Consider the following 57,671-nt stretch of genomic DNA (forward strand, 5'->3'; position numbering starts at 1 on the left):
ACAATACAAAACGGGGTCATAGTTATAATAACTACATGACACCAACAGCAGCCGAGATGGCTGCATAAGTACGCATCCCCTGTTGGTGTACAGTTTTAGTTGACCACATCAACGGCGCCAGCTTCCTCTTTAGCAAGGCCTCGAGCCATCGCAGGGCGCTGGGTAATTCTATCGCGGTACGCGGTTAACTTTGGCGGAATATCTTGCTCAAAACGAGTTGCCCACAACAAAGTATGTCCCAATAAAATATCAGCGATAGTGAACTGCTCGCCCAGTAAAAATTCACTATCAGGTAGCCATTTCTCCGCTATTGCAGCAGCTTTATCAAACTCCCATTTAGCGACAGGCAATATTGCTGGCAAGCGCTGCGCCTCAGGCAAAGCAAACTTATGTTTCCCCATAGTCCAAAGCGGTTGCTCCAACTCACTAATAATAAAACTTATCCATTTATGGTGCAGTGCAGACTCAGCCGTGCCCGCCTTAGGCAGTAATTGACCTTCGCCATATTTTTCTGCCAAATATAAAACGATTGCCGCCGACTCAGATATGGCGACACCGTTATCTATTAACGCAGGCACTTTAGCGCAAGGGTTGGCAGCTAAAAACTCAGGGTCTTTGCCATCGCCATTAGCAAAGTTAATGTGCCGATATTGCCAATCTAGCCCCAACTCTTCTAACGTCCACGACACACGTAAAGAGCGACTGCGGGGAATGCCATATAACCTGATCATCTGTGGTTCCTTATCGTTAATTTCTCTAGTCAGCTTGCTGTTACTCATTCAACCAAACTACGCCGAGTCGCCCGTAATAGGAAGCCTGAGTTTGTTTCAAAATAATATGCCTTTAAATTAGCCGTAATTTTGCTTAAGTTAGTATTAGCTTAGTAATAACAAATCGTAACATCACAGTAATATGCAGTGAGAGTGCGCTGTTATCCTCGCGCCTCACAAGTGCTGAACTGAGCAAGCGATACAAGGAATGACGAAGTAAAACACTTAAGGAATTAACGTGGAAAACAATCAAGAGCCCATCATCAAACAAGTCCAATTTGCCGACAACCTAGGCAGGTATTGGATGACTCCTCTGACTATCATACTGGCATTATCCATCGTTGGGATCCCGCTGCTATTGTTGTGGCTACCTCTTGGCAGCTATTTTACTCGCCGCTATATCAACAATATGAGCACAGAGCTAACAGCCAAAAAACTCGTTGTGCGTAAAGGTATTTTCACCCGCACCGAAAACACGGTGCCACTAGATAAAATTACCGATATGGCGTTGATTCAAGGGCCTTTGATGCGCTTTTTTAAATTGCATCAACTCACAATTGAAACCGCAGGTCAGTCAGGAATGGGCGCGTTACTTAGCCTAACTGGCATCATAGGCGCTGCCGAATTTAGGAGTTTAGTACTTGCACAAAAAGAAAAGCTCGGCCAAATAGAGCCAAGCTCCGCTCAAGATGAAAATAATGAGACTAGCGTAGTCAGTCTTTTACAAGAAATATCTGATACTCTCAAACGTATTGAAAATAATAGTAAAACTTAACAGCTGCATATCAGCTTTCCCAGAGAACAATAAGAAACCCAATCAAGATGAGCGATAACAGCGCAGCAATATCACACCCAAAAATGAATTTATCGGCATTACTTAGCGCCATGGGCCCCGGTCTATTAATGGCAGCTGCGGCAATTGGAGCCTCACATTTAGTGGCATCAACTCGCGCGGGCGCTGAGTTTGGTTGGCAACTTGCTTGGGTTATTTTGGCGGTTAACTTACTTAAATATCCTTTTTTTGCAGCCGGTGCCCGCTACACTGCAGCAACTGGTGAAAACCTACTACAAGGCTATTTAAAACAGGGCCGTAATTACCTATTGGTATTCACCGCACTCAATTGTATTGCCGCCATTGCCAGTACCGCGGGAGTTGCCATGCTCACCGCAGCCATGTTGACGCAATTTGTGTCGCTGCCGATAGATGTATTAGCGCTATTAGTATTGCTTTCCAGCCTAGTGATTTTAATCTTAGGCCATTATGCGCTGCTCGATAAAATGACCAAGGTGATAATGCTCGCGCTCACCTTAACCACCTTGACTGCTGTCGCTCTCGCCTTTAACGTCCCCAGTGTTGTTCAGCCAGACTTTATCGGTCAATCTCCTTGGCAATGGGCTCATATTGGTTTTTTAGTGGCAATGATGGGTTGGATGCCCGCCCCTATTGAAGTGAGTGCTTGGAACTCGTTATGGCTTATTGAAAAACAAAAGCTGCAACCCGTAAGCAAACAACAAGCGCTATTCGATTTTAACTTCGGTTATCTAATGACAGCGATCCTAGCAGTCGTATTTCTCGCCCTTGGTAGCTTAGTCATGTATGGCAGTGGCGAGCAGTTTTCGCCATCAGGTGCCAAGTTTGCCGGCCAGCTCATCAGCCTATATAGCCAAGTAATGGGCAACGACAGTCGCTACCTAATCGGCGCGGTGGCATTTTTATGTATTTTCAGCACCACAGTCACGGTTATTGACGGTTATAGCCGAACCCTCAATATGGGCTGGCAATTGCTCACCAATCAGCAAGATAGTGAACGTAGGCTCAATGCGGTTATGGTTGCGCTGAGTGCTTTTGGCCTATTTATCATATTGTTTTTCAAAGGCGCTCTACTTCCTTTATTGGAATTTGTTATGATTCTGGCGTTTATGACAACCGTGGTGTTTGCTTGGCTTAACTATAAGTTGATGATCAGCACAGCACTGTTGCCAGCAGACAGGTATGGTAGCGCCATGCGAGTACTTTCATGGCTAGGGTTAACTTACTTAGTCAGTTTTGCCGCGCTATTTATCTATTGGATGCTTACAAAATAACAAAATACGGACACCTACAGCGCAATGCACCTAATAACAAAAACCGTCTTAGCCTCTATCGTCGTTGGACTTTGTCTTTGGGCAGCCAACAAAGCCAGTGCTAACCGCATGGTAAACAGCGATATAGCAAAACAGTTGCCTACAATTATTAACCAAAATGAGCGTCCATTTAACGGCATTATTATGGTTAAAAAGGACAATCAGCCGGTATTTACTTATATCTCAGGTGACAAAGTAGACAGCAATTCAAGCTTTCTCATTGGCTCACTGTCAAAACAAGTTACTGCAGCATTAATTCTCAAGGCCGTCGATGAAGGCCTCATTGATTTAGATAAAAGCGTCAGTCATTACTTATTAAAAGAGGGCAATAAACCTCGTGCTTATGTGCCACCAAGCGTGACGGTCTCGCAACTACTTAGTCATACCTCAGGTTTACTCAAAATGGGCGAAGCGCCGCTTTATAAACCGGGAAGTCAATTTCAATATTCTAACTATGGCTATGCATTACTAGGTGACATACTCGCCGTAGTTTACCAACAGCCAATTGAACAACTGGTGCAGCAGCTTAACCAGCAATACCAGCTTGATGGTTTATATGCTCAAACCGGTCACATCGCACACATAGCCTCGAGCCACCCAGGTTTTATTATTGGCCAAACCGAAATCTTAAGCGCTGATGCAGATGGTAACCTCCTGTCACAACTCACACCTGTCGATATAACCATTGATAATTCGCTAGTCGCATTTGGCGGCATGGCCGCATCAGTTGAGGCTTATAGCCGTTTTCAAGATGCGCTATACAATGGCAAATTAATCAGCCAACAAAGTTTAGCGTTAATGACCTCTCCCCAAGCCACCCGTGAACACAGATGGGGCGTATTGGAGTACGGTTTTGGCACTCAGATTAGCCGCGACGAAGAGCTAGTTGAATATAGCCACAGTGGTTACTTACCAGGCTATGTTAGCCTTGGGGTGTACTATCCAAAGTCAAAAGTCAGCTTATTGATTTTAGAAAACACCTCTTGGGACTTAAGCAACCGAGAGCGAGTCTTTGGTTTACACGACGCTATTCGCAGCAGTATTCGCAGCAGGCTGATTGCACTTGAAGACCGCCCTGTCGCCAAACTGTACCAAGCCTCAATTAGCGCAGTGGAGAATGCTTTTGCACCTGTTAATACGGCGGCAAAAGCAGCAGAGTAATTGCTATTTAAGCACTAATTTCTGTTATAATAATCGGCGATGATCGCGCAGCCGCGCGGTCCCATAGTTAGAAGAAAATCAAACTCATGATTAACAATGATATTTTACGTAAAGTTCGCTATATCCTCGACTTAAGCAATGCAAAGATGATCCGCATTTTTGCTAAAACTAAGCACGAAGTGACACAAGAGCAAATGATCGACATGCTTAAAAAAGAGCATGAAGAAGGTTATGCGCCGCTAAATGACAAAAACATGTGTCGTTTTCTAGACGGTTTAGTGATCTACAAGCGTGGCTTAAAGCCTGGCGCAGAAGCACCAGAGCCATTATCTCAATTGACCAACAACCTTATCTTCAAAAAGTTAAGAGTGGCATTTGAACTACGTGAAGACGATATCATTGAAGCGCTAGAATTAGCTGAATTCAACATGAGCAAGTCTGAGCTAGGCGCACTATTTAGAAAGCCTGGTCACAAGCACTATAAGCCATGTGGCGACCAAGTATTACGTAACTTCTTGATGGGCTTATCACTTAAGCACCGTCCAGAAAACGCTAACTAATTCAATCTCGAACGAGTTAGCTTACGCGATTAAAAAGCACTGCCACTGGCGGTGCTTTTTTGTTATGAAACTAAGCTAGGATAAACAAATACTGACGGGCTAAAGCCCGACCTACAATAAGCCTCGTATTTTTGCTTTGTTAAAGCCTAAACTCTTCTTCGCTCTAGCTAAAAAAATTTGTTTAATTGCGCCGCAAACGCTAACAAAGATCACACTTTGTGTTAGTCTTCCGTGACTAGAATCACCAGTCATCCTCACTAACAAAAACTATCTAAAGGTTTCCAATGGACGATAACAAACGCCCGCTCTATCTTCCTTTTGCCGGTCCAGCCATTTTAGAAGCGCCTTTAATCAACAAAGGCAGCGCTTTTACCGAAGAAGAAAGGATCTTTTTTAATCTTGAAGGCCTACTGCCACATGTTATTGAGACCATTGAAGAGCAAGCCTCACGCGCTTACGACCAATATAAAAACTTCAGCAATGATCTCGATAAGCATATCTACCTGCGTAACATTCAAGATACCAACGAGACCCTGTACTATCGTCTAGTACAAAACCACATTACCGAAATGATGCCTATCATCTATACCCCAACAGTGGGTATGGCCTGTGAACGTTTCTCTAAAGATTATCGCCGCAACCGTGGTCTGTTTATCTCTTACGCCAACAAAGACCGTATTGACGATATTCTCAATAACTCAACTCGCCAAAAAGTAAAAATCATCGTAGTTACCGACGGTGAGCGGATCTTAGGTCTAGGTGACCAAGGTATTGGCGGTATGGGGATCCCAATTGGTAAGCTTTCTTTGTACACCAGCTGTGGCGGTATTAGTCCCGCTTACACGCTACCAATCACCTTAGATGTCGGCACAGATAACCCGCACTTACTTGAAGACCCTATGTACATGGGCATGCGTAGCCCGCGTATTGGCGGCGAAGAATACACTGAATTTGTTGAAGCCTTTATGCAAGCCGTCAGTCGCCGCTGGCCAGATGCGTTAATTCAGTTTGAAGATTTCGCGCAAAAGAACGCCATGCCACTGCTTGAGCGTTACAAAGATCAATACTGCTGCTTTAACGACGACATTCAAGGTACAGCCGCTGTTACCGTAGGTTCGCTACTTGCAGCATGTAAAGCCGCTAAGAGCAAACTCAGTGAGCAGCGCATTACCTTCTTAGGAGCAGGTTCTGCCGGTTGTGGTATTGCTGAAGCAATCGTGGCGCAAATGGTGTCTGAAGGCATCACAGAAGAGCAAGCACGCAAACAAGTGTTTATGGTCGATCGCTGGGGAATGCTACAGGCTAATATGCCGAACTTGTTACCTTTCCAGCAAAAGCTGGCGCAAAACTGCGATGATATTGCTAGCTGGGATAATTTCAGCGACAATATTTCGCTACTTGATGTGGTTAACAACGCTAAACCAACGGTATTGATTGGTGTATCAGGCGCACCGGGGCTATTTACCGAAGAGATCATCAAAGCGATGCACAGCCATTGTAAGCGCCCAATTGTGTTCCCTCTATCGAACCCAACCAGCCGCGTTGAAGCCACGCCAAAAGACATTTTACATTGGACGCAAGGCCAAGCACTTGTGGCAACCGGTAGCCCGTTTGAACCAGTGATTGTCGATGACACCACCTATGAAATCGCGCAGTGTAATAACAGCTATATCTTCCCAGGCATTGGTCTAGGTGTATTAGCCTCTGGCGCAAAGCGTGTGAGTGATGCAATGCTAATGGCATCAAGCCGTGCGTTAGCCGAGTGTTCACCACTGGCGATTGATGGTGAAGGTTCACTACTACCTAAGCTTGAAGACATTCATAAGGTCAGTAAGCATATTGCCTTTGCCGTAGCGCGCATGGCGATTGAGGAAGGCCACGCCTTGCCAGTGACCGCTGAGCAACTGAACTATGCGATTGATGATAACTTCTGGATGGCAGAGTATCGTAATTATAAACGCACTGCGTTCTAAGGTTTTGCTTCGGAACCTTAACTAACGAAGTTGAAATCAAAAGCAGTCATATTTGGCTGCTTTTTTGTTTTGGGCTTTGGGGTTATCTAGTAGTGGATTTGATATCAGGCTTCGCCTGACTTTTAAGTTAGACTACGTCTAACAACTAAAGTCGCGGCGCATTGGTAATGCATCAGGCTACGCCTGACTAAGGTCGTGAGCTTCCAGCTCACACACGGGCAAAAGGGGGACAACAGCTTCCCCCTCTTGCATCACCCGAGCCGCCCCGACGAAGTTACATGCATTAGATACAGGCCTCACTCATTTTCGAAAATATCTATCGCCTCATATTCGCCGTCCATGGCTCACCTAAGGCTATTTCGGCATCCATGCCTCAATCACGATATTTATCTTCAATGAACTCGGCAACTTCGATGGGGAATAGGTGTTTCCTGTAATTGTCGTAAAATGCTTTTGCCCCAAAGTTGCATAGCTTTGGAATGAAGCTTGATGACATTTTAAAGTGTTTAGCTACAGGACTGCTCATTCTAAATTGTCGCTTTAGAGTGATTAATCGCCTGCCGCGGGCGTATGTGCAGATACTGCCTTGACACGCTATAAATACATCCTTGTAAGCTCGGCCATGACGAATAGCATCCCTGCTAAAAAGCCAGTTCGGCATCCTGCCTCTCGTTCGAAAGCTTGATAACAGCGTTATCTCTCACCAGATCATGGACGGTCACGGCCGTATCTACACTTGATAATTGGAGTAACCATTAGGTTGTAGAGTTTGGTTTCTAAATTAGAAATGCCCCCGAATTACCATATAGGCCGAAGCCTAGTGATTGTTCTTCCTGTGTGAACATTGCACTTTATGCAATGTAGGAGCTTCTTTGTTTCACTCAGGCAAAGAAACAGGGAACCAGCCCTTTCCACTCCGCAACCAATTGTTAACAGTATGGTTTACTGTTAGTCTTGAGTGATTAAAGTGTTGGCGACCTGTTCTTATTAAGACCGTTCTTATTCGGGATTCAGCCTAATATACTGTTATCGTGTCATAAAAAACACGGAGCCTATATATTATAGGTGATACAAAAACTTTAGCTGTATATTTAAACAGTATTTAATTAGCTGTTTTTATCACCATAAAATCTAATAAAGGAACTTGACGGGACTATACTCACTTCTATCCCTTAAGATAATCGCTATGCTGTTGGAAGAGTGCGTGGTTCTTCGCAATCAGACATAGCGATTATCTTAAGGTAGCGAATATCCCATCCGTACCGTTTCTTCCGTATTTTTTTGATTCGCAGTCAAAGCGAGCTAAGGCTCTGACTGCCAGATAACTAGGAAAATCAAAGGATTATTTATCTTCGCTTCGCGAGGTGTTATAAATAACCTTTGTTTTAAGCGTTATATTCACAAGGAGGTTCTATGAAATATCTAAGTATGTTTGCCTTACTGGCCTTTTCTTCTTTTTCTTATTCAAATAGTAGTTTACCTAATAATCGCCATATTTCAGTTGTCGGAACTGCGCAATTAAAAGCTAAACCTGATATTGCTGTAATACACCTAGAAGTTGAAAGCTTTAAAACTAAAAGTGCTGATGCCAAAAAAGACGTAGATGATAGAGTTAACAACTTCTTAGATGGCTTAGCCAAATTTAAAATTGATGAAGACAACGTTTCGGCTTCAAGTATCTCTACACAACCTAATTACTCATACTCAAACAATGATAAAAGAGAATTAGATGGGTACACAGCTAACCGTAATTTAAAAGTTACTTTAAACGATCTTAAAAACTTAAACGCATTTATGGATTTTGCACTTAGTGTTCAAATTGATGAAATTCGTAATATAGAGTTAAAAGCATCACAAGCAGACAAACTAAAAGATGAAGTTAACGCATTAGCGGTGAAGAATGCTAAAGAAAAAGGTAGTTCGTTAGCTAATGCTTTTGATGCAAAGCTAGGTAAAATTTATAGCATAAATTCAACTTCAAATAATAAGCGTAATAGATACGGGGCAAATAGCGATATTGAACGTATTGAAGTAACAGGCTCACGAATGAATAAACCTTCAAGTCCCGGTAGATACTTGCAAGAAAATATTGTATTTTCAGCTTCAGTTAGTGTTGTCTTTGATTTAGACGTAAAGTGAATATAACAAGCTAATTAATAAGGACAAAAAACAGTTGGCTGTTTTCGTTCCTCAACATTTTAGCCAACAATTTTTTGCCCATTATTAGGGCGTTAGGTTTAAAGGAGTATTGGTGCAAGCTAGGTCTAAATACCCTATGATCACTTTTGGTGATTGGGTTCTAATTGGAATTCCCTTAATTGGCTATTGGTATACGTCAATACCTCTTATGTTATTACCTTTACCTATAGCGATTGCATACTCTATTTTTGGTGCGTTAAAAAGGCATCACTTAAACCAACCTTTAGTTGAGCCAGATAAAGTCCGACTCTACTCTAGCTTGCATATGAAGTTTAAGCTTGGTTTATTATTTAGTTACTGGTCACTAGAACTTATAGCTTTGTATCTTGCAGAAATTTAAACCATACAAGGCACTCAAAAGGACAAAAAACAGTTGGTTTTTGCTCCTGCGTCGCTTATTTTAACCAACTATTTTATTGCCGCTTAGCAAAGCGCCCACTTGCCATACATTCCCTAATGAGACTCATCACTTTAAGAGCTTTGCCTCTAACCAATTTCTGTCCAGTAACGAGCTAGGACTTTAGCCATAACTCTATATGCCAAAGATTGTGCTTTTTTAACCTAGTGTAGATGCGGCCGTGACCATCCATGTTCTGGTGAGAGATAACGAAGTTATCAAGCTCTCGAACGAGAGGCAGGATGCCGAACTGGCTTTTAAACATGGAAGTTGTTTGTCATGGCCGAGCTTCCATGGCCAATTCAGTTCCATACTGAATTTAGCATTTCCTCCATCCATGGAGGTCAGATGGACTTGCAGCGTGTCACGGCAGTATCTGCACATACGCCGGCCGCAGGCCATTGGAACCACTAATGGTTGATTTCAAACATTACTTAAATAAGTTTACGTTGCCACATTCCATGCGCAAGATAGAAAATTGCGTTATCTAAACGCAAAAGAAAAAGGCTATGGGAAAACTCCCATAGCCTCTTGAAATAGCCTTTTTGACTTAACCTTTTAAATCAAGCTTTTTAGCAAAAAGTTAACCCACACTATTTACCAGCAATAACAGCCTTAATGCTGTTAAGCATCGAACGGTCTGTTCGCGCTTTCTTCAACTTACGTACACTTTCTTTAAGTGAAGCATCGGCTAGACGAGTAAAAATATCGTTGTACTCTTTCTCGGCAATTTCATCATCGGTCTCTGCCATCTCAGCGATGTCTTGCGCAACGCGGCTTAACTGGAACCATGCGTTAGCAATGTAGAAGCCGTGGAAGTCTTCTCTTGGTAAAAGACTCTTTGCACTTGCTGGTAGTGCATCCCAACCCGCGCTGAACTTTGAATCTTTATCTTCAATAAGTTCATTGCAAAGGTTTGCGTAGGCTTCAAACAATCCTTCAGGAATGTCGTTCATTGGCATTACGGTGTTACACACGTTTAATGAAACCTGCTCAGCACGTTCTCTATATGTTTGGCTTACTTCTGTCATGACTTTCTCTCTAGAACTTAGTGCAGTATAAGCACTGTTTAATTCAAAATTATTGGCGATTTAAAACTTACCACTTACATACAAGCCGTAATTGCCGTTACCGACGATTGGCGTAACCGTAATGCCTTTATAAGGGTCGGTAAAGTATAGCCCTGATAAAATACCAATGGCGGCACCGGCTAATACATCTTCAACATGGTGTTTGTCGCTTTCAACGCGGGTATAACCCACATAAGCAGCGCCGATATAAGCCGGAATTGCCCACTGCCAACCATAACGTTGTTGCACAAATGTCGCGGCGGCAAAGCTATCGGCGGTGTGGCCAGACGGAAATGAATCATCGCCTGAACCATCAGGCCTGTCTTTATCGACTGTGTATTTAAGACCTTCAACAACTAAGCGTGACACGACACCAGTTTTAGCAAGCTGCCACGCACCTTCATAACCATCTTCATAAATAAGAGTACCACCCAACGCTGCAGCCGGAATGAGCAGGTGCAATACGTCGCCAGACTTCTCTAAATTAGATGTCGCAGACACAGAACCAGAAGTGAGTAATAGTATCGCTGCTAGCCACTTTCTCATCGACATAACCTTGGTATCCCATCTTTAAAAGGCGTTGTTATACAGGCACCTTAAAGCAAATGCAAAAGAGTTATCCGCTGACCGTTTGCTAGCCATTATTATTGAAATAAAAAATAATCTTACTTTTTATTTTATAGTGTATGCTTAATCATAAATATCAACGACTTCAATACTAAGCCAACGCTGAATGCCAAAGCCTTTTTTGCTTATTAAAATCGTACTCATTGCAAACTTACTGTTAGTGAGTAGTTTTAGTGTGGCAAATTCAGTCGACAACCAAAGAGCCGATGATATTTTTGCCTCGATTGACAGTGGTATTGCTATTAATGACCACGCGCAATACCTGCTCTATCTCGATGAACTCGATAGCCTGGTCGCTGATAGTGATACAAACCGTCAACTACGAAAAAACCGCGCGCGCTGCTGGTCATTCGATATATTTAAAGAGGGTGAAGTCACTAAAGCGCTCGATTTTGTTGAGCACGCATTAACTCACCCGCTTCTTTCCCAATATCCAAGCCACAAACTCGACTTAGCCTTGTGCCAAAGTTGGTATACCGAGCAAAACGGAAATGTCGATTTAGCTTTAAAAGGCTACGATAAGGCGGTTAGTGATGCCTATGCGCTAGAGGACTTACGCCTAGTTGCCGACGCGCGCTCTATGCGCGGTTATTTGCATTCTTATCAAGGTAATTTTACTTATGCCCTTGAAGACTTAATGACCGCACAGTCGCTGTATGAAAACCTTAATCTCCCCGCTTGGGCACAGCTTAACCTTTACGAAATAGCTAACGCCTATCGCCGTTTTGGCGATCAAAAAAGTGCGATTCGCTACTTTAAAAGGTTAGAAAAAGATAAGCGTAAAAGTAATCACCTTGATGCCGCCAACACCATATCAGTATCAATTGCGATTGCAGAAGAAGAGCTAGGCAACTTTGAGGTAGCCAAGTCACGCTTTGAAAAAAGCTATCAGTATTGGCGCGCAAAGGGCGACGATATGGGGCAAGCAACCGTAGGAGTCAATATTGCTGGCACATTAATCCAACTCGGCGAACTTGATCAAGCTAAGCGTTACCTTGATCTAGCCAAGCCGTTTATTGCATCAAATGATGAGGGCTTTTATGGTTTTATGCACCTTTTCTATGGCCAAATTTACCTCGCCCAAGGCCAGCTTGAGCAAGCCCATGAAAACCTGCATTTGGCACAAACTGCTTTTATTCGCGTAAAAAACATGAGTGGCTTGGCACAACAACTAAAACTAGAAAGCAGTGTGTTTGTTAAGCAAGCTGACTGGCAGAATGCTTATGAATCCCTTAACGAATACGTTAAACAACATAATGAGCTAGATACAAAGCTATTATCGACGTACACCACTGAAATGCGCACTCGCTTTAATGCAGATCAAATCGAGCAAGAAAACCTTCATTTAATGGAAAACCAACAGCTAAAAGAAATAGAGCTTGCCATGCTTGAGCAAAACAAGTTACAGCAATGGATTATCATTTTACTGGGCGGCTTAATCACCATTATTATTTCTGTTTTCGCCTATAAACAGAGCCAAAAAAATAAGCAATTATCGACACTAGCACTGACTGATGATTTAACTCAGTTACCTAATCGCCGCTATATTTACGCCAAGGCTGAAATCTACTTAGAGCAAGCGTTAAAACATCAAAGCCCGCTATCCGCGATTACCTTTGATGCAGACTACTTCAAACAGATTAACGATAACTTTGGCCACGAAGTGGGTGACGAATGTTTAAAGCTACTGGCCAATACCTGCAGAGCAGTGCTGGGTAGCCAATATCAAGCTGCACGAGTGGGTGGTGAAGAGTTTTTAATTTTATTGCCAAACACTGATAAAGACGCTGCTTTTGAAATTGCCCAAAATTTAGTACACCAAGTCCGCATGGCGAACTTATCAAAGTTCCCTCAAGGCTTTTCCATCACCATTAGTGCCGGTGTTGCTAGCTTAAGCAACGACCCCGAAGAGTTACATACCCTTTTAAAAAGGGCTGATGACGCTCTGTACCGTGCAAAACATGAAGGTCGAAACCAAGCCCGAATGGGCTAGCTAACCTTTACAACATAGTGGCATGTTATAGGCTTTAAAGCAGAGCATTAGCCTGTCTAAATGAGTTAAACGCGCTTATACCTATTAACGCCGAATAACTGCTATCATTAGTGGTTACTCCAAGCCGTAAATAGATCTATGTCTGACTCAATCGCACAACCAACACAACTTGCTCCGCTTAACAGCCTAACGTCAGCTCAACTTAGCGAGCTAGCCCTAAATATTAAAATCTGGGGTAAGGAATTAGGCTTTGCACAAATCGGTATTTGCGATACCGACCTCAGTGAAGAAGAGCCAAAATTGCAAGCTTGGTTAGACAAAGGTTATCACGGCGAAATGGGCTATATGGCCAACCACGGCATGATGCGTGCCCGCCCACATGAGCTACATCCAGGTACTAAACGCGTTATTTCTGCACGAATGAATTACCTTCCACCAGAAGCGGGTTTTGCCTTTAATCTTAAAGATCCTAACCTAGGCTATATTTCTCGATATGCTGGCGGCCGCGATTATCACAAGATGATCCGTAATCGCCTTAAAAAGCTTGGAGACAGAATTGAAGCTGAGCTTAAAGCTCTTGGGATTAATAAACCAAATTCGCGACCATTTGTCGATTCAGCGCCTATTTTAGAGCGCCCGCTTGCCGATAAAGCAGGCCTCGGCTGGACAGGTAAACACAGCTTATTACTAAGCGAAGAAGTGGGCAGTTGGTTCTTTCTTGGTGAGCTCCTTATCGATTTACCGCTCCCCGTTGATATCCCTGTCGCCGAAGGCTGTAAAACCTGTGTTGCCTGCATTAAATCCTGCCCAACTAATGCTATTGTTGAGCCGTATATCGTCGATGGTAGTCGCTGTATTTCTTACCTAACCATTGAGCTACAAGGCGCAATTCCTCTTGAGTTTAGGCAAGCAATAGGCAACCGAATTTATGGCTGTGATGACTGCCAGTTAGTGTGTCCAGTTAACAGCAAAGCACCAGTTACTGAGGAAAGTGATTTTCATACCAGAGCATCACTTAAGCAGCCGCAGTTACTTGAACTATTTGCATGGAGCGAAGCTGAATTTCTCAAGCTTACCGAAGGTAGCCCTATTCGCCGTATTGGCCATGCTCGCTGGTTGAGAAACATTGCCGTCGCGCTAGGTAATGCACCAGCTAGTAGCAGCATAGTCACCGCGCTTGAAGCACGTAAATTAACCGATGAAGTCGATGAAATGGTAAGTGAACATATTGATTGGGCACTCGCAGAGCAAGCGGCTAAACAAGATGATAATCAGAGTGAACCAACAGCGCTGCTTGTGAGTCGCAAAACTCAAAGAGTGATCCGCAGCGTTGAAAAAGGATTGCCGAGAGACGCATAAAAAACGGGCGCTAATTAAGTTAGCGCCCACTTTACATTCAAGCTGCGCTTTATGCTTTGGGGTCTAGAGTAAAGCCGACTTTAATGGTTACCTGCCAATGCGCCACCATGCCCTCTTCTAAGTGACCGCGGGTTTCAATCACTTCAAACCACCTCAGATGTTTCAATGATTCATTCGCTGCTGCAATCGCATTTCTAATCGCTTCATCAGAGCTAATTGGTGAAGATCCGGTTAGCTCAATAATCTTGTAGGTATGGCTCATTGTAACTCCAACTATGATTAAATGTTGATGTAAGTCAGTATAGAACAACATCTGTGTTAGTCAGTGTAAGCCACATATTTTTGCCAATAACGTTTACAGCCAAGGTTGACTCTTAACCTTTGTCGTTTTCATCCAGATTAGATTTATACACATACCATATCTTGACCAACTTAAGCTGATTGGCAAACGCCTTGGTAACCAAATAAGAGGTGTTCTTTTAGCTGCTCACCTCAAAACTACCTACACCAAAGTCGAACGTTTTAGCCAAGCGGTTCCAGGCATTAATTTGGATCACAGCAAGTGTAAGCTCACTTATCTCTTTACTAGAAAAGTAGCCACTTAGTGCCGTTGTCGCCTGTAGCAGACGCGCCTCATCATGGGTCACTCCTGCATGGGGAAGATCTGTGATCGCCTCCGCCCAATTAAATACCACACGCTCTTTGTCTGTGTAATAAGGCGCTTCTCGCCAGATAGACAGTGACGCCATTCTCTGGGCTGTCTCACCTGCGGCGAGAGCCTCTTTAAAGTGCATATCGATGCAGTAAGCGCAGCCATTGATTAACGACACTCTATAGCGAATAAGCTCGAGTAAAGCATGCTCAATGCCACAACTATTGACATAGTTTTCCGTCTTGAGCATACACGCCATCACACTGCTGCTGATCTCACTACTTTCTAGCGCTGCGGAAATTGAAAGGTGTTGATTAGTTACTTGAGTCATCTGTTATACCTTATTGATTGAATCGATTAATGGAGTAAGAGATATTATCCATAGATACAATAAAGCTGGAATACAGATGCAAACTGCTTTACCTTTGCGTAAAACGCAAAGGTAAGGTAGAGATAACTCATGTTAAGTACGATGCGGATCTTCATCAAAGTGGTTGAACTCGGAAGCTTCTCCAAAGCGGCCGAGGTGCTCAATATGGCACCCTCAAGTGTTGCCCGTAATATCGATAGCCTTGAGCAAGACTTTAATGCCGTCTTACTCAAGCGCAGCACCCGACAGCTATTACTCACCGAAGCTGGAGAGCAATTTCTAACTGGCGCACGCAAACTTGTTATTGATGAAGAAAACCTTAAAGCCTCTCTATCTAAGCAAGAGGTACAACCTGAAGGAATATTGAGGATTTCGGTATTTGAAGGATTTGGTCGAGTAAAAATTTGCCCTATTCTACCCGGTTTCTTAGCCCTATATCCTAAGGTGAAAATTGAAATTGACTTAGATAATCAGCTAGTCGATTTGCACTCAGAGAACGTGGATATAGCCATTCGTATTGGCAATGCACAAGATTCGAGTCTTAACGCCAGAATGCTTATGGCCAACCAAACTTCGCTCTGTGCGAGTGCTAAATACTTAGCTCAATTTGGTGCTCCCAAGAAGCCCGAAGAATTGCAACATCATAACTGTTTGTTGCTCGACCGTGACAGACAGCGCACCTATTGGCATTTCAAAAAGGGCAAACAATATAAGAAGGTTCCAGTGCAGGGGAACTTAACCTCACGAGGGGGCACCCCCATTCTTGAGGCGGCGATTCATCATGGTGGCATAGTGCAATTGTCCAGTTGGATGATGGATGGCTTAATTCAAGATGGCAGCTTAGTGCGCTGTCTACCCGAGTGGACACCCTCGCTGTCGGAGGGATCTAGCGGTGATATCTATGCGCTCTATCGTGGTGGTAAGCATATGCGCCCAGTGATCCGCGCCTTTATCGATTACTTAGTCACAGCTCTTAAGCTATGACAGTAAAAAGCCGCATAAATTATGCGGCTCATGGTTGAGATTAGCTGTTGCGCTAAAAAAGATTAGGACCTTTATTATGCCAATAACATACGCCACCAGATCCCAGGCAAACTAGTAAAGCCGCTGGTATAAAACGCCAGTTCTCCATCTTTGATCACCATCAGCGTTGGTGTCACTTGCATTGACCATTGCTGCGATATTTCACCTCGTGGATCATTAACCACGGCAAAGTCATAGTCTTTGTGCCGCAAATATTGCTGCATCTTAGTGTCACTGCCTGATGTCATTGCCACAGTTACCACTTTATATTGGCTGGCAGCGATGTCGACAGATGGACTCACAAAACTACATACCGGACACCAAGTCCCCCAAAAATACAATAATACCGGTTGCTCATGGCTCATCGCGAGTAAATTGACCTTGTCACCTTGCACCGTAGTAGCTTGAATATTGGCTAAGTCAGTTTTAGGCATATCTCGGCTACGCCATACATCTAGCACAGCCGAGAACACGGTAAACACCAGCAACATAAATAGCAATTGCTTAAGCCAGCCAATGACTTTGCGCCCTAAAGGACTTGGCGGAGCATTAGGGTTATCGTCAGTACAATGGCGGTTATCCTTGGTCATTGTTGGCCTCCAAAGCTTGCTCTACATGCTGTTTCAACTGCGCAAATGGCACTAAGCCAGCAACCACTTCATCACCAATAATCATACTTGGCGTGCCGCCAATCCCCAGTTTACGCATTAGCTGCAAATTAGCAGACACAGCATCAGCAACACGCGAGTCAGTGTTATCTAACCACTTAGTGGTGTCAGTCATGTTGGCCACTTTAGTAATTGTTGAGCTATCTAAACGGCGCGGAACAGCCATTAACGTCTGTTTGACCTTAGCGTATTTAGCAGGCTCATTTAACCAAACCGTTTGCGCTAAATCCACTGCATCAACAGCGCTTTGTCCCTGAAGTGGAACCATCTTTATGATAATTTTTAGCTTGGGAAATTCAGCCATTAACTTATCCAGTTCAGGCTCAAGCTTTTTACAATATGGACAGTTAAAGTCAGTAAAGTACACCATAGTCAGCTCAGGGTTCTCAGCCCCTTTCCAGGGATCGGAAGCCGTATGAAACAGTGCCTGTTGCTCGGCCATAATCACATCTTTCACGCTAGCTTGCTGCTGCGCCATCTCACGCATCTGCATAGCAATAACGGCTTCTTTAAGTAGATTAGGATCACTTAATAGCATCTCTTTTACTATGGCCTTTACCTCTTGTTGTTCGGTAGGATTAAGGCCATCTTCTGCTTGTGCAGTAGCACTCATTAGCATTGAACCACTAAAAAAAGCCAATGTGGTTAATGCTAAAAGTGATAAACCAAGTGTGAGTTTTCGAGCAAAAATGGCAGGATTTTGGCTGTTCATTGCCAAGGCTTGTGCTTTATTTTCAGTTTCAACATGAGTTTTATTTAACATCGTTATCTCTTAGAGCCGCTTTACGCGACTCATCTAAATGGGGTTCATTTAATAGTGTGATCGCTAAGGCTAAGACCAATACTATTTATTACTTTGCTAATGACTTTTAGGTTATTTAACGGCTTGCTGAGGCGCGATTAATAGCCTCAATCACTTCGCTTGCCGACAAAATAACAGGCAGCTCAATGCCCTCTGGTGCATTCGGGCCGTAAACCACGTTAAACGGCACACCAAAGCGATTATGGCTTTGTAAATAGGCTGTAATTGGCGCAGACGGCTTAGTCCAATCACCTTTCATCAAGTGGATATTTTCAGCTTTTAGGGCGCTATAGACAGGATCTTGCAAGATCACCCCAACCTTATTGGCTTTACAGGTAATGCACCAATCGGCAGTCACATCAACAAATACGGTATTACCCGCGGCAACTTGAACCTGAATTTGCGCTTCATCTAGTGGCGCCCAAGATAGATCGGTCGGTAATGGTTGCGCCCATCTGTCTGATGTTGCGAAAGCACCAACCGCAAGTGCCAGCAAACCTAAGCTGAAACTCGCTATCAAAGCTGCTTTGCCGTGTACTTTAGTGATCAGTGCTAAAAACAGCAGCACTAATAGCAAAGCAGCCCCCCATAAATAAATCGTCGCAATAAAGCTTGCCAACAAGCTGATTAGCCACAGACTCGTAAGCAGCAATAGGCCTGAGAAAACCACTTTAACCACACTCATCCAACGACCCGGTTTAGGGAAGTAACGCGCAACTTGAGGAAACGCAGCAACAATTAGCCAAGGTAATGCCATACCTATCGCGAGAGCGGTAAAGATAACAAATAGACTGAGTACATCTGCGCCAAGGGCAAAGGCTACAGCTGTGCCCAGAAACGGTGCGCTACACGGCGTTGCCAGTAAAGTGGCAAACATGCCTTGCAAAAAATGGCCACGCTGATCATTACCGCCTGTGGTTGCCAACTTAGTTTGCAAACTCGATGGCAGATTAATCTCAAATGCCCCCAACATATTGATGGCAAATACAGCCGTCACCAGCGCCATAAAACCAATAAACCATGGGTTTTGGAACTGTACGCCCCAACCTATGGCCTGCCCAGTAAATTTAAGGATTAAAATAAATCCAGCCAGTAACCAAAAAGACACTAAAATCCCTAATGCTGAAGCAATAAACTGCTGGCGTATTTGCTTCACTTGCAGGTCTGGTGCGGCAATCACTGAGCTTAACTTCATACCTAGTACCGGCAATACGCAAGGCATGACATTTAAAATCAAGCCTCCCAATAGCGCGATAACTAACATGCTTAATAAAGAATGGCCGCTTGCTTGAATGGTGGTGCCACTGACGGTTGCAGCAAACTCTAATGCGCGCTCTTTATCCATCACAGTAAGGTTCAATGACTTACCAATAAGCTCTGGTTCACCTAACCAACTACTTGCATCAAAAATAGCTCTTAGCTTTTGCTGGCCACTATCAGTGTCATAACGCTCGAAACGGACAAACTTAAAGGTGGTGTCGGGTTCACCATCAATAATAAACTTTGGCAAAGTCCAACCGTTATCGTCCATCTCTACTTGCAGTTGCTGCGCCTTAGCATCCCAGCCAAGAGCGATATCTTCACGTTGCAATTTAACCGGGACTTTAGACACGGCTTTGTTATAAGCAAACATGGCATCAACATCGGCATTTAACGCTGCTGGGTCGATATCAAGATTGAGCTCATAATCAGTTAATACGCACACGTTAGTGCATGACGACAGGGTAAATTTTCCCTGTAAATGGGTAGGTTCATTGGTGTCGTTGAGTTGCAACTGCATCGGAAACGCAGCCTCATGATGATAACCAAAGGTTTGCAGACCCAGTAACGAGAATTGCTCAGGAGCAGGCCAGTCCCAATCAACTTGGTTTAAGTTACTGGAACCACTCCAGTCGATACTTGGTGCTATTCCGCCCTCACCAGGGCTACGCCAGTAGGTTTTCCACTCGCCATCCAGCTCAACTTCTAGCACACCTGGTACGGTGTTACTGGCCTTATCGACCTCCCCCGTGAGCATAAACCTCACTTTTACAGGCGGATGATTAGGGTTCTCTAGCCAGCCTGTTGACTGGGCAAAAACCGGATTAGCTAATGCAATCAAACACACTAGAATAATCTGTCTTAATATTGTCAATTTTCTTTCTCCGTAGAAACGGATCGTCACTAAACCAGCGCTTTTAAACTGCTGTTATAACGATTAATAAACGGCTTACGTTAGCAGTTAGATCCACCTTTGATAACAGCAATATAGCGTTACTGGGGCCTAATACCAATTAGTATAAAACAAGCAAATTCAGTTAGATGGGCTAGCGAATAAGACTTTTCAGTATAAGCGCTAGCACAGGTGTTTTATTCTTGAAAGCGACACAGAGAAAGGTGGATCCGCCTAGGCCGAGGCAGTATTGGGACATTGAGCGCCCCTTGCAGCACGCGTGAGGCAAGCGGAATAAAGGGGAAGATAAATAGCAGCACTAATAAAGGCAAAATCGGGGGTTCGTCGAGACACACTCTTAATGACTTTTCAGATAGTTCACACTGCTTAAATTCAGAGTCTTTAGCTTGGCTAACACCCGCTTCGCTCATATTGATTGCGTTATTGCTTACCGCATTATTAACTTCAGCGGCAAGTATACTTGCGTAAGTAGATGAGCTGGTATTTAGCTGCTCAAAGATGCGAAACACGCCACTATTTTGCGCCAAGCAAAATAAGACTAATATGGAAAACACCATAACAGTCCAATACTTGTTAGTTTTACTAAAGCGCGAATGAGAGATAGAGAACTCCGGTTCAAGGTCAAAAAAGGTAACAAGCACTATTGTTAATTTACTCTCAATTCACTAACGCCTAAAGCTGAAAAGCCTAACGTGGTGAAGCAGTAAAGCAAACTAGATATGCAGTTCAATCAATAAGACCGGACATTTGCAAAAATAGTTCACCGCTAGCGCCGATTTTATTACAACCGCTGAAAAAATCACCAAAGCAGCTCACCGAGATCAATCGACGAACTGCTTACGTTATTGCTACTCGTTAAACTAAAGAGTTAGCCACAAATAACTTAGCTTAGTTGGCGACGCAAAATCTTCGTTGCTTCCACTAAGTTAACTAACGCTGGCTCAACTTCATCCCAAGTACGGGTTTTTAAGCCGCAGTCAGGGTTAATCCACAGCTGCTCAACAGGAACTTTGCTCGCCGCCTTTTGCATTAGGCTCACGATTTCATCGACTGTCGGTGTATTCGGCGAATGAATATCGTAAACACCCGGACCAATTTCATTGGGATAATTAAAATCTTCAAATGCATTGAGCAGTTCCATTCTAGAACGAGATGTCTCAATAGTGATCACATCAGCATCCATGGCCGCGATCGCTGCGATGGTTTCATTGAACTCGCTATAACACATATGAGTATGGATCTGCGTAGCATTAGTTACGCCAGCAGCACTGAGTTTAAAGGCATTAACCGCCCAATCTAAGTAATGCTGCCAGTCGCTTTTCTTCAGTGGCAGTCCTTCGCGAAATGCAGGCTCATCAATTTGGATGATACCAATACCTGCGTTTTGCAAATCAACCACTTCGTCACGAATAGCCAGGCCAATTTGAGTCGCTATCAGCTCACGGCTAATATCTTCACGGGCAAATGACCAATGTAGGATAGTGACAGGGCCAGTTAACATGCCTTTCACCGGTTTTTCAGTAAGGCTTTGGGCAAACTCAGCCCAGTCAATCGTCATTGCAGTTGGTCGCGACACATCCCCATAAATAAGTGGCGGTTTAACGCAGCGCGAGCCATAGCTTTGCACCCAACCAAATTGAGTAAAACCAACCCCTTCAAGCTGCTCACCAAAGTATTCCACCATGTCGTTGCGCTCAGCTTCGCCATGTACTAACACGTCGATATCTAGCTTTAATTGCCGCTCTACTGTGTCTTGGGTGACTTGACGTAACTGCTCGTTATATTGCTCAAGGCTCAACTCTCCCTTACGCCAACGGCTGCGCAAACCACGAATGGCAGGAGTTTGCGGAAAACTGCCTATGGTTGTGGTTGGCAATAACGGCAAACGATACTTAGCTCGCTGCACCGCTTGCCTTACCGAAAAAGCATCATCACGTTGGTATTCTTGCTCTGTTAACGCATCAACTCGGTCGATGACAGCTTGATTAGCCGCTTTGGCACGGGCATCACGCCTTGCTTCGCACTCGCTGACAATGGAGTGAGCTTCAGCAGAATTAGCCTCAGTTAGCAGCACTTTAAGTTTATTTAACTCGGTAAGTTTTTGCTTGGCAAAAGACAGTTGTAATTTAAGCGCTGGAGCAAGCTCAGTTTCGACTTCTAAATCAACAGGACTATGCAGCAACGAACATGAAGGTGATAACCATAAACGCTGCTTAAGATCGCGAGCCACACTCGTTAACTGGCTCGCAATTTGGTCAAGCTCCGCGGCCCATACATTACGGCCATTAATCACCCCAACCGATAAAATCTGCTCAGGATCTAAGGTTGCGACAAAGTCAGCTAATTGCTCTGGTGCTGTGACTAAATCTAAATGCAGACCCGCCACAGGCAAAGCCGACACTAATTGGTGATGATGAGCAATGCTGCCGTAGTAACTTGCTAATAACAGTTTAGGTGAACTGCTTGCCAATATTTGATAAGCCTGAGTAATCGCTGCTTGCCAGTCGCTTTCCAGCTCTAATGCTAAGATAGGTTCATCAAGCTGCACCCACTCAACGCCTTGGTCAGCAAAACGTTGCAATACTTTTTGATAAGCTTCGATAAGCTGTGGTAACAAACTCAACTTATCAAACTCTGTGCCGACGGCTTTTGACAAATACAAGAATGAAACAGGACCAAGGATCACCGGCTTAGCTTGATGGCCCAAATTCTGCGCTTCACTTACTTCATCAAATAACTGCTCATAAGCAATATCAAAAACTTGATGAGCGCTTAACTCTGGCACTATGTAGTGATAGTTAGTATTAAAAAATTTAGTCATTTCAGCGGCAGGGGCATCATTACCTGTAGGTGCTCTGCCACGTCCGACACGAAACAAGGTGTCTAAATCTATACCTGAATCGCTGCGGTGTCGCTCAGGAATAGCCCCCAATGTAGCGCTAAGAGTTAATACCTGATCATAAAAGGCAAAATCACCCACAGGTAATAAGTTTACCCCTGCATCCGCTTGCCATTGCCAATGGGTTTGGCGCAACCCCTTTGAAACTTCAAGAAGTTGCGACTGTTCAATCTCACCACGCCAGTATTTTTCTAAAGCAAACTTTAATTCGCGTAAACGACCGATCCGTGGAAATCCCAAACTATTTAATTGCATATTGTATACCTTTCAGTGTTAAGATGAACAAAATTCAGAGTTAGCGCCCATCTGAATGACATATAACAAAACAGATTGCCGGGCGTCTGGACGTCTAGAAGTTTATTGTGATAGCCTAGGTATTCGCAATCGAAACGAATTCAAGCGCTACATGAGCGGATTTCATGTGAGGATAATATGATAGAGCTTAGACATTTACGTACGTTAGTTGCCCTTAAAGAAAGCGGCAGCCTCGCCGGGGCTGCAAAGAAACGCTTCGTCACTCAGTCGGCACTGTCGCATCAAATTAAAGAACTGGAGACACGGATTAACTCAGCAATCTTTGTGCGTAAAAGTAAGCCACTTTCTTTTACTCAAGAAGGCGCACGCTTACTTAATCTTGCAGAAGATATCTTGCCGAAAGTGATAGAAACTGAATTTGATTTGAAAAAAGGCTTAGAAGATGGCGATAACCATTTAGGTGTTGGTATTGAGTGCCATAGCTGTTTCCGTTGGTTAATGCCGGTGATGGAACAATTTAGACAGCAATACCCTTTGGCTGATCTGGACCTATCAAGTCGTCATCTGTTCGATTCGCTTAATGCGCTAGAACAAGGCGAGCTAGATGTGGTGTTAACGTCAGATCCTGTTCCCGGCCAAGCCATTGCTTATCAACACTTGTTTGATTTCGAAGTCAGACTCGTCGTTGCAAGTGATCACCCTCTCGCTCATCAAGAGTTTGTTACACCTAAACAATTAGAAGGGTTACCGATTTTAAGCTATCCGGTTGCACTTGAGCGTTTAGATATCTTCCGCCACTTTTTAGAGCCGGCAGGCATAAAAGCGGGCCCACAAGTGACCTGCGATTTAACCATGATGCTGTTACAGCGTATAGCTTGTAAAGATGGTATTGCGGCGCTACCAAGCTGGTCTATTAGCGAAGCTCATGGCCTAAGTTTAACCAGCCTTAAACTCGGCGCAGAAGGATTAAAACGTCCGTTATTTGGCGCCTATCGCCGTAATGGAGCCAATGCTCGCTTGGCTCAACATTGGCTTGAGTTAGTCGCACAAGAAGGCTTAGCCAAGCAAAAAATAAACTAGTATCGTCTCAAGCTAACGCTAAAAACAAAAAAGCCTGCAAATGCAGGCTTTTAAGTAAACGCTCATATCGGCTTAAGTAATAAACCTCTTTTAGCTAAAACGCGTCTTAACACCAATCCTGGCGAACTCTCGTTATGTGTCTGACGTAGGTTATGCGCAATCAAAAACTCATCACGTAAGTCGTCATCAAGCCCTAATGAGCCAAATGCTTCTAAGGTCAAAGTTTGCTGCTGCCCTTCAATCACAGACTTCAATACACTAATAGGGTAAGCCTGCTCCGCCTCTGAGTTTAAGTAAGCAAATGCCGTTAGCGCAATAATGTCGCCAAACACGCTAAACAGCGCTAATGTCTGCACTTCATCTGGGCTAATTTGTAAGTCATCTAATTGGTACAGTTGGTCTACTGCGTCAATCGCAATTGCTTCAGTTAGCGACCAGTAGCCTTGAACCAACTTCTTATAAGGTTCACTTAATTCGTCTAAACGTTCTTTCAAATAGAAAGTAAACGCATAACGATAAATATTAACTTGCCCTAAACGCACTAACGCATCTTTCAATGAGCGATTTTTACTGGTTTGCGGCGTAGCGTGATCAGCACTGTTACTGCGCCAAAGCAGATGGGCTGATAAGGCTGGATCAGACGAAACTATATCGATAACGTTGCGGATATCACCGTCTGCAATAATGGCCTTTTTCAATGGGATCAGGATCCCTCGACGCCCTATTACCTGCTCTTCATTGCTGATAATGGCGCGTACTTGAGTAAATACTTGCTGCTCAAGATCTGTCATGCGAAACATTAAACCTTATTTTTTAATAATTCTATCCATTAAATTTCAGCTAAATTAACCCACAATATGACATTGAAGGTCAAGCCATATAAGCGATTACCTTAGCAAGTTTCTACGGTTTTCTGGTGATTAATTTTTCTAAGTTAAGTCATTCTGTGATTAAACGGACACTATCAGGATTTTCTATTACAGTCTCGACTTCCCTACAAGAGAGAGATGATAACATAACAAGCTGTTATTTAATGACTTTTAATCTAAAAGCTTTTCATAAACCGCATTAGCAAGCGCTAAATAACCCTGTTCATTCAAGTGTATCGCGTCTGATTTCATGCTAGGGCTTTTCAATAGGTCACTTAATGTATCTTCCACTAAAACTAACTGGTATTGCTCAGCAAGCTCAGCATAAATCGGTGACGGCGAAACAAATAGGCTCTTTTGCGGTACGGCAACCAGTAAAACTGGGATCTGCTTGGCTTGGGCCATTTCAATCATGCTCGCGAGATTAGCCTTAGTCTTTGCTTCGCTATGGTTTCTTAAAAAGTCATTGCCCCCCTCAAGCAAAATAAGCACCTGAGGTAAATGTGTATCGAGCAGCCCATTTAAGCGTTTAAGTCCACCAGTCGTTGTTTCACCAGAAATGCCAGCGTTAATCACTTCAAAGCCACTAATAGCCGCTAACTGACTTGGATAGTCTTGCCCTTTCGCCGCGCCAACACCAAAAGTCAGACTATCACCAAAAGCCAGTAACCTCGCATTAGGTGGTAACTCACCAATGCTGGCACCCGAACAAGCTTGTAGTAATAGTAAAGGTAAGATCACTACTAACCTGAGCAATAAATGACACATAAGAAGACGCTTTATTGATAAGTTTGCCCAAAAAATAACATAAAAAAAGCCAGACACAAGGTCTGGCTTTTAATGCCTACTAAAAAAATGTTTTAAAAGGCTTGGTAGCTCACGCTAAAGTAAAACTCTCGACCAGGGCTGAAGTAGTTTTGTGCCGAAATTATCTCTTCATCAAATAGATTATTGGCTTTCAAACGTAGACTCCAAGCATCATCTAGCTGATAACCTATGCTCAAATCTAGCTGGTGAGTGGCGTCAAAGAAATCATTACTGCCGGCATAGCGCTTTCCTTGATAGTGGTAGTTAGCCAATAGATCAACCTGATCCCAGCCATAGCTCAACTGGTAGTTAAACTCGTTTTCACTGCGGCCAATCAACTCTTCACCAGTCTGCTTATTCTCTGCATCTAGATAAGTGTAAGCTAACTGGTGATCTAAGCTAAATAAGCTAAAGTTAGCCGATAATTCAACACCTTGAATTTTAGCTTCATTTATATTAGCAGGCTTCCAGATATCCCAACCAAAATCGTCTTTTTCACCTGTTGGTGCCCAAGCAATAAGGTTATCAATGGTGTTTTCAAACACACTGATATAAGCACGAATATCGTTAGCAGTGTAATGCAAGGTTAGGTCATAACTTTCAGCTGTTTCTGAAATTAAATCTGGGTTACCAGAATCAGGCCAGTATAAATCGTTAAAAGTTGGAGCCTTAAACGCTGTACCCGTTGATGCAGCTAAACGCCATTGGTCGTTAAACTGATAGGCAAGACTCGCATTGTAAGACACTTCACTATCGATATTCTCTACGTCATCATAACGTACAGCAACTTCAGCAAGCAGCTGGCTCCATTGCTTTTGCGCAAGTAAATAAGCACCGAAAAGATCACGCTCATCTTGAGCATAATCACCTTTTACCGTCTCATTTGACCAATCAATACCACCTGTAAATGTTAAGTCATTAGTGGCTAAATATTGGTTACTCCAGTTAACTTGATCGCGCTTGGTTTCAAACTCTGAAACCGGCACACTGATATCGTCGCCTCGGAAGTTTTCATTCGCATCACGAGACTGGCTTAACGCCAGTTTGCTGGTAAATTTATCATTGCTGTATTGAGCCGCGAGGTTCCATAGATAGTTCTCATAATCTGATTCATCAGCAGAGCCCGATGCATAAATATCATCGTACTGAGTATTACCTTTATCATACTGGCCGTTCCAAAGTGCTTGCCAGTTTTGATTAATTTGCTGAGACCCTTTTAACGACAAGGCATTGCGCTTATAACCGTCGTCGTCATTTTCAGCAGGTGCGCCATTGTATACGTCATAGCCGTCAGACTGTTCATGGTTAACTGCAAGGGTTGTGCTGCCGTTACCATGGCTCATGCCAGTACCAAATGAACCACGAATGTAATCATTGCTACCGTACTCAGCACCTGCAAACCATTCACCGCCTTTTAGTTGACGCGTAAAGATTTGGATCACACCGCCAATCGCATCGCTGCCCCAAACTGATGCACGTGGGCCTTTTAGAACTTCGATTCGTTCGATGTTTTCAGGCGATAGCGTGTTAAAGCTAACAGTACCTAAAGTGGCAGAGCCAACCTTAACACCGTCAACAAGCACTAGAACATGATTGGAATTACTACCACGAACACTAACTGACGTAGCTTGGCCTGCACCACCATTGCGTGAAATGCTCACACCCGGCAATGTTTCTAGTACATCGGCAACCGACTTAGGGTTAAGACGTGCGATTTCTTCACGCTCAATGGTATTGATAACGGTTAACTGCTGATCAGCAGTTCTGTCAAAACGTGAACCAGTAACCGTAATGGTTTCGTCAACGTTTACTGTAGCGGTAGTGCCTTCTTCAGCCGTTGCCGAAAATGCAGATAAGCTTAAAAGACTGCTAACTAGCAGTGCGATTTTTGATGGTTGTGTTCCCATTTACCTTTGACTCCTAAAAGGAAAACGGGGCAAAAACGTCACGGAGAACCGGGGCAAAAGTTAACTTTATGCCTAACCGTCAATCTGCCGCATCTCGAGATCTGCCCGCCGAAATCATCGAAATCACTTTGCTGGCCGGTCTCCGGACTTAGGTTCTGTATTACGTGTAATACCCGAGTACAAGCTTTAAACGCCTTTCCATTAAGGCGCACTTGTCTCTCACCATTCACCGTTGCGGGGGCAGTGTCAGAATTTAACTGACTTCCCGATTATCCTCAGTTACAGCAGTAACTTGGGCACCAATAAAGTTGACTAAAATACTCTTTTTATGAGCTGTTTTTTATGCGCTATTTTTATCAATAACTAAGTAATAAAAAGCTTAAACCAATAAACTTTTCATTGTAGATGACATCATTTGAAGCGCCATTTATTCAATAGCATGTATTGCAATCACCCAAGAGTAAAAAAGCATCACCATTGAGAGTGCGCGCATTATAGACGTCTATACGGTTAAATGTCTAACCTAAGCACAGATAAAACACGGAGATAGAGGCAGGAATAACACAACCATTAGTTATAAGTTAGAACATTTACTTTAAAAATCAGCCAGTAAACAGCTCAAACCGCTATTTGGCTGATGACTAATGTAAGCTCAACGGCATAATACTGGATAGGAACTCTTGATAATTATGCGCTTTCACTGGTGGGTTTGCTTTATTAAAGGTGTTACCGCGTATCGACTTATGGATTAAATATAAGTCCGCTTTGCCTTTCACCACAGTGTAATGACCTATTTCACCTAAGCTAGTAGCAGAGGAATAGGCCACACCTTTAATCGACTTAATATGCGTATTAGGCATTTGAGTGCAACCTATAATTGCACTAGCAGTTTCATGCCCACCTAGCGGCTCACTAGGTAAGTCTTCAAACACCATTTCACCTTGGCAACTTTCAAGGTAAACGTTAGCCATGGTTTCTAAAAATTCTTGTGGTTCAATATCTTCAGCAACACCCTTAAAGCCTTGTACGCACACCATAGACGACCAAGTTTGCAGCTCTTGCCCCATAGGTACAAACTCTGCTGAATACATGGTTTCCTGTTGCTCTGAATAAGCCAGCTTCCAATCCACAGGCAAATTAAAATTAAAAGTTTGCCCAAAAATAACCAATTGCTGTAGTTGTTTATTAGCTGAGCTTTTAGGGAGGGAATTTTTAGCACTATCTTTGCTGGAGTCATCAGCAAAACTCAGAGGAGAAACCGCAAAAAGCAGACTACTGATAAAAGTAAATACAACATGAGATGAAGATGGCCGCATACCTTTACAATCCTTGTCGAGGCGTTTTTTCATACGGCACATTCTATCTAGGCTAAACACAAAGTAAAACCGAAATATCGATTTATGTCCTTCCCAAAAGTTGAATATACAAAACCAGTTTAATTAACAACACCTTATATTCAAACCAATAATAATGATTAATTTTCACCCAAAAATAACTTGCACAAATTGATTACGTTTGTAATCTTAAATATACATTACAAGTGTAATCGAAAATTTATTAGCAAGAGACCCAAAATGAAAGAGATCAGTAATGCAGAACTAACAGTGCTTAATATTTTATGGCAGTCATCCCCAAAAAGCGCCAGCGAAGTCATTAATGAGTTATCCCGCAGCCATGAATGGCATGAGAAAACCGTAAAAACCTTGCTAAATCGATTAGTCAAAAAGCAAGCCATTGGTTTTGAAAAACAAGGCCGCTCTTACCTGTACTCGCCACTAATTGATCAAAGCGAATACCAGCTAAAAGAAACTGAATCCTTTATTGAGCGTTTATTCTCAGGCCGCATTGCCCCACTCGTTGTAGGCTTTGCTAAGCAAAACAAACTTAACGCGGAAGATGTTGCTGAACTGCAACAGTTGATTGATACATGGCAAAAGGAAAACAAGTCATGATGCTATGGATGGCGCAACAAACCATACTGCTAAGCCTAATTTGCGTAGGCTTACTGATTTGCCACAAGCCACTACAAAAATACTTAGGCTCACACCAGACTTATCATCTTTGGCTCGCAGTCCCTATTCTGTTACTTAGCTCAACAATAGTTGCTGCCATGCCAAACTTATTTGCAGCAGTTCAGTCTCAGCAAATCGCTCATTACAGCGTTTTGGCAAGTAAAATAATTCAAGCTAAAAATACAACAAACTATGGGCTATTTGCCAGCTACATATGGCTTGGCGGAATTTCTATTATGCTTATTCAACTTGCGCTGCAGCTTGTATCAATCAAGGCCCTTGCACGCAGCGCGACAAAAGTAAGCACCCCATTTTCACGCCTAGCGACTTACGTTCACCCCAAAGTACAATCGCCGATGCTTATAGGCATTGTGAACCCAAAAATCATCTTGCCAGTTAACTTCAACCAACTTAATGCACAAGAGCAGCAAGCCATTATCAATCACGAGCAATATCACCACCAACGTGGCGATCTACAGTGCAATTTATTGGCGTATGGCGTGTTATGTCTGTTTTGGTTTAATCCCATTTGCTGGCTTGCATACCGTCGCTTTCGCGATGATCAAGAGCTAGCCTGCGATGCCCATGTGACCCAGTCACTCAGCAAGCAACAAAAAATCAGTTATAGTCAAGTGCTGTTGGCTTATTCACAGCAGGCCCAGCACGGCTTGCTACACACTCACTACGGAAATAAAAACATACTCAAGGAACGTATTATGCAAATGAAAACCCAGCAAAAAGGCCAAAGCAGCATTGCAGTTATAGGATTAATCATGGTTTTAGGGCTTTGCGGCCTAATGTTAAATCAACAAGTTCAAGCTGGCGGAGTCGATAAACAATCAGTGGTGTATCCAACCATGCGCATTGAGCCTAAATATCCCATTGAAGCAGCAAAGGCTAACCAAAATGGTTTTGTGCAACTGCAGTTCGATATTACCCCAAGTGGCGCAGTAACCAATGTTAGCGTAATTAAATCATCACCAGAGAAAGTGTTTGATGCAGTGGCGATTACTGCACTAAAGCAATGGCAATACCAGAGTTCGCCTAACGGTGTGCAAGGTTCAAAAGTACAACTCGATTTTGAAGTTGAAGCCCCTACCACCGATGTTGAGCGCATCAAGGTTAACGCTAAATAACAGCAAAGTTGATGAGTGGGTTTAGCCTCTAAGCCCACTCACAAAAATGCGCGCCCTCTGTTTAATGATAAATAGTTTAGCGCTCTAATCACTATCTTTAGAAAACATTTACAATTAATTATCATTCTCATTTAATGTTTTTTACATTAGGATGCTAGCGTCATTAACTATATGAGAATTTAACTATGCCTACCCTAATCAAGTTTGTTGCTGCAACACTCATGCTAAGTTTTTCAGCCTTTGCTAGCGCCAACACCTGCCAACTCGATATCAATGCAACCGATGCTATGCAGTTTGATAAGAAAGAGCTCACCCTTCCAGTAGGTTGCACCGAAGTGACGCTTAATTTACACCACGCAGGCACCCTACCAAAAACGGCCATGGGCCATAACTGGGTACTAACTGAAACCGCTAATATGTCAGCTGTTGCTAACGAAGGCATGGCAGCTGGCGCAGCAAACAGCTACGTCAAAACTGATGATCCTAGAGTGCTTGCTCATACCGATATTATTGGTGGCGGTGAAAGCACTAGCATTACCTTTAGCACCGCTGATCTCGATCCTGCAAAACAGTACAGCTTCTTTTGTTCATTCCCAGGTCACTGGGCTATTATGCAAGGCCAGTTTGTCATTGCCTCATAGTTAACCAACGAGGTGCAAATATACTCCCCCAACTTGATTTGCACCTCGCTCAAGCATTTAACTGCAAAACCTACCTCAACTTAAGCAGCACGCTTTAGTAAAATCACACGCGAATTAACAATTAATTAACCTGTAAAACAATTTCTGCTATTGTGATTTTCGCTATCAAATCAGCTTTATCTCGTTAGCTTGCAAGCTTTAAGAACAATAACAATCAGGCGCAATCAATGTCAGATAACACACCATTAATCACTCCACGCACTTTAAAAGTACCGATAACCAATGTTTATGCAATGGGCGGCTACTGCGCCCAGCTTAGATTTGGCGCCAATAAAACCCCAGCAAATCTGATTATTGATACGGGCAGTAGCACCTTAGTGGTGAGCGACAGTGATTATGACGACGAGCAAGACACTAGCTTAGTGGCCACCAGCTTTGCTCAAGAAGTGTTATATGGTGCGGGCGGCTGGGACGGCCCTGTAGTGCATACCCGAGTCGGACTCAGAGAAGAAGATATCGATTTCAACCTAAGCGACGGTTATCAGTTAGAGCCAAATCCTGATGCCCATGCGCCCATAGTGCTTAACGATTGTCCGGTGGCGATAGTGTCGTCGATTAAGCAAGAGGGCACGTTTTTACACGCCGACGGCATACTCGGCCTTGCTTACCATCAGCTAAACAAAAGCTACAATCTCAAACACTATTTCGACAAATACCAAATCACTCCAGCGCTCACCTACCCTTGGCCATTTGACGATGAAATTAGTATTTGCAGTAATGATTACCACGCCCATTTAAATGCAAACCAAATAGAAAACCAAGTCGAAAACAAGGCGGCTCACTCTGAGCAAGATTGCGATAATCGCTTTACCAGCGATGATTTACGTCAGTTTAAAGCCTTTTTAAAACAGCAGCCCACTCAAGATATTATTCCCTATTTTACTGAGCTCACACAACATGGCTTAACCGCCAATAAGTTTGCTTTTTACAGCCGCCGCTCAAGCGTACACTTTTCTACCGATATTAGCGCAGCCACCTTTAGTGCAAAAAAGAGCGCTGATAAAGCTGAAAAAGTAGATAAAGCAGCACAACAAGCGCACTTCGCACAGTTAAACCAAGACTCGCTCAATCAGGGCTGGTTAATTATTGGTGGCGGCGAAGAACATATTGAGCTTTATCAAGGCGAGTTCACCACTATCTCTGTGGTAGAAGACAAGTATTACAACGTTAACCTCATCTCTATCCAAGTTGGCGACCAAACCGAAATCGACAGCCTACTCACCGAGGAGATAGAGAACAGCCTTGAGCCTGCCGAAAGTATTGAGCGAGATGACAGCCTTGACCCAGATAACAGCCTTGAGCTAAATGAAAGCCCTGAGCCTGTAAACAGCCTTGAGCCAATAGAAAGCCCTGAGCATCTAGCAAGCCAAGTAAGCCATGACCACGCCCTACTCTCAGCCATCGGCATGAACAAACAACTACGCGGTCGCAGTAACGCTATTATCGACACAGGTGTGTCAGGCATAGTGTTTACCAAGCACTTATACAGCGCCATGGTGGAACACTTCAGCGCGCTAAACCCCAAATTTGCAGCCCTGATAAAGCCCTTTAGCGATATCGCCATGCAGTATCAAGGTATCGACATGAGCCAGTTAAACCTTGATGAATGGCCCACGCTCACACTGCATTTTGTCGGCGAGCGCAACCACCATAGCCAACACACTCATAACAGCGGTGACAATCGCTGTGACCATAGCAGTAAAAATACCAGTAAAAATACCAATAAAAATAGCTGTGACCATAGCCGTAAAAATAGCAGTATAAATAGCTGTGACAACAAGCAATACAGCCCAGAAAAAGTCAGCATTCACATAAAGCCCGAGCACTACTGGCAAACCAACACCCCAGCCAAGGGCAAGGCCTGTTTTAAGATATTGTCACAGCTTGCAGGGTGGCCCAATCAGTCGCTACTTGGTTTACCGCTAATGAATGATCACTACGTGATTTTTGACCGCTCCGCTCATCAAACCGGCGTTATCCACTTCGCTAAACAGCGTTAATTAGGATTAAAAGATGTCTCCTAGACCAACCCAATTAGTATCCATTAATAACCATAGCTTTCAAACATCACGTCTATCTTGTCGTCCAATCAATATTCACGATCGAAACTTGTACCAACAACTCTATTGCTGTGAAAAAGTTATGCGCAACATTAGCCATCCATTAAGTATTGAGCAGGCAAATACTGCATTTGAGCGAGCAATAAAGTTGCAAAATAGTCATAAACCCAAATTAATGAGTTGGACCATTATTGAAACTTCCACACAACAAGCTATTGGTATTCAAGGGCTGACTTGGAAGAATAAGTACAATCACATGGAAGCTGATATCGGTTTCATGCTTTTGCCAAAAGCCAATGGCAAGCTCTTTCCTGAGGAAGCTATGGGAGCCCTAATGGAATACGCCTTTAGCTATTTAAGCCTTACAAAAATAACCGCCCATTACACAAAAGCCAATCTGGCGACCCAGAGATTTGTAAAAAAGCTTGGCTTTACTTTTCCTGAAATTGAAAACGAACTCAGTAAGGCCAAAAGCGATATTATATTTTGTTACGCAGAGCCCGAAAAACAAGTAACAGTTTAAAAACATTTTGATAACTGTTAATTTAATAGCCTACTCATCAGACACATAATAGAGAAGAATAAATGCCTGGTAGTTTAGCGTGTGTTGGGATTGGAATGACTTTAGGGGCACATATTTGCCCATTAGCAAAAAGCTATATAGAACAGGCCGATGTGGTGTTTTCAGGCATGTCTAACGGCATAGTTGAGCTCTGGCTGCAAGAGATGCACCCCAACGTGCGCTCGCTACAAGGCTTTTATCAGCCCGGAAAATCTCGCCATATTACCTACCGAGAAATGGTCGATGCGATTATGACCGAAGTGCGCGCCGGCAAAAAAGTCGTCGGTGCATTTTATGGTCACCCAGGGGTATTCGCCCACGCACCACATAAATCAATCGAAATAGCCAAGGCTGAGGGTTTTCACGCTGTCATGGTGCCGGGCATATCAGCAGAAGACTGCCTAATTGCCGATTTGGGCATCGACCCCGGACAATATGGTTGCCAGCAGTTTGAAGCCAGTCAGTTTATGTTCTACCAACGCCGCTTTGACCCCTCATGTTATCTAGTGCTGTGGCAAATCGGCCTAGCTGGTGATAAGAGCCTGACTAAGTTTGCTACGGGGGCGGCGCACCGCCAAGTACTGATTGAACTGCTGAGTAAAGACTACCCACTTGAGCATCAAGTGATTTTATATGAAGCCGCCGTACTGCCTATAGACACAGTGCGTAAGCAAACCCTCACCTTAGCAGAACTAGCCGATGCCGATATTTACATGCACACCACACTGGTAATTCCACCAAGCCAAAAGATGCAACCTAACCAAGCCGTATTAGACCGCCTAGCGCAAATAGAAGCTCAGCTGCTAGCAGGGAAAAATGATGTGCTTGCTGAACAAATCGTGAATGAATGAAATCAACAAGTTGATAAAGAAGTAGATAAAGAAACGGATAAAAAAAACTAAAAGGTCGGTCTCCGTAAGCAGGCAAGTCCTTCCTAAGAAAGAGAAAAGAGAAAAGAGAAAAGAGAAAAGAGAAAATAGAAAATAGAAAACCATAAACGACAATCAACAAGGAAATAGTATGTCAAACATCATTCAACTGCTGGAACGCATGGGCCAAGATGCAAGTCTGCAAACAGAAACTAACTTTGAGCAAGCGATTGCCGAATCAGCACTAACCGAATCATTAAAACAAGCGCTAACCAACAAAGATGATATTAGCCTTAAGCGCGAGCTAGATGTCTGCCCAGATGTCGTTTGTATTATGTTACCCGCAGAAGACGAAGAAAAAGAAAAAGAAAAGAATGAAGAACAAGATGAAAATCTTAATACAGACTGATAACTATCAAATAGTTTAATGAATAAATTTTTCTTAAAAAACATACAAAGAATTCACTTTGTATGTTTCATATTTTTTTTAAATAACTGCTTTGCAAGTGATATAGAGCAATCTATTAACCATGCAGAATCGATTAAAAGTGCTGATCCCGCTAAGTTCAATATTTTACTCAATAAGTTAAAAGAATCTCAAGCTGTACTTACACCAATACAAAAACTGAAACTCGCTTATTTAACTGGTTATCAGCACTCGTTCAAAGGTGATTTCAACCAGGCTATAGTTAAATACAAGGACATCATAAATTCTCCAATATCTAACGATTTATTAAGATATAAAGCTACGATATCAACTGTAAACATTTATGCGATTTCCAAAAATTGGACGGAGGGCCTAAGTCTTCTTTCGATAATAACAGAGCTTACGCCATTAATAAGTGATAATTTATATAAACAAATTGGCCTTTCTTCTGCAGCTCTCTTCTACAACCAACTAGGGCAATATGAACTAGGACTTAAGTTCTCCAAACGACTATTAAGTGAAAATCCCCAAGGCCGCAACCTCTGCATCGCTCACAACTTAAAATTAGAATCCCAATTTAAACTGGGTCAGCTCAGTGAAGACTCACCACAAATAGCTCAAGGCTTACAAGCTTGCCAGCAGAGCAACGAAGTGGTGATGGAAAGCGCCATTTATAGCTATTTAGCTGAACTGCATTTAGATAACAACCAACCACTACAAGCAATAGCCACGCTAGAAAAGCAGCTTGAATCATTAAAAGCCACAAAATACGCGCCTTTTCTGGCGATTTATCATGCCTTACTTGCTAAAAGCTATTACCTATCTAAACAAATAGATATTGCTGAAGAGCACTCAAGCAAAGCTGTTGCACACGCAAAAAATATTGGTACTTCTGAATCTTCTGTCACCGCTTATAACATCCTGTTTCAAATCGCTGAATCTCGTGGTGAGCACCAGCAAGCCTTGGCATATCATCGAGAGTATGCTGCGGCCGACAAAGCCTATTTGGATGAAGTTAAAACCAAGCATCTCGCATTTCAGCTAGCGCAGCATCAAGCGACTGAGCAAAAAAACCAGATAAAGCTATTGGATGACCAAAACCGTTTACTGCGCTTAGAGCAAAAACTGAGCCGCAGTGAAACCGAAAATAACCGCTTGTTTATTTCACTGCTGACGGTGTCGATACTGCTATTGGCTGGCATGGTGTATAAATCACGTACCACACAAAAGCGTTTAAAATTGCTGGCGGAGTATGATGCGCTGACTAAGGTACATAACCGCGGCCACTTTACCCAACAGGCATTAAATGCCATTGACTATTGCAGTAAGAATCAACAAGCCGCCAGCTGTATTTTGTTTGATTTAGATAAGTTTAAAAGCATTAATGACACCTACGGCCACGCGACGGGTGATTGGGTGTTAAAACAAGTCGCTCAAGTCTGCCAAGCCCACAGCCGCAAAAGCGACCTGTTTGCCCGCCTTGGCGGCGAAGAGTTTTGTATTTTCTTACCCAGTTGTGACGTTAATACCGCAGCGCAACTGGCAGAAGAATACCGTAAGTTGATTGCCGCCATCGACAGCGCGGGCTCAGGCTTTGAGTTTGCAATTAGCGCAAGCTTTGGAGTAACAGACTTTAGCTTGTCGGGAACAAACCTAGATAAAATGATAGCCGACAGTGATCATGCTATGTATGTATCGAAAAAAACCGGCCGTAATCGAGTGACCATATTCTCAGATGGTATTGCCGAGTTTAAACGCAATAAACAGGCTAACAGTGCCATGAGCAGCCAAGCCACTGAGGCAAGAGTGTAACGCTTATCCTAAGACGGAAACTGCTGATAAAATAATAAGCCTGACATGATGTCAGGCTTATTATTTACTTAACGCTTTAGCGCTATTTCAAATTGCTTAGTGCTCCAAGCAGTGCTGATTGTAACTCTGGGTTACGTAGCGCCTGTGTTTCCATATCGAAGTTATCGAAAAAGCTTGGAATAGACAGGGTCGCTTTTACATCGGCGGCAAAATATGGCGCTGAACCAGCTGCAGCAGCTAATACTGTTGCCGCGCCGCCAGGGCCTGGCGAAGTTGCTAGTAGCACCATTGGCTTGTTTTGGAACACTTTCATGTCGATACGTGATGTCCAGTCAAACAAGTTCTTGTAAGCCGCCGTGTATGAACCGTTATGCTCGGCAAACGAAATAATAATCGCATCTGCTTCACCCAACTTGGCAAAAAACTTTTGTGCTTGCTCAGGCTGGCCTAACTCTTCTTCACGGTCTTGGCTAAAGAGTGGCATTTCGTAATCGTTGATATCGAGGATTTCAACGTCTGCTCCGGCAACTTGTGACGCAGCATAAGCGGCAAGTTGCTTATTGATTGATTTAGTACTGCTGCTGGCTGCAAAAGCTAATAGTTTCATAATGGTCTCTCTATACTGTTATTACAGGTAAAGCCTGCAAAAATATTAGGTTCAATTGCCGTACTCTGCTGCAAGCTAAAGATTAACTTTTGAGCGACAACTCGATGTAGAGCAGTGTATATTGGTGACGAATAAAGATTAATAACCTAAAAAGATAATAACTATTTCCATACAACTGTTAATAGGCGGCATTGGTGACAATAAATAAACTGTTTGATGGCATAGTGATTTTTGCACAGGTGGTGAAAAGTGGCGGTTTTTCTGCCGCGGCAGAGGCTCTTGGTCACTCCACCTCTTATGTGAGCAAAGAGGTCAATAAACTGGAGACTCGCCTTGGCGTGCGTTTACTTAACCGCACTACCCGCTCGATAGGCTTAACCCCTGAGGGCGAGGCCTATTATCAACAGTGCTTGCAACTTATTAGCGATGCTGAACTGGCGGTAGGCTTAATTACCCAAGACAATGTTAGCCCTAAGGGGGTGTTAAAGCTCAGTTGTCCGGTGGGCTTTGCCCAAAACCATCTGCAGGATATTATCTCTGAATACATTAATCGTTACCCCAATGTTAGCTTAGAGCTTGAGCTTAGCGATCAGCGCACAGATGTGATTGCCGATGGTTACGACTTAGCGATACGCGCCTCAGCCCACCTCGAGGAGTCGAGCCTTATCTGCCGTAAAATATATAGCAGTAAGGCTTATACGGTCGCCTCGAAAGAGTATATTTCGCGCCACAGTAAGCCACATCACCCTAGAGAGCTAGCCACTCATAACGGCATTTGTTATTCCAATTTAAAGCAGCCTAGTCGCTGGGACTATATTGATACTGACGGCAAGCCGTTCTTTGTTGATGTACGCCAAAAAATACTCTGCAATAACGGCCATATGCAATTGGCTATGGTGTTAGCCGGCCATGGTATTGCCCGCCTCCCCAGCTTTTACATGGAAGAGGCACTTAACGATAACCGCTTAGAAATACTATTTGAGAGCTGCCCCAATACCGAAATTGACGTTTACGTGGTTTATCCAAGCCGTAAACACTTGTCGCCTAAAGTCCGAGCCTTTATTGATTTAGCCGCCGAACGGCTTGGTGGCAAACGGAGCAATGTTAATTAACATGCTGAATTTTTAACGATATCACTTTAAAGTTAATGGTTAGCGAACTTATAATAAGACAAGCCTATGTCTCCTGCTGACTTGTTATTCATCAAAGCCAAGGCTGCTTATTCAACAAAACACATAAATTAGGATGGAACCTGTGCTTAAAAAAGTTCTTGCGATGACCAGCTCGACCCAGATGATAGTGGCCATGCTTGTTGGTTTTGGCGTCGGCTTGTTCTTTGGTGAATCAGTAAGTTGGATGGGCACTATTGGTACGAGTGTGATTTTGCTGATGCAGATGACAGTGCTGCCTTATATTGTGGTATCGCTGGTTGGCGGTATTGGTAAACTGCAAAAAAGCACCGCTAAACTAATATTTAGCCGAGCTGGTTTGATAATGTTACTGCTGTGGTTATTGGCAATGGTGATGGTTGCTCTTATGCCGTTGTCATTCCCTATCGTTGAGTCAGCCTCTTTCTTTAGTACTAGTAGCATTGAGCCCATCACCCCGATTGATTACTTTAAGCTGTATATTCCGTCAAATCCGTTTGAGTCAATGGCTGACGGCTATGTACCAGCCATGGTGGTGTTTAGCATCGCTATGGGCCTTGCGCTTATAGGCATGCAGGGCGAGCATAAACAACAAATACTAACCTTTATGCATACCAGTTCGGAGATCTTCTCGCGCATTACTCAAGGCTTAGTTAAAATTCTACCAATTGGTATTTTCGCCATGTCAGCGTCTGCCGCAGGCACCATGGGCGTTGATGAATTTGCCAGTATGCAAGTGTATCTAATCAGCTATTTTGTACTGTGCTTACTGCTGACTTTTTGGGTACTGCCCTGGATTGTGGCCTCGTTGACTCCGATAACTTTTGCCCAAGCACTGCGCATTTCTAAATCTAGCTTAGTGACCGCCTTTGCCACGGGTAACATTTTTATTGTTATTCCGGTGATTGTTGAAGAGTGTAAGCAGGTGATGCGCGAGCATGATGACCTTTGTGAAGATGGTGCCACCTTAATTGAAATTCTGGTTCCCATTGCGTTTACCTTCCCGAATATCGGTAAGTTAACCGTCATATTATTTGTGTATTTTGCTGGCTGGTTTAACGGCACACCGGTGGATATTAGCAGTATTCCATCGCTATCAATTAGTGGCTTGTTGGCCTTATTTGGCAGTGTCTATGTGGCGATTCCATTTATGCTGGATCTGGTAAAACTGCCTGCTGATCTGTTCCAGTTATTTGTAATGTCGGGCTTTATTACAGGTAAATTCACCTCTATTGCGGCGGTAATGAACCTGTTTGTACTCACCCTACTTACTGCCTCTTTATTTCAAAAGTCGCTTAAACCGCGCCCGCCACAACTGCTGAAAATGAGTATTGGCATTGGCGCTAGCGTAATCGCCACTATCTTGGTTTGCCGCATTGCTATGGGCATGTTTATCCATAGCCCTGAGATCACCAGTGGTGTAATCGCCAATATGCAGGTGGCTGACAAAGTGCCCACTAAAGTAAACAAGCAGTTTCCTGTTGTGGGTAAAACGCCAAATACGCCAATACGCAGTGTACAGGCGATCCGCGATACTGGCACATTAAGAGTCGGTTATATCCCGAGTAACGTTCCCTTTAGTTACTACAATAACGCAGGCCAATTAGTCGGTTTTGACACTGCTATGGCGAATAAACTAGCTGAAGACTTAAAGGTTAAAATTGAGTTTATTCCCTTTAAGAAAGATAAATTAGCCGCATCACTAAAGGCTGGTTTTTTTGATATTGCCATGTCTGGCTTAGCTATGGACATAGAGCAAATGGACGCCCTCAGTTATGCCAATCCGGTGCTTGAGCTTAATATTGCCATTGCCACTCGCGACCACTTGGTTAACGAGTTTAAAACCAATGACAGCATAAAAGAGATGCAGGGCATGACGATTGCCTATGTTGAACATGGTGATGCCATTGAAGAAGCGAAGAAAATGGCACCCAATATCAAGTTCGTAAAAATCGAGGGCTATAAAGACTTTTTCAGACAGAAAAAACATAAGTACGATGCGGTGGTGATTAGCGCGCAAGCGGGCTCAGCTTGGACCTTGTTCTTCCCGGGTTACGGTATTGCACTGCTGGAAAACAAATCACACTACCCAGTGGCTTACGCGGTGGCGCAATCGAACCAGTCGCTACTTAACTACATCAATAACTGGCAACGCCTACGCAAAGTCGATGGCACCCAAGAGCAGATTTACGATTACTGGATGCTTGGTAAAGGCGCAGAAAAAGTAGAGCCGCGCTGGTCGATTATCCGCAATGTGCTGCACTGGGTCGATTAAGCCTTATCAACTCATCGATTGCTCTACTAGCAAAACGCCCGCTTATTAGCGGGCGTTGTTTATTGTCATGGCGATACTTAAGTTGGCGTTGGCGTTGCTAACAATGCCACTTCATCTGCGGTTAAGTGACGCCACTGCCCCACTGCAACATCAAGCTTTAACGCGCCTATTTGCTCGCGGTGCAAACCATTAACTCTGTTACCAATCGCGGCAAACATGCGTTTTACTTGGTGATATTTACCTTCGGTGATGGTTAATAACGCCTCTGTGGGCGTCACCAGCTCAAGTTTAGCGGGCTGAGTTAATGCCTTTTCGTTTTGTAGTTGTAAGCCTTGGGAAAATCTTGCAATGACTTCAGCCGAGCTATCAGCGGTGATGGGGTCACGCAGCGTTACTCGGTAGGTCTTGTCGCACTTTTTGTCTGGGCGAATAATATCAAATGACCAACGACCATCGTCAGTCAACAGCACTAAGCCTGTGGTATCGGCATCGAGTCTGCCGACAATATGTAAGTCTTCAACGCGTTCAAGCTCAATGCAGTTAAATAGGCTTGGGTAATCACCGTCAACGTTGGAGCTCAGCATATGCATAGGTTTATGCAGCATAATGTAACGCGACGGCCGCGCAATCAGCTTTTTCCCATCTAGGGTTATACAATTAGTCTCATGCACTTGAAAGCCGACATCAGTAACCGTATTGCCATTGACGCTGATTTGCCCCGCTAGGATACATTCACTCGACTGGGCACGATTAAGTGCAGTACTTTTACAGATAAACTTGTCTAAACGCATGTCTCTTTTAACTACTTATTACTATCAGTGGGCGGTTACAATCAGCAAAATAACATAAATGGTATTGTTAGGCGTTGATATATTGTGTCTTATGCATCTTCAGCTATTAAGCGCCGGCGATTTCAGGCACAATAGCGCCCTAAGTAAAAGCTTATAAAAAGCTGACGTATTTTGTCGTAAACGCTTAGGAACCTACAATGACGCAAATCACCCTACTTACTCCTGACGATTGGCACCTTCATTTTCGCGATGGCGATATGCTGCAAGAAACCGTTCCAGCAACGGCTCGCTTGTTCCAACGCGCAATCGTAATGCCAAACCTATTGCCACCTGTTACCAATGCCAAAATGGTAACCGAGTATCGTGAGCGTATTTTAGCGGCGCGCCCAGCAGGTTCGACTTTTGAACCGCTAATGACAATTTTCTTAACCAACAACACCACAGAGCAAGACATCATTGATGCTAAAGCGGCTGGCGTTGTTGCTGCTAAGCTTTACCCAGCGGGTGCAACCACTAACTCTGATGCAGCAGTTAAAGCGCTTGATTCGCTATTCCCTGTATTTGAAGCCATGGCTAAGCACGGTATGTTGCTGTTGGTTCACGGTGAGGTTACTGAATCTCACATCGATATTTTCGACCGTGAAGCCATGTTTATTGAACGCTACCTAGCGCGTATTGTGGCGTCTTTCCCAACATTGAAAGTGGTTTTTGAGCACATAACTACCAAAGATGCGGCTGACTTTGTTATGGAAGCGGCTGACAACGTCGCAGCGACTATTACCCCACAGCATTTACTGCTTAACCGTAATGACCTGCTTGTTGGCGGTGTGCGCCCACATAACTTCTGTTTACCAGTACTTAAGCGCAGCACCCACCAAGAAGCACTGCGTGCTGCAGTAGCAACGGGGTCGAGCAAGTTCTTCTTAGGCACTGATTCGGCGCCGCACGAGAAACATCGCAAAGAGTCTGCTTGTGGTTGCGCCGGTTGTTACAGCGCATGGAGTGCACTAGAGCTTTACGCACAGGTATTTGATGACCTAGGCGCTCTCGATAAGCTTGAAGGCTTTGCCAGCAAGCACGGCCCTGATTTTTACGGCCTGCCGCGCAACACCAGCACTGTGACGCTAGTGAAAGAAAAGTGGACAGTACCAAGCGAGATCATCTTGCCAAACGGTAGCCCGATTGTGCCTTTCTTTGCCGGTGAAGAAGTGAACTGGAAAGTGAAAACAGCTTAGGCGTTGAAAACCTGTATTAACTAAAAAGCCCGCACATGCGGGCTTTTTAATGGTTTAAAATAACTATTTTCTACTCTCGCCCAAGCGCATCGCCAAGAGGCTCAAAATAATTTATCAAGGCCTCAAAGATCTGCGCTCTATGTTCAAGTGTTGGGTAGCCGCCCGCATCAAATAGCGGTGATTTTAAAGTTTCATCCACTAAATAGGGGTTAGTGATATCGGGGTAAGATTCGATACACGATTCAAAGGCGCGTGCCATTAATTCGGTAGGCCGTGAAAAGTACTGGCTATTATGTTGTTTATCCAATGCTATCGCCCGATTAACATAATCATGGCCATCTTCACCGTTTTCATTTAGCAACGCGATTTCAAATACCTGCTCTAATCGCTGATTTAACGGATGTTTTATCGGTTTTACATCGGCAAGCCAACTATGACTCGCAAAGGAGGTGCCACTAGGTGAAGTGCGATAGGACTTTGGTGCAATGTAATGATCAAACGCGTGCCAAAACTCGTGGGCCAGCGCGCCCGCTCCGGCATTTTTAGCTAACGCTAGCTCGCGCTTATGCGGCGCATAATGCGCTTGCACACCTTTTTGACCACCACTGCCAAACGCTAGATTTAGCGTTTCGCGTAAACCCAATGCTTTAGGCGGTAATTTTAAGATAAAAGCTAAATCGGCTAACGAGTCAAAAATTAAGTTAGCGGCTTTATCACGCTCTTCGTTTTCGACCCATTTACCTAAACGAATATGCCCAAGACCAAACACCTGCTTTATATCGACAAAGCTGACTTGTTCGTCGAAACGGTAATCGGGGCCAATGCGGCGATAGGCTTTAGACTTTAACACTGATCCTTCCTGCGAACTTTGCGGTTTGACTAGAATAGTTACTCTTACGAAGCTTGTGCTGATTTACGCCACTTTAACGGCGAAATCCCCGCGAATTGCTTAAAGGCTTTACTAAACGCGCTTACATCGCTGTAGCCTAACACTTCTGACAACAAGGTGATATCTAGCTGACTCGATTGTAAATGCCAGCAAGCCGTGCTCATTCTCACATCGGCTAATAATTTTTTAAAGGTTAAACCTTGTTTTGCCAACCGCCGTTGTAAAGTTCGACGATTCATATTGAGCATAGTTGCTACAAGATCAATATTGGTATCGTGCAAGCCCATTGTTTGTAAAATTAACGTCTTAACCTTACGTTCAATATCATCACCAAACTGGCTGATAAGTATCTCTAAATATGACTTAATCTGCTTTTTATCTTGATCTGAAATACGTTGTAGCGGCTGGGTAAGATAGCTTGAATGGATAATTAAGCGATCGTTTTCTTGGTTAAATACCACCGGACACTCAAAGTATTTACGGTAAACATGACTATCTGAAATGGCGGTATGAGCAAATTCTAACCTGTCGAGTTTAAGTGTTTTCCCTATCAAGGTTTTGACTAAGCCTGCACACACTCCAAACGACAACTCCTTATATTGCTTAGCATGGCTAATATCTTGATAAATTTGATAACGCTCAATCAATATCGACTGCTCGAATTTGCGTAACACCCAATATTCACCATGGCTATGCAGCATCATATAACGCTGTGCATTGACTAGCGCCTCTCCAACCGTATGACTCGCCTGAATAATAAGGCCCACAGCCCCAAGCATCTCCAATCCCTGCTTTGCAGCCAAACGTAAACCAAAGTCTTGGCAATTAAGCTCTGTCGATGCTAATTCAAGTAGGTTAATCATGCTAGCAAAGGCAATCATATTGTCGGGATTACTCAGATCTTGCGGTTGTAAATCGCACTGTGCCAATAGACCTTGAGTATCACCGCCAAGCTCACTGACCAAGCGATTAAAACCCAACAAAGATGCACTGCGAATTAAGTAATCTTGCTTCATCAAAACCCCTTTCTTTGCATCCCTGTCTCAGCTTAAGTCAATTATGGTGTTTAGATAATCGCCAATTTGTCACCAAATGACAAGAATGAAAATTAGACAAGCCTTAATCTAAAAATGTCGAATCGATAAACATAATAAAAACGATTAACAACATGGAGGGGAGTTTCTATGTCTGCATACGATACCATCATTAAAGGAGGTCGATACTTTGACGGCACGGGCGCTGACTCGTCGATTCAAAATATCGCCATAAAAAACGGTAGAATCGCAAAAGTCTCAAGCCAAGCAATTGATGAAACAGACTGTAACCACATTATCGATGCTCAACAAAAATGGGTGATGCCGGGCTTTATCGACACGCATACCCATTATGATGCAGAGCTAATTGTTAGCCCTAGCCTGTCAGAATCGGTGCGCCACGGCGTAACTACGGTGCTTGTTGGTAGTTGCTCGTTAAGCATGATCTGCAGTGAATATGAAGATGCTTCTGATATTTTCACCCGCGTTGAAACTGTCCCCCGCGAAAAAGTACTGCCTATTTTAAAGCAACATAAAACATGGAGTACGCCTAAGCAGTGGGTCGAATTTGCTCAGCAACATCCTTTAGGCCCAAACGTTGTCAGCATGCTTGGTCACAGTGATTTACGTGTCGGCGTTATGGGCTTAAGCCGCGCAACCGATCTAAACGTCACTCCCACCGAAACCGAAATGCGCAAAATGGAAAGCCTGCTCAAAGAATCATTAGAAGTCGGCTTTTTAGGCTTATCGACTATGTGCCTAAAGTGGGACAAAATTGATGGCGACCGCGAATGGTCAAAAAGCTTACCGAGCACCTACGCTAAGTGGAAAGAAGTATCGCGGCTGAACAACTTAGTGCGTGAATATGACCGAGTGCATCAAGGTGCGCCTAATGCCGCGGCAATACTGCAAATAAACCAGTATATGCGCGAATGTATGGGCATTTTTAAAAAGCGCCTCAAAACCACGCTCATTAGCCGCATGGATCTAAAAGGCAGTGTCTACTTAAGTAAAATCACCAATCTTGCCGCCAGAGTTACCAACTTCCTCAATGGTGACTTTCGTTGGCAAGTACTTCCCACGCCCTTTACCGTTTATGCCGATGGTATTGATGTGGTGTTTTTTGAAGAGTTTGGCGCAGGTGAACTCGCACTCGACTTAAAAGATAAAATAGCTCGCAACGAGCTTTTAAAAGACGAAACCTACCGTCGTGACTTTAGAAAGTTCTATGGCGAAAAGCTCAGCCCTCGGGTATGGCAGCGCGACTTTGGTGATGCCATTATCCTTGAATGCCCTGATCAATCTATTGTCGGTAAAAACTTCGCAGATGTTGCCGAGAGCAAACAGATCCATGTGGTCGATTTGTTCCTCGACTTAGTGGTGCAATACGGCACTGATTTACGTTGGTACACCACGGTTGCAAACCACCGTAAACACATTCTAAAAAACATGGTTAAAGATAAAAAGTCTTTAATTACCTTCAGTGATGCCGGTGCGCATATCCGCAATATGGCGTTTTATAACTTGCCGCTACGCATGCTAAAGCTTGTCAGTGAAAGTATTGATGAAAGCCAAAACCAACAAACTAAAAACAGCCAAGCGATGATGACAATGGAACAGGCTGTGTTCCGTATGACGGGCGATCAAGCACAGTGGTTCAATATCGATGCAGGCCGAATTCGTGTCGGCGATAGAGCCGATATCGTGGTGCTAAACCCCTCTAAATTTAATCAAGATCTTGAACAGGTAAGCTGGGCTGAAATGGAAAACTTTGGCTTACAACGCCTTGTTAATCGTAATCCAGGATTAGTCGAACAAGTATTTATTAATGGAAACCTCGCCTGCGAGCATGATCAAATTAATCCCGAACTTGGCAGGAGTATGAACTTCGGTACTTATATTCCAGCGCACTAACTTGGCCATTTTTAGAAAGAGCAAATCGATTAATAATACGGATATTTAAGATGATAAAAACAATAACTAATTTAGTTGCTGGGCTATGCTTATGCCTTATTCCGATAAGTGCTTATGCCGCCAATAAACCTAACATTGTGGTGATATTTGGTGATGATATTGGCTATGGCAATATCTCGGCATACAACAACGGCATGCTTGGCTATCAAACACCTAATATCGACAGCATTGCTAATGAGGGCGCAATGTTGACCTCCTATTATGCTGAGCAGTCATGTACCGCAGGACGCTCTGCATTTATTACCGGGCAAATGCCGGTGCGCACCGGCTTAAGCAAAGTCGGATTGCCAGGAGCAAGCCAAGGCATACAGCCGCAGGATATAACCCTGGCACAGACATTAAAAGATCTTGGTTACGCAACCGGACAATTTGGTAAAAATCACTTAGGCGATCGCGATGACATGCTACCGACTAAGCATGGTTTTGATGAGTTTATGGGTAATCTTTACCACCTAAACGCCGAGGAAGAACCTGAAAATGCCGACTACCCAAAGTCAGCAGCGTTTAAAAAGCGCTTTGGTCCACGAGGCGTGATTCATTCTTATGCCGACGGTAAAATTGAAGATACTGGGCCACTCACTAGCAAACGCATGGAAACCGTTGATGATGAAACCTTAGCTGCAGCCAATGACTTTATCAGCCGGCAAGTTAACAAAAACAAGCCGTTTTTCTTGTGGTACAACACCACTCGCATGCACAACTACACCCATGTCAGTGACAAGAACTCTGGTGTTACCGGTTTAGGGGATTATGCCGACGGCATGGTTGAGCACGATAACCATATCGGCCTATTACTGGCAAAGCTAAAACAACTCAATATTGAAGACAATACCGTGGTGATTTACACCACGGACAACGGCCCGATGAACGCCACTTGGCCTGATGCCGCCACCAGCCCCTTTAGAGGTGAGAAAAATACTGGTTGGGAAGGTGGGTTTAGAGTGCCTGCGTTTATAAAATGGCCTAATCATATTAAGCCTAATTCAAAGTTCAATGGCATTGTTTCATCTGCAGACTGGTTTCCAACATTGATGAGCATTGCAGGTAATAGCAATATTAAAAGCCAATTGCTCTCGGGTTATAAAGCCAGCAATGGCAAGCAATATCGTAACCATCTAGACGGGTATAATATGGTTGATTACCTAAGCCATAAAACCGATGAAAGCCCACGGCAACAGTTTTTCTATTGGTCTGATGATGGTGAACTGCTCGCCATGCGCGATGGCCGTTGGAAATTTCATTTTAAGATCCAAGAAAGCAAAGGTATTGCAGTCTGGACTCAACCCCAAAAAACCTTAAGAGTGCCTAAACTGTTTGATTTAGCTATCGATCCTTATGAAAAAGGCGATCAAGGCTTTGGCTATGATGACTGGTGGTATAAGCGTGCATTTGTAGTGATCCCAGCACAAATTAAGGTCAAGCAAATGTTGGCAACCTTTAAAGAGTTTCCACCACGGCAAGTCCCCGGCAGCTTTACCGTTGATATTGATATGCAAGACTTAGTCAATATTTCTAAACAACCCAAATCGCGGTAAAGCCATACTGATAACACCGTCTTTAGGCTAGCGGTTGAGACGCCCTAGCCTATTACCGCCAATAGACGGTATAATTGCGCCAATTAGTTTAAAACTCTATAGGCCTTTAAATGGCGCGCACCGCAGCAGCATTACACATATTAGTTAAGCACCAAACACTTGCTGAAGATATCATCAAGCAACTGAATAAGGGCGCGAAATTCGACGTACTTGCTAAGAAGCACTCAACTTGCCCATCGGGCAAAAAAGGTGGCAGTTTAGGCGAATTCAAAAAAGGGCAGATGGTGCCGCAATTTGATAAAGTTTGCTTCTCAGGTGAGTTAATCACGCCGCACTTAGTTAAGACTAAGTTCGGCTGGCATGTGATTAAGGTTTTGTATCGCACTTAGGCTAAATAATATTGAAAGGCCAAATGGGTATACCCACAAGAATTTGATAAAGTATGTTTCAGTGGCGAGTTAATCACTCCGCACTTAGTTAAGACTAAGTTCGGCTGGCATGTGATAAAGATTTTGTACAGAACATAAACCAACCCGCCAAGTTACTGGCAATGATTACGTAACTAAGATCCTCTACAGGATATAAATCAGCCAACCAAGTTACTGGCAATGATCACCTTATCAAGGTGTTGTACAGAACATAAACCAGTCAGTAAAACCGCTAGTAATGACTGCATCTTTATAGGTTAACAATGCAGTATTGAGTTAGATAAAACCAATATGTTATAACCGCAACATACCTTCTAAGGCATATCTAAGTGATATGCCTTTTTTGTTCCCCCCTTGATTTCTAAAGTTCACTAAAAGCTGTAAAAAAGACTAGTAGTGCAATGCTTATGTACCCTACACACATCAACATTGATTCGCTTTATTCCTTTGTTGAAATAAATGCGTCAGCAGCACTTCGTGTGGTTACACGAAAAACACTAAACCAATGATTTTACAGAGGTCGCTATGAAGAAATCTATTATCGCTTTATCTATGTTGTTTACTTGCTCTGCTCACGCTCAGCTTATCCAACACACTGACCAAATTGCAGAAGTACAATTTTCAGGCTCCTCTTATGAACTTGGTAAACATGTAGGTGTTGTGGCTAAAAAACAAATTCTAGATGGAATTGAACGTTTCAATGAGACCTTAGGTGTCATGCTTCCAGGTCTTAATGTCATTGCATTATCGAAAGGGTTTGATGGCCAAGACGTCTACGGAAAACTGCAAAAAAGCTCTCCTGATGCAGCGGCTTATATTACAGGCCTTGCGGAATCACTCAATCGTGATCCGAACTTGTTATTAGCTGTTGGTATGTCCGATGAAGCGATTCTCGAGTCACAGCGCAGTGGTGGTATGGGCTTTCTTGCTACAGAAAAAACCCACCAAGCCGCCGCGCCAGCAAAGTGCACTTCAATCGCTATTGCGGCAGATGGCGATAAAGCTTGGGCTGCAAGTAATTTTGACTATATGGGTATCAATTATGAAGGGCTTATTATGCTCAAACATACCGATGTAGATGGCAAGACTCGATTAATTCAAACCTGGGCTGGATTGATACCTTTTGGAGGCGTCACTAAAGGCGCTCAGGTCATGACCATGAACACTATGGCTGATGAAGGAACCGCGAGACAGCACGCGAATGGCGAGATAATAACGGATACTGCGACGCCTTCGTATCATCTGAGCTGGGATGTTTACAATGCCCAGTCTTATGCTGATGTGGTAGATACGTTCAAAAAATTCGACGAATACACCGCTTTCTTTACCTATACCATTGCCAGTGCAAATAAACCTGCGATGAATATCGAAAACACCTACAGCGGCAAAGTTCATGTAAGTGAAGGACCTTGGATAGCTCATGCAAACCATTCTCTATATGAAGCTAAAGACTTTGTTGATAATAAGTTCGCTGCCTTTTCATTAGCCCGCCAAGAGGCTGCTAATCAATTCATGAAAACAGCCAATGCTCATACTAGTGAAGCTGCGATTCGTAACTTACTTGAAGCAAAGCCGATTTGGAAAGGTCGTGGTGAACTGATGGGAACAGTGACTTCAACTTACTACGAAATCAATGGAAACAAAGTCGACGTGTATTTTAAGACTGATTTTGACCATGGTGTTGTACATATGACGAACTACTGAATAAGTTTATTTAATCAGGACCCTACGGGGTCCTTTTTTATAGCTGCACATTACTACTCATCACTAAAACAACAGTAAAAGCTTAGTAATACACTTCCTTATTATCATACACACATCGACGTAACGACGGGACAAACCCCAGTTACCTATTTAAGTTTACTGCTAAATAAACAAGCATATTTGTGAGTAATCGTAGCTTTATAAGGTCACTCAACGCTTTGCAAAAAAGCTTATAAATTCTGTAGAGGAAAATCTAATGAAAAAATTATTGCTCGCGTTAACACTTCTATTTTCATTCAATAGTCACGCTGAAAGCTTTGATAGTGATTGGCGCACCTATGGCGATTACGCTCAAATTGCTATTCCAGCAACAGCATTATTCGTCGCTTGGATGAAAGACGATACCGAGGGCATGTGGCAGCTAGGTAAAACCGTTGTATACACACAAGGAATAACTGAAGTAACCAAATCAATTACTAATGTTACTCGCCCCTGCGGTGGTGCTAGAAGTTTTCCAAGTGGGCACACAGCTGCGGCATTCAGCGGTGCCGCTTTCTTAGACCATCGCTACGGATTCAAATACGGTCTGCCAGCTTATATCGCTGCTACTGGTGTTGCTTATTCAAGAGTAAAAGCAAACAAACATTGGAAGTCAGATGTCATTATCGGCGCCTGCTTAGCGTACACAGTCAGTTACTTCGTTACTAGCCAGTACCAAGATCCTAATTTGATCATTGCCCCGACAATGATGGGAAAAGATGCTCAAGGGATCCTAGTCAGCTACAGGTTTTAATATCAAAACCCACTTTTCTAGCCCTAATTATTGAAGACTTTTTGATGCTAAATGTTCACTAGAACGATTGCTAATAACGAGTAAACACGGCTTTCATCAGCATCGAAACATCTGAAAAACGCCGAAAGAAATCATAACTCAATTGAATCTATTGAATCTATTGAATGATAAAAAAGTGCCTCGTTGAAGTGCTTGCTAATTTTTACACCTTAAAACCGATATCCCAAAACATGATTAGGACCATATTATGCGAACGTCAAAAATCACACAGGCTGTATCTTTAATACTGATGAGTGCTTCACTATCTGTATCGGCGACTGAAAAAGTGTCACCAAGTGATTTAACTCAAGTGAATTCATTTATTAGTGGCTCCGCTAACAATAACAAAGACATTTCAGTAATGGGAGGGATCGCGGGTTCTTACGCTAAAGGAAATAACTTCATTGGTTTGATTGAACATCAAACCGAAACTAATAAAGGCCGTAAAGCTCAAGATACACGAATTCGTTACTTTCAAGTTTTTGACCTTAATACTGCTTTTGCCGACCAAATTGGTTTTTCTGTTGATTACAAAAAATCATGGAAAATGAGCTCTCAGGACCCCGACGCATTCGGTACTGATACTGTTGCAGTGGGAATAATTAATAAATACTCGTTAACTGAAAAATTGTCAGTTTATCCCAATGTTGCCTATGTTGCTGGTCAAGCAACTGGTAATGATGGCAAAAAAGTTAAAGTGCGTGGTTTTCAAACTAACATATTTACGAGCTACGAAATCAATAATTCAAGTTACATTATCGTCCAACCACAGTTCCAGCGTGCAGATTTAACACCAAGCACAACAAAAGGTGCAGCAGCTAAAGTAGACACATTCAAAATAAAAACGGGCTACGGAATGTCATTAGACCAAGCTGGTCAATGGTGGATTGAAGCTTCGCACACATACACCCGTAATAACGCTAGGATAAAGTTCATTAGTAATAAAACTATTGGTATTGATAAGGACCACTTATTCGAAGTGACTGCTTCTTATTATTTCTAATTATCACTTACCAGTAGTGTAAGCCCTGACTTTTAGCAGAGCTTAAAATTACCATTCACAAATATTCTTCCCACTCAGTCACCCGCCTACTAGGCTGGTGAAAAAACGCTTTAGTGCAGGCCTACGGTTGGATTTTAAGACACCGTTAATGCCTAAAAACTAGTAACTTACAAAAAATCACTGTGAACATAAAATAATCACTAAGCTATTCGCTAGTGTATAGTGGCAGGTAATGTAAAAGCATAGCTAGAGAAATAGACATGACACCAGAAGCAAAATTAGAATTCGCCGATCTAATAACCGATCAATCGAAACTTTTTGAGTTGATATCTCAAGTTCCACCTCAAGCGCTTAAACAGTACCCTAATTTACAAAAACATTTGCTTATTCAATCAGAGAAGAGCAAAGAGCTGCAACAGGCGATTAAAAACGGTGATTTCAGTGAGAATGAATGGAATCTTGAATTGTACCGACTACTCGATACTCTGGGTTATGAAATGATCCAAACTATCGACACGACACAACTCAGTAATCGTGTGATTAATTTGGTTGGGGCTGATATCACCGCCATTGAAACCTTAACCATCCATGACATTGGTTCCGAGGTACTTGCTGAATTACTGGTGAAGATGGCTAACAGTGTAATTGATAATACTAGAATTAAAATCATTAGATACCCTTGGTTAGCTGAAAAAGGCCGTATTGATTTCAATTTCTATGCAAAGTTGGACAAAGTTTATGACGCTTGGATAAATGGTTTCTCAAGTCACTATAAACTGGATGCATGGTGCCAATCAGAGCTTGATACAAGATGCCCTCAATCCTGCATAAAACTGTTTAAGGAACATGGAAACCCCAAAGAAATTAAAGCTTGGGTGGAATGGGTTGCAAGTAGAGGTTAACTTATTGCTCCCTGTTAAAGAGCATCTCTATTACGGTGTAAGTCGCCTAAAAGGTCTGCGTTTGAGGCTATAAGCCTAAGATAGAGCAAGAAACAAACGACTTACACTAACAAAATAGCCACTCATTGAGTGGCTATTTTGTTAGTGTCATAAACGTTAATCCGCGTGCTTTAATCTATATATATTGCCGCTATCAGTACTGAAATAGATATCACCTTTTGGGGTGACCTCGATATCACGAATACGCTCACCTAGCTCTGCCATAATCCTTTCTTCTGCAATTGCTTTTCCAGCATCGTTAACCGTTACCACATTGATATGGGTTAACTTTAATGCCCCCGCTAATAGCTTACCATTAAGCTCAGGAAACTTACTGCCACGATACATGGCTAAGCTGCCTGGGGCGATTGAAGGAATATAAACCTTAACCGGTGGCTCAATGCCCTCTTTAACTTTGCCATCACCGACACTGATTGGCCCCCAATATTCTTTACCGTGGGAGGTGATTGGCCAGCCATAATTGGCGCCGGATTTAATTAAGTTAAGTTCATCACCGCCACGGGGGCCGTGCTCTATCGACCACAATTTTTGTGTTGGTGCGTCGTAAACTAAACCTTGAGGATTACGGTGGCCGTAACTCCAGATCTCATCTAAAACCGCTTTGTCTGCGATAAATGGATTATCACTTGGTACGCTGCCATCGGGCATTAATCGTAAGATTGCTCCTGCATGAGTTTGCGTATCTTGACCGTTATCGCGTACGCCACGATCACCAATTGAAAAGTACAGACTGTCATTATCGAACGCTATACGGCTACCAAAATGCCGACCAGTATCTGAACGGGAGTTTGATACAAATACATCTTGCCAATCTGTTAATGTGCCGTTTTGATAAGTCGCTTTAGCAAGGGTGGTCGCACCCTCGCCTTCGATATCTTTGCTGTAAGTGAAGTAAAGGGTATTGTCTGCAAAAGGCGATACGGCAATATCGAGCAGACCGCCTTGGCCATCAGCCCATACATTGGCAGGTTTAAATATTGTCTTATGCTCACCCGTTTTAAGGTTAAGCTGTTTCACTATGCCATCTCTTTGGCTTATCAGCATGGTGCTATCGTCAACATAGGCCAGCCCCCAAGGAATGTTGAAACCACTAGCAACCTTTTCAGCTTCCAATGCTTGTGCACTGCCCACAGCTAAAAAAACCAACATCAATGCGCTGAAGCCTTGGGTTACTGTTTGATATATAGCTTGGCTTATGTTGTTACTTTGCAATATCGACATACCTGTCCTCCTACTTTTATCTGGCTTTTATTTAGGCCTTATTTTATCTGGCTTGGATTCCGGATTTTATCTTTTTTGTTCTAGCCTTTGTTTTAATTCTTATTTTAGTTGTTACCTTAACGAAGAACCAAATTGATATAAACACAGTTGTTCTTGGTTTTTATGTTCCTAAACCTTAGCGGCAATCAGTAAGTTATTAAGCCACTATGACAAGTCTTACGTACATTCGACAATCATTATCAGCAGTAAACTCCCAAAAAACACTCTGTCACCATAGCGAGTTTAAAGCATAAAAAAACGCCTCATCCCATAAGAAATAAGGCGCTTTTATGCGAGTTACAGACGGCGTTAATTATGATTAACGGATCGCTGAAACCAAGTAGTCTATCACTGCAGTATCAGGCGTTGACTTGTGCTTTAACTCAAATAGCGGCACTGGCTTTTCAAGCATATTACGCTCAACCATTTCGCTGATAATCGGTAAGTCTAGCGTACCCGCTTTACCCACTAATAAATTATCTAGCGGCGTGGTTTTACTTAGGTTAACGATATCTCTAAAGCCTTTTAAGTAAAGGAAGTCTTTAGTGAAACCGCCGCCGCGATAAACACGCGTGGTTAAGGTAAATGCCTGCTCAGTTGTTTGACCATATTCACGCATCAAAGTCTGGAACGTCATCGAGAAGTCACGCTGCTCTAGCATTAAGTTCACTGCTATAACACGAAGAGCTAAGATCTTAAGACGATTCAGAGTTAAGTTGCCTGAACAGTATTCACTGTAAATCGCAACACCTTCTTGGGTGTGAGTATTGCCCACTAAGCCTAGAGATAACACGCGTAGCTTTTGGCGGCGAGCGTTAACTGTAGTCAACATATGCACGCCCAGTTCGTGGTTAGCAAAAGCAATAAGCTCCTTACCGGTGAACATGGCATCTTTGTTGATTAATAGACAGTTTCTTTCACTATCGACCATGGCTTTCGCAACGATACGTGATGACTTTTCAACTTTGCACTTAAGGCCCCAATCATCAGCCTGCTTTTGAAACGACTTAACCGCATATGTAGCATCGTAAGTCGGTTCTTCGTCGTCACCTTCGATATCTGGTGCTCGCAGTAAGAACTCGGCATTGGCGATGTCATCTTTATCTGGCTGGCCATAATACTTCAGCGAGTTATAGACAAAATCTTCGTTGCCAATTGAGCATAACAAATCGATTTTAGTCGCTAAGTTATCAATTACATGACGATAAAGCTGCTGAATATCGGCATCCATTACGTTTTCTACCGGTAGCTTATAAAGCTGCTCGCGGAATTGGTATGGATTGAGGTTTAACTGCTTATAGCTAAACTCTGGTGCCACTGCGCCTTTACGGGCTAAAAACTTTTTACGCTCACTGGCAATATTAATCGGGTTAATATATTTCAGTGTGGCTACGTTATTAGCTAATTTATATAAGCTTTTATCTAATGATAAAATCTCAGGTGATAATGTCGATGATAATAAATCGACGTTTCTCACTGATTTGCGCTTACCAAAGCGGCGCATAAAGAATGCTGCGGTTTCTGAAATCGCCTGCTTAATACCTGCTTTTAACTCTTCTAAAACCAGCGGGTATAACTCACCCGTCGTTTCGTCCATAAACACTTTTTTCACTTCAACAGGCAGCACTAGGGTGTTGTCGAAATGTGCGTTGACGTGAGCAATTAAGTAGCCGCGACCTTGAAACACTTCATCGGTTGCTGCGCGCACGTCAAGGTTAGGCAGCTCAATCTTATTTAACTGCTTTTCAAAGTGATGGCAAGTTGCGCCCCAACGTTCAACATCAATTTGGCTAGTGCCAATATTAAAAGTTGGCGTGTCGGCCTCAATACGCTGATGGTTATAAGAATGCGTGTCAAATACGATACTGTTTTTAAACTGCTTTTCAAGACGCGCAATCAAAGCGCTCAGTACGTTATAAAACGACTGATGCTTAGCATGACTTTCGCCGCGCTGCTTTGTACTGAGTGGCTTTTGCCACACTTGCTTGTCCCACGCGGTTTTAAAATAGGTTGAATGCGCCTTTGGGCGGTTCAAGTCATATTCAAAACGTGAGTCGTTACCTATCAAGACAATAGGGAATGATGACAGCATTTCGTCTGTGTATGGATCTTCTTCATAAAAGCGCTCTTCTTTGGTGAGTAAGAAGGTCTTTTTAAGGTCATCACGCAGGCGATGACCATTATGAATAGCGGTACATACTACTGGAGAATACTCATCAATCTTAACGATAAATGAGCCACCTTCGACTTCTGCATGAAAGCATTCGCCTTTGTTAATTAACGCAATACACTCTTTCTCAGATAATGTGAGCATCGTCAATCGCCTTTCTAAATTCCGTTCTTCTTTGCGTTAATACTTCTTTTGCATTAACTACACTTTCAACAAAATCGATAACTTTCTTTTGTAGCTTAACGTTATTCAGCTTGTTGATACGCATAATGCCACCAGGACTTTGTACGTTAACTTCAATCAACTTTTCGTTGATAACGTCAATACCGACAAAGAACAAACCATCGCGCACTAGTTTTGGACCAATGTGCTTACACAGTTCTTTTTCTTTCTTAGTTAATACGTGCTTAACCACACTACCGCCAGCATGAATGTTCGAACGAACTTCACCTTGAGCAGGAATACGCTTCATGGCGCCAATAGGCTCGCCGTTTAGCATAAGAATAC

At 43.2% G+C, this 57,671-nt stretch carries 49 protein-coding genes and 1 riboswitch (1 of these 50 running past the window's edge); of the genes, 28 read left to right on the forward strand and 21 right to left on the reverse strand.

The window, feature by feature from the left end; genetic code table 11:
* Positions 1–95: 95 nt before the first annotated feature.
* Complete coding sequence (locus L2747_RS12205; RefSeq protein WP_248999300.1) at positions 96–731, reverse strand: glutathione S-transferase family protein; 636 nt, start codon at positions 729–731, stop codon at positions 96–98.
* Positions 732–1,074: 343 nt separating this feature from the next.
* Here L2747_RS12205 and L2747_RS12210 point away from each other — a divergent pair, with 343 nt between their 5' ends.
* From L2747_RS12210 to L2747_RS12235, 6 genes are all read left to right on the forward strand, one after another.
* Positions 1,075–1,545: a PH domain-containing protein gene (locus L2747_RS12210; RefSeq protein WP_248999421.1), complete on the forward strand. Its 471-nt coding sequence runs from the start codon at positions 1,075–1,077 to the stop codon at positions 1,543–1,545.
* A gap of 47 nt (positions 1,546–1,592) precedes the next feature.
* Entirely contained in the window at positions 1,593–2,855 is a 1,263-nt protein-coding gene (locus L2747_RS12215) for an Nramp family divalent metal transporter (protein ID WP_248999301.1), read from the forward strand.
* A 24-nt stretch (positions 2,856–2,879) separates the two neighbouring features.
* A complete protein-coding gene (locus tag L2747_RS12220; RefSeq protein ID WP_248999302.1) occupies positions 2,880–4,055 on the forward strand; it encodes a serine hydrolase domain-containing protein in 1,176 nt (391 codons plus the stop codon).
* A gap of 86 nt (positions 4,056–4,141) precedes the next feature.
* Positions 4,142–4,615 carry a YehS family protein gene (locus L2747_RS12225; RefSeq protein ID WP_220782271.1) on the forward strand — a complete coding sequence of 158 codons (474 nt, stop codon included), beginning with the start codon at positions 4,142–4,144 and terminating at the stop codon, positions 4,613–4,615.
* A gap of 284 nt (positions 4,616–4,899) precedes the next feature.
* On the forward strand, positions 4,900–6,588 hold the full coding sequence (locus L2747_RS12230; protein ID WP_248999303.1) for an NAD-dependent malic enzyme: 1,689 nt from the start codon (positions 4,900–4,902) through the stop codon (positions 6,586–6,588).
* A gap of 1,413 nt (positions 6,589–8,001) precedes the next feature.
* Positions 8,002–8,727, forward strand: a complete 726-nt coding sequence (locus L2747_RS12235) for an SIMPL domain-containing protein (RefSeq protein ID WP_248999304.1) — start codon at positions 8,002–8,004, stop codon at positions 8,725–8,727.
* 1,050 nt (positions 8,728–9,777) lie between these two features.
* On the opposite strand, the gene L2747_RS12240 is transcribed toward L2747_RS12235, so the two are convergent.
* On the reverse strand, positions 9,778–10,215 hold the full coding sequence (locus tag L2747_RS12240; RefSeq protein ID WP_248999305.1) for a DUF3069 domain-containing protein: 438 nt from the start codon (positions 10,213–10,215) through the stop codon (positions 9,778–9,780).
* A 60-nt stretch (positions 10,216–10,275) separates the two neighbouring features.
* Positions 10,276–10,800, reverse strand: a complete 525-nt coding sequence (locus tag L2747_RS12245; RefSeq protein ID WP_248999306.1) for a phosphatase PAP2 family protein — start codon at positions 10,798–10,800, stop codon at positions 10,276–10,278.
* A gap of 187 nt (positions 10,801–10,987) precedes the next feature.
* Between L2747_RS12245 and L2747_RS12250 the strand changes: the two genes are divergently transcribed.
* Both L2747_RS12250 and queG read left to right on the forward strand, forming a co-directional pair.
* Positions 10,988–12,874, forward strand: coding sequence for a tetratricopeptide repeat-containing diguanylate cyclase (locus L2747_RS12250; RefSeq protein WP_248999307.1), 1,887 nt, complete (start codon positions 10,988–10,990; stop codon positions 12,872–12,874).
* Positions 12,875–13,012: 138 nt separating this feature from the next.
* Positions 13,013–14,233 carry a tRNA epoxyqueuosine(34) reductase QueG gene (queG, locus tag L2747_RS12255; protein ID WP_248999308.1) on the forward strand — a complete coding sequence of 407 codons (1,221 nt, stop codon included), beginning with the start codon at positions 13,013–13,015 and terminating at the stop codon, positions 14,231–14,233.
* A 49-nt stretch (positions 14,234–14,282) separates the two neighbouring features.
* Here the strand turns inward: queG and L2747_RS12260 are convergent, their stop codons facing one another.
* Together L2747_RS12260 and L2747_RS12265 are read right to left on the reverse strand one after the other, a co-directional pair.
* Positions 14,283–14,495, reverse strand: coding sequence for a dodecin (locus L2747_RS12260; protein ID WP_248999309.1), 213 nt, complete (start codon positions 14,493–14,495; stop codon positions 14,283–14,285).
* 217 nt (positions 14,496–14,712) lie between these two features.
* On the reverse strand, positions 14,713–15,216 hold the full coding sequence (locus L2747_RS12265; RefSeq protein WP_248999310.1) for a carboxymuconolactone decarboxylase family protein: 504 nt from the start codon (positions 15,214–15,216) through the stop codon (positions 14,713–14,715).
* 129 nt (positions 15,217–15,345) lie between these two features.
* Here L2747_RS12265 and L2747_RS12270 point away from each other — a divergent pair, with 129 nt between their 5' ends.
* The gene (locus tag L2747_RS12270; RefSeq protein WP_248999311.1) at positions 15,346–16,239 is read left to right on the forward strand and encodes a LysR family transcriptional regulator; all 894 of its coding nucleotides are present in this window, start codon (positions 15,346–15,348) and stop codon (positions 16,237–16,239) included.
* Between the two features lie 74 nt (positions 16,240–16,313).
* Here L2747_RS12270 and L2747_RS12275 read toward each other — a convergent pair whose 3' ends face one another.
* The 5 genes from L2747_RS12275 to metE all read right to left on the reverse strand — a co-directional run bounded on the left by L2747_RS12275 (position 16,314) and on the right by metE (position 23,075).
* Complete coding sequence (locus tag L2747_RS12275; RefSeq protein WP_248999312.1) at positions 16,314–16,868, reverse strand: protein disulfide oxidoreductase; 555 nt, start codon at positions 16,866–16,868, stop codon at positions 16,314–16,316.
* On the reverse strand, positions 16,855–17,709 hold the full coding sequence (locus L2747_RS12280; RefSeq protein WP_248999313.1) for a DsbA family protein: 855 nt from the start codon (positions 17,707–17,709) through the stop codon (positions 16,855–16,857). The genes L2747_RS12275 and L2747_RS12280 overlap by 14 nt, the downstream gene beginning before the upstream one ends.
* Before the next feature lie 115 nt (positions 17,710–17,824).
* On the reverse strand, positions 17,825–19,882 hold the full coding sequence (locus tag L2747_RS12285; RefSeq protein WP_248999314.1) for a protein-disulfide reductase DsbD family protein: 2,058 nt from the start codon (positions 19,880–19,882) through the stop codon (positions 17,825–17,827).
* 215 nt (positions 19,883–20,097) lie between these two features.
* Positions 20,098–20,478, reverse strand: a complete 381-nt coding sequence (locus L2747_RS12290) for a hypothetical protein (protein WP_248999315.1) — start codon at positions 20,476–20,478, stop codon at positions 20,098–20,100.
* 326 nt (positions 20,479–20,804) lie between these two features.
* Positions 20,805–23,075, reverse strand: coding sequence for a 5-methyltetrahydropteroyltriglutamate--homocysteine S-methyltransferase (metE, locus tag L2747_RS12295; RefSeq protein WP_248999316.1), 2,271 nt, complete (start codon positions 23,073–23,075; stop codon positions 20,805–20,807).
* A gap of 177 nt (positions 23,076–23,252) precedes the next feature.
* On the opposite strand from metE, the gene L2747_RS12300 reads away from it, so the two are divergent.
* A complete protein-coding gene (locus L2747_RS12300; protein WP_248999317.1) occupies positions 23,253–24,155 on the forward strand; it encodes a LysR family transcriptional regulator in 903 nt (300 codons plus the stop codon).
* A gap of 62 nt (positions 24,156–24,217) precedes the next feature.
* Here L2747_RS12300 and L2747_RS12305 read toward each other — a convergent pair whose 3' ends face one another.
* The 4 genes from L2747_RS12305 to L2747_RS12320 all read right to left on the reverse strand — a co-directional run bounded on the left by L2747_RS12305 (position 24,218) and on the right by L2747_RS12320 (position 29,087).
* Positions 24,218–24,946, reverse strand: a complete 729-nt coding sequence (locus L2747_RS12305; protein WP_248999318.1) for an HDOD domain-containing protein — start codon at positions 24,944–24,946, stop codon at positions 24,218–24,220.
* A gap of 249 nt (positions 24,947–25,195) precedes the next feature.
* Positions 25,196–25,765 carry an arylesterase gene (locus tag L2747_RS12310; RefSeq protein WP_346347786.1) on the reverse strand — a complete coding sequence of 190 codons (570 nt, stop codon included), beginning with the start codon at positions 25,763–25,765 and terminating at the stop codon, positions 25,196–25,198.
* A 119-nt stretch (positions 25,766–25,884) separates the two neighbouring features.
* On the reverse strand, positions 25,885–27,738 hold the full coding sequence (locus L2747_RS12315; protein ID WP_248999320.1) for a TonB-dependent receptor domain-containing protein: 1,854 nt from the start codon (positions 27,736–27,738) through the stop codon (positions 25,885–25,887).
* 116 nt (positions 27,739–27,854) lie between these two features.
* Positions 27,855–28,057: riboswitch (cobalamin riboswitch) on the reverse strand.
* Positions 28,058–28,379: 322 nt separating this feature from the next.
* Entirely contained in the window at positions 28,380–29,087 is a 708-nt protein-coding gene (locus L2747_RS12320; protein WP_248999321.1) for a hypothetical protein, read from the reverse strand.
* Positions 29,088–29,312: 225 nt separating this feature from the next.
* Here L2747_RS12320 and L2747_RS12325 point away from each other — a divergent pair, with 225 nt between their 5' ends.
* The 8 genes from L2747_RS12325 (at position 29,313) to L2747_RS12360 (ending at position 37,317) form a co-directional block, all read left to right on the forward strand.
* The gene (locus tag L2747_RS12325) at positions 29,313–29,690 is read left to right on the forward strand and encodes a BlaI/MecI/CopY family transcriptional regulator (RefSeq protein ID WP_248999322.1); all 378 of its coding nucleotides are present in this window, start codon (positions 29,313–29,315) and stop codon (positions 29,688–29,690) included.
* Complete coding sequence (locus L2747_RS12330) at positions 29,666–30,886, forward strand: M56 family metallopeptidase (protein WP_248999323.1); 1,221 nt, start codon at positions 29,666–29,668, stop codon at positions 30,884–30,886. The genes L2747_RS12325 and L2747_RS12330 overlap by 25 nt, the downstream gene beginning before the upstream one ends.
* A gap of 185 nt (positions 30,887–31,071) precedes the next feature.
* Positions 31,072–31,527, forward strand: a complete 456-nt coding sequence (gene azu / locus L2747_RS12335) for an azurin (protein WP_248999324.1) — start codon at positions 31,072–31,074, stop codon at positions 31,525–31,527.
* A 227-nt stretch (positions 31,528–31,754) separates the two neighbouring features.
* The gene (locus L2747_RS12340; protein ID WP_248999325.1) at positions 31,755–33,587 is read left to right on the forward strand and encodes a pepsin/retropepsin-like aspartic protease family protein; all 1,833 of its coding nucleotides are present in this window, start codon (positions 31,755–31,757) and stop codon (positions 33,585–33,587) included.
* A 13-nt stretch (positions 33,588–33,600) separates the two neighbouring features.
* The gene (locus tag L2747_RS12345) at positions 33,601–34,170 is read left to right on the forward strand and encodes a GNAT family N-acetyltransferase (RefSeq protein WP_248999326.1); all 570 of its coding nucleotides are present in this window, start codon (positions 33,601–33,603) and stop codon (positions 34,168–34,170) included.
* Between the two features lie 62 nt (positions 34,171–34,232).
* Positions 34,233–35,060, forward strand: a complete 828-nt coding sequence (locus tag L2747_RS12350; RefSeq protein ID WP_248999327.1) for an SAM-dependent methyltransferase — start codon at positions 34,233–34,235, stop codon at positions 35,058–35,060.
* Positions 35,061–35,229: 169 nt separating this feature from the next.
* Positions 35,230–35,487 (forward strand): hypothetical protein, encoded by a 258-nt coding sequence (locus tag L2747_RS12355; protein ID WP_248999328.1) that lies wholly within the window; start codon positions 35,230–35,232, stop codon positions 35,485–35,487.
* A gap of 675 nt (positions 35,488–36,162) precedes the next feature.
* The gene (locus L2747_RS12360; protein WP_248999329.1) at positions 36,163–37,317 is read left to right on the forward strand and encodes a tetratricopeptide repeat-containing diguanylate cyclase; all 1,155 of its coding nucleotides are present in this window, start codon (positions 36,163–36,165) and stop codon (positions 37,315–37,317) included.
* Positions 37,318–37,399: 82 nt separating this feature from the next.
* Here the strand turns inward: L2747_RS12360 and L2747_RS12365 are convergent, their stop codons facing one another.
* Positions 37,400–37,924: an NADPH-dependent FMN reductase gene (locus tag L2747_RS12365; RefSeq protein ID WP_248999330.1), complete on the reverse strand. Its 525-nt coding sequence runs from the start codon at positions 37,922–37,924 to the stop codon at positions 37,400–37,402.
* Between the two features lie 194 nt (positions 37,925–38,118).
* On the opposite strand from L2747_RS12365, the gene L2747_RS12370 reads away from it, so the two are divergent.
* Together L2747_RS12370 and L2747_RS12375 are read left to right on the forward strand one after the other, a co-directional pair.
* Positions 38,119–39,036 (forward strand): LysR family transcriptional regulator, encoded by a 918-nt coding sequence (locus L2747_RS12370; RefSeq protein WP_248999331.1) that lies wholly within the window; start codon positions 38,119–38,121, stop codon positions 39,034–39,036.
* Positions 39,037–39,169: 133 nt separating this feature from the next.
* Complete coding sequence (locus tag L2747_RS12375; protein WP_248999332.1) at positions 39,170–41,347, forward strand: cation:dicarboxylate symporter family transporter; 2,178 nt, start codon at positions 39,170–39,172, stop codon at positions 41,345–41,347.
* Positions 41,348–41,424: 77 nt separating this feature from the next.
* Here L2747_RS12375 and L2747_RS12380 read toward each other — a convergent pair whose 3' ends face one another.
* Positions 41,425–42,138 (reverse strand): pseudouridine synthase, encoded by a 714-nt coding sequence (locus L2747_RS12380; protein ID WP_248999333.1) that lies wholly within the window; start codon positions 42,136–42,138, stop codon positions 41,425–41,427.
* 197 nt (positions 42,139–42,335) lie between these two features.
* On the opposite strand from L2747_RS12380, the gene pyrC reads away from it, so the two are divergent.
* The gene (gene pyrC, locus L2747_RS12385) at positions 42,336–43,373 is read left to right on the forward strand and encodes a dihydroorotase (protein WP_248999334.1); all 1,038 of its coding nucleotides are present in this window, start codon (positions 42,336–42,338) and stop codon (positions 43,371–43,373) included.
* 70 nt (positions 43,374–43,443) lie between these two features.
* On the opposite strand, the gene L2747_RS12390 is transcribed toward pyrC, so the two are convergent.
* Both L2747_RS12390 and L2747_RS12395 read right to left on the reverse strand, forming a co-directional pair.
* On the reverse strand, positions 43,444–44,223 hold the full coding sequence (locus tag L2747_RS12390) for a CLCA_X family protein (protein WP_248999335.1): 780 nt from the start codon (positions 44,221–44,223) through the stop codon (positions 43,444–43,446).
* 44 nt (positions 44,224–44,267) lie between these two features.
* Positions 44,268–45,278, reverse strand: coding sequence for an AraC family transcriptional regulator (locus L2747_RS12395; RefSeq protein ID WP_248999336.1), 1,011 nt, complete (start codon positions 45,276–45,278; stop codon positions 44,268–44,270).
* A 168-nt stretch (positions 45,279–45,446) separates the two neighbouring features.
* On the opposite strand from L2747_RS12395, the gene L2747_RS12400 reads away from it, so the two are divergent.
* From L2747_RS12400 to L2747_RS12435, 7 genes are all read left to right on the forward strand, one after another.
* Complete coding sequence (locus L2747_RS12400; protein ID WP_248999337.1) at positions 45,447–47,210, forward strand: N-acyl-D-amino-acid deacylase family protein; 1,764 nt, start codon at positions 45,447–45,449, stop codon at positions 47,208–47,210.
* Between the two features lie 50 nt (positions 47,211–47,260).
* Entirely contained in the window at positions 47,261–48,805 is a 1,545-nt protein-coding gene (locus L2747_RS12405; protein WP_248999338.1) for an arylsulfatase, read from the forward strand.
* A gap of 110 nt (positions 48,806–48,915) precedes the next feature.
* Positions 48,916–49,194: a peptidylprolyl isomerase PpiC gene (gene ppiC, locus L2747_RS12410; RefSeq protein WP_248999339.1), complete on the forward strand. Its 279-nt coding sequence runs from the start codon at positions 48,916–48,918 to the stop codon at positions 49,192–49,194.
* 564 nt (positions 49,195–49,758) lie between these two features.
* Positions 49,759–50,937, forward strand: a complete 1,179-nt coding sequence (locus tag L2747_RS12420; protein ID WP_248999340.1) for a C45 family autoproteolytic acyltransferase/hydrolase — start codon at positions 49,759–49,761, stop codon at positions 50,935–50,937.
* A 256-nt stretch (positions 50,938–51,193) separates the two neighbouring features.
* The gene (locus L2747_RS12425; RefSeq protein WP_248999341.1) at positions 51,194–51,730 is read left to right on the forward strand and encodes a phosphatase PAP2 family protein; all 537 of its coding nucleotides are present in this window, start codon (positions 51,194–51,196) and stop codon (positions 51,728–51,730) included.
* A gap of 247 nt (positions 51,731–51,977) precedes the next feature.
* On the forward strand, positions 51,978–52,772 hold the full coding sequence (locus L2747_RS12430; RefSeq protein ID WP_248999342.1) for a hypothetical protein: 795 nt from the start codon (positions 51,978–51,980) through the stop codon (positions 52,770–52,772).
* Positions 52,773–53,032: 260 nt separating this feature from the next.
* Positions 53,033–53,674: a hypothetical protein gene (locus tag L2747_RS12435; protein ID WP_248999343.1), complete on the forward strand. Its 642-nt coding sequence runs from the start codon at positions 53,033–53,035 to the stop codon at positions 53,672–53,674.
* 156 nt (positions 53,675–53,830) lie between these two features.
* Here L2747_RS12435 and L2747_RS12440 read toward each other — a convergent pair whose 3' ends face one another.
* The 3 genes from L2747_RS12440 to gshB all read right to left on the reverse strand — a co-directional run.
* Positions 53,831–54,955 (reverse strand): PQQ-dependent sugar dehydrogenase, encoded by a 1,125-nt coding sequence (locus tag L2747_RS12440; protein ID WP_248999344.1) that lies wholly within the window; start codon positions 54,953–54,955, stop codon positions 53,831–53,833.
* A 358-nt stretch (positions 54,956–55,313) separates the two neighbouring features.
* Positions 55,314–57,308, reverse strand: coding sequence for a flavohemoglobin expression-modulating QEGLA motif protein (locus tag L2747_RS12445; RefSeq protein WP_248999345.1), 1,995 nt, complete (start codon positions 57,306–57,308; stop codon positions 55,314–55,316).
* Positions 57,292–57,671 carry the final stretch of a glutathione synthase gene (gene gshB / locus L2747_RS12450; protein WP_283107280.1) on the reverse strand. It continues 658 nt past the right edge of the window, so only the last 380 of its 1,038 coding nucleotides appear in the window; its start codon lies beyond the right edge, outside the window — the gene reads right to left on this strand; the stop codon is at positions 57,292–57,294. The genes L2747_RS12445 and gshB overlap by 17 nt, the downstream gene beginning before the upstream one ends.

This window comes from Shewanella marinintestina (assembly GCF_023283845.1).
Classification (GTDB): Bacteria; Pseudomonadota; Gammaproteobacteria; order Enterobacterales; family Shewanellaceae; genus Shewanella; species Shewanella marinintestina.

What these genes read in the sequence shown, in the direction of transcription:
- L2747_RS12205 (WP_248999300.1), bottom strand. Translation starts at nt 731, where the DNA reads ATGATCAGGTTATATGGCATTCCCCGCAGTCGCTCTTTACGTGTGTCG.
- L2747_RS12210 (WP_248999421.1), top strand. Translation starts at nt 1,075, where the DNA reads ATGACTCCTCTGACTATCATACTGGCATTATCCATCGTTGGGATCCCG.
- L2747_RS12215 (WP_248999301.1), top strand. Translation starts at nt 1,593, where the DNA reads ATGAGCGATAACAGCGCAGCAATATCACACCCAAAAATGAATTTATCG.
- L2747_RS12220 (WP_248999302.1), top strand. Translation starts at nt 2,880, where the DNA reads ATGCACCTAATAACAAAAACCGTCTTAGCCTCTATCGTCGTTGGACTT.
- L2747_RS12225 (WP_220782271.1), top strand. Translation starts at nt 4,142, where the DNA reads ATGATTAACAATGATATTTTACGTAAAGTTCGCTATATCCTCGACTTA.
- L2747_RS12230 (WP_248999303.1), top strand. Translation starts at nt 4,900, where the DNA reads ATGGACGATAACAAACGCCCGCTCTATCTTCCTTTTGCCGGTCCAGCC.
- L2747_RS12235 (WP_248999304.1), top strand. Translation starts at nt 8,002, where the DNA reads ATGAAATATCTAAGTATGTTTGCCTTACTGGCCTTTTCTTCTTTTTCT.
- L2747_RS12240 (WP_248999305.1), bottom strand. Translation starts at nt 10,215, where the DNA reads ATGACAGAAGTAAGCCAAACATATAGAGAACGTGCTGAGCAGGTTTCA.
- L2747_RS12245 (WP_248999306.1), bottom strand. Translation starts at nt 10,800, where the DNA reads ATGAGAAAGTGGCTAGCAGCGATACTATTACTCACTTCTGGTTCTGTG.
- L2747_RS12250 (WP_248999307.1), top strand. Translation starts at nt 10,988, where the DNA reads ATGCCAAAGCCTTTTTTGCTTATTAAAATCGTACTCATTGCAAACTTA.
- queG (WP_248999308.1), top strand. Translation starts at nt 13,013, where the DNA reads ATGTCTGACTCAATCGCACAACCAACACAACTTGCTCCGCTTAACAGC.
- L2747_RS12260 (WP_248999309.1), bottom strand. Translation starts at nt 14,495, where the DNA reads ATGAGCCATACCTACAAGATTATTGAGCTAACCGGATCTTCACCAATT.
- L2747_RS12265 (WP_248999310.1), bottom strand. Translation starts at nt 15,216, where the DNA reads ATGACTCAAGTAACTAATCAACACCTTTCAATTTCCGCAGCGCTAGAA.
- L2747_RS12270 (WP_248999311.1), top strand. Translation starts at nt 15,346, where the DNA reads ATGTTAAGTACGATGCGGATCTTCATCAAAGTGGTTGAACTCGGAAGC.
- L2747_RS12275 (WP_248999312.1), bottom strand. Translation starts at nt 16,868, where the DNA reads ATGACCAAGGATAACCGCCATTGTACTGACGATAACCCTAATGCTCCG.
- L2747_RS12280 (WP_248999313.1), bottom strand. Translation starts at nt 17,709, where the DNA reads ATGTTAAATAAAACTCATGTTGAAACTGAAAATAAAGCACAAGCCTTG.
- L2747_RS12290 (WP_248999315.1), bottom strand. Translation starts at nt 20,478, where the DNA reads ATGGTGTTTTCCATATTAGTCTTATTTTGCTTGGCGCAAAATAGTGGC.
- metE (WP_248999316.1), bottom strand. Translation starts at nt 23,075, where the DNA reads ATGCAATTAAATAGTTTGGGATTTCCACGGATCGGTCGTTTACGCGAA.
- L2747_RS12300 (WP_248999317.1), top strand. Translation starts at nt 23,253, where the DNA reads ATGATAGAGCTTAGACATTTACGTACGTTAGTTGCCCTTAAAGAAAGC.
- L2747_RS12305 (WP_248999318.1), bottom strand. Translation starts at nt 24,946, where the DNA reads ATGACAGATCTTGAGCAGCAAGTATTTACTCAAGTACGCGCCATTATC.
- L2747_RS12315 (WP_248999320.1), bottom strand. Translation starts at nt 27,738, where the DNA reads ATGGGAACACAACCATCAAAAATCGCACTGCTAGTTAGCAGTCTTTTA.
- L2747_RS12320 (WP_248999321.1), bottom strand. Translation starts at nt 29,087, where the DNA reads ATGAAAAAACGCCTCGACAAGGATTGTAAAGGTATGCGGCCATCTTCA.
- L2747_RS12325 (WP_248999322.1), top strand. Translation starts at nt 29,313, where the DNA reads ATGAAAGAGATCAGTAATGCAGAACTAACAGTGCTTAATATTTTATGG.
- L2747_RS12330 (WP_248999323.1), top strand. Translation starts at nt 29,666, where the DNA reads ATGGCAAAAGGAAAACAAGTCATGATGCTATGGATGGCGCAACAAACC.
- azu (WP_248999324.1), top strand. Translation starts at nt 31,072, where the DNA reads ATGCCTACCCTAATCAAGTTTGTTGCTGCAACACTCATGCTAAGTTTT.
- L2747_RS12340 (WP_248999325.1), top strand. Translation starts at nt 31,755, where the DNA reads ATGTCAGATAACACACCATTAATCACTCCACGCACTTTAAAAGTACCG.
- L2747_RS12345 (WP_248999326.1), top strand. Translation starts at nt 33,601, where the DNA reads ATGTCTCCTAGACCAACCCAATTAGTATCCATTAATAACCATAGCTTT.
- L2747_RS12350 (WP_248999327.1), top strand. Translation starts at nt 34,233, where the DNA reads ATGCCTGGTAGTTTAGCGTGTGTTGGGATTGGAATGACTTTAGGGGCA.
- L2747_RS12355 (WP_248999328.1), top strand. Translation starts at nt 35,230, where the DNA reads ATGTCAAACATCATTCAACTGCTGGAACGCATGGGCCAAGATGCAAGT.
- L2747_RS12360 (WP_248999329.1), top strand. Translation starts at nt 36,163, where the DNA reads ATGGAAAGCGCCATTTATAGCTATTTAGCTGAACTGCATTTAGATAAC.
- L2747_RS12365 (WP_248999330.1), bottom strand. Translation starts at nt 37,924, where the DNA reads ATGAAACTATTAGCTTTTGCAGCCAGCAGCAGTACTAAATCAATCAAT.
- L2747_RS12375 (WP_248999332.1), top strand. Translation starts at nt 39,170, where the DNA reads ATGGAACCTGTGCTTAAAAAAGTTCTTGCGATGACCAGCTCGACCCAG.
- L2747_RS12380 (WP_248999333.1), bottom strand. Translation starts at nt 42,138, where the DNA reads ATGCGTTTAGACAAGTTTATCTGTAAAAGTACTGCACTTAATCGTGCC.
- pyrC (WP_248999334.1), top strand. Translation starts at nt 42,336, where the DNA reads ATGACGCAAATCACCCTACTTACTCCTGACGATTGGCACCTTCATTTT.
- L2747_RS12395 (WP_248999336.1), bottom strand. Translation starts at nt 45,278, where the DNA reads ATGAAGCAAGATTACTTAATTCGCAGTGCATCTTTGTTGGGTTTTAAT.
- L2747_RS12400 (WP_248999337.1), top strand. Translation starts at nt 45,447, where the DNA reads ATGTCTGCATACGATACCATCATTAAAGGAGGTCGATACTTTGACGGC.
- L2747_RS12405 (WP_248999338.1), top strand. Translation starts at nt 47,261, where the DNA reads ATGATAAAAACAATAACTAATTTAGTTGCTGGGCTATGCTTATGCCTT.
- ppiC (WP_248999339.1), top strand. Translation starts at nt 48,916, where the DNA reads ATGGCGCGCACCGCAGCAGCATTACACATATTAGTTAAGCACCAAACA.
- L2747_RS12420 (WP_248999340.1), top strand. Translation starts at nt 49,759, where the DNA reads ATGAAGAAATCTATTATCGCTTTATCTATGTTGTTTACTTGCTCTGCT.
- L2747_RS12425 (WP_248999341.1), top strand. Translation starts at nt 51,194, where the DNA reads ATGAAAAAATTATTGCTCGCGTTAACACTTCTATTTTCATTCAATAGT.
- L2747_RS12430 (WP_248999342.1), top strand. Translation starts at nt 51,978, where the DNA reads ATGCGAACGTCAAAAATCACACAGGCTGTATCTTTAATACTGATGAGT.
- L2747_RS12435 (WP_248999343.1), top strand. Translation starts at nt 53,033, where the DNA reads ATGACACCAGAAGCAAAATTAGAATTCGCCGATCTAATAACCGATCAA.
- L2747_RS12440 (WP_248999344.1), bottom strand. Translation starts at nt 54,955, where the DNA reads ATGTCGATATTGCAAAGTAACAACATAAGCCAAGCTATATATCAAACA.
- L2747_RS12445 (WP_248999345.1), bottom strand. Translation starts at nt 57,308, where the DNA reads ATGCTCACATTATCTGAGAAAGAGTGTATTGCGTTAATTAACAAAGGC.